The sequence below is a fragment of the Streptomyces cinereoruber genome (assembly GCF_009299385.1).
In the GTDB taxonomy this organism is placed as follows: Bacteria; Actinomycetota; Actinomycetes; order Streptomycetales; family Streptomycetaceae; genus Streptomyces; species Streptomyces bikiniensis.
Genome location: NZ_CP023693.1, coordinates 3,921,335 through 3,978,036 on the forward strand (window position 1 = coordinate 3,921,335; position 56,702 = coordinate 3,978,036).

The 56,702-nt window shown below is 70.3% G+C and carries 52 protein-coding genes (2 of these 52 running past the window's edge); 24 read left to right on the forward strand and 28 right to left on the reverse strand.

The genetic code is table 11. The annotated features are described in order from the left end of the window. The 6 genes from gyrB to dnaA all read right to left on the reverse strand — a co-directional run. A protein-coding gene (gene gyrB, locus CP977_RS17520) for a DNA topoisomerase (ATP-hydrolyzing) subunit B (protein ID WP_062753758.1) crosses the window boundary here: on the reverse strand, nucleotides 1–368 show its beginning. The gene continues 1,663 nt to the left of window position 1, outside the view; the window shows 368 of its 2,031 coding nt (coding positions 1–368); the start codon lies at nucleotides 366–368; its stop codon lies off the left edge, out of view. Between the two features lie 466 nt (nucleotides 369–834). Continuing rightward, entirely contained in the window at nucleotides 835–1,404 is a 570-nt protein-coding gene (locus tag CP977_RS17525; protein WP_062753756.1) for a DciA family protein, read from the reverse strand. 13 nt (nucleotides 1,405–1,417) lie between these two features. Then, entirely contained in the window at nucleotides 1,418–2,539 is a 1,122-nt protein-coding gene (gene recF / locus CP977_RS17530) for a DNA replication/repair protein RecF (protein WP_152370442.1), read from the reverse strand. 56 nt (nucleotides 2,540–2,595) lie between these two features. Beyond that, a complete protein-coding gene (gene gnd / locus CP977_RS17535; RefSeq protein ID WP_381469166.1) occupies nucleotides 2,596–3,477 on the reverse strand; it encodes a phosphogluconate dehydrogenase (NAD(+)-dependent, decarboxylating) in 882 nt (293 codons plus the stop codon). Between the two features lie 121 nt (nucleotides 3,478–3,598). Continuing rightward, the gene (gene dnaN / locus CP977_RS17540; RefSeq protein ID WP_030205035.1) at nucleotides 3,599–4,729 is read right to left on the reverse strand and encodes a DNA polymerase III subunit beta; all 1,131 of its coding nucleotides are present in this window, start codon (nucleotides 4,727–4,729) and stop codon (nucleotides 3,599–3,601) included. A gap of 912 nt (nucleotides 4,730–5,641) precedes the next feature. Beyond that, nucleotides 5,642–7,447, reverse strand: a complete 1,806-nt coding sequence (gene dnaA, locus CP977_RS17550; protein ID WP_062753750.1) for a chromosomal replication initiator protein DnaA — start codon at nucleotides 7,445–7,447, stop codon at nucleotides 5,642–5,644. A 396-nt stretch (nucleotides 7,448–7,843) separates the two neighbouring features. Here dnaA and rpmH point away from each other — a divergent pair, with 396 nt between their 5' ends. From rpmH to CP977_RS17595, 9 genes are all read left to right on the forward strand, one after another. Continuing rightward, nucleotides 7,844–7,981 (forward strand): 50S ribosomal protein L34, encoded by a 138-nt coding sequence (gene rpmH / locus CP977_RS17555; protein ID WP_015659252.1) that lies wholly within the window; start codon nucleotides 7,844–7,846, stop codon nucleotides 7,979–7,981. A 21-nt stretch (nucleotides 7,982–8,002) separates the two neighbouring features. Next, nucleotides 8,003–8,374 (forward strand): ribonuclease P protein component, encoded by a 372-nt coding sequence (rnpA, locus tag CP977_RS17560; RefSeq protein WP_079131116.1) that lies wholly within the window; start codon nucleotides 8,003–8,005, stop codon nucleotides 8,372–8,374. Beyond that, entirely contained in the window at nucleotides 8,371–8,697 is a 327-nt protein-coding gene (gene yidD / locus CP977_RS17565) for a membrane protein insertion efficiency factor YidD (protein ID WP_015034858.1), read from the forward strand. Before rnpA ends, yidD begins: the two co-directional genes overlap by 4 nt. Before the next feature lie 3 nt (nucleotides 8,698–8,700). Continuing rightward, nucleotides 8,701–10,029, forward strand: coding sequence for a membrane protein insertase YidC (gene yidC / locus CP977_RS17570; RefSeq protein ID WP_062753746.1), 1,329 nt, complete (start codon nucleotides 8,701–8,703; stop codon nucleotides 10,027–10,029). Between the two features lie 31 nt (nucleotides 10,030–10,060). After that, the gene (locus CP977_RS17575; protein WP_030206759.1) at nucleotides 10,061–10,573 is read left to right on the forward strand and encodes a Jag family protein; all 513 of its coding nucleotides are present in this window, start codon (nucleotides 10,061–10,063) and stop codon (nucleotides 10,571–10,573) included. Between the two features lie 118 nt (nucleotides 10,574–10,691). Then, a complete protein-coding gene (rsmG, locus tag CP977_RS17580; RefSeq protein WP_033208766.1) occupies nucleotides 10,692–11,408 on the forward strand; it encodes a 16S rRNA (guanine(527)-N(7))-methyltransferase RsmG in 717 nt (238 codons plus the stop codon). Between the two features lie 269 nt (nucleotides 11,409–11,677). Further along, nucleotides 11,678–12,772, forward strand: a complete 1,095-nt coding sequence (locus tag CP977_RS17585; protein ID WP_109186763.1) for a ParA family protein — start codon at nucleotides 11,678–11,680, stop codon at nucleotides 12,770–12,772. Next, complete coding sequence (locus CP977_RS17590; RefSeq protein WP_079131114.1) at nucleotides 12,769–13,749, forward strand: ParB/RepB/Spo0J family partition protein; 981 nt, start codon at nucleotides 12,769–12,771, stop codon at nucleotides 13,747–13,749. Before CP977_RS17585 ends, CP977_RS17590 begins: the two co-directional genes overlap by 4 nt. A gap of 175 nt (nucleotides 13,750–13,924) precedes the next feature. Further along, on the forward strand, nucleotides 13,925–14,542 hold the full coding sequence (locus CP977_RS17595; protein ID WP_062753742.1) for a GNAT family N-acetyltransferase: 618 nt from the start codon (nucleotides 13,925–13,927) through the stop codon (nucleotides 14,540–14,542). Between the two features lie 98 nt (nucleotides 14,543–14,640). Here the strand turns inward: CP977_RS17595 and trxA are convergent, their stop codons facing one another. The 7 genes from trxA to CP977_RS17630 form a co-directional block, all read right to left on the reverse strand. Continuing rightward, entirely contained in the window at nucleotides 14,641–14,973 is a 333-nt protein-coding gene (gene trxA / locus CP977_RS17600) for a thioredoxin (RefSeq protein WP_109186762.1), read from the reverse strand. Nucleotides 14,974–15,020: 47 nt separating this feature from the next. Then, the gene (gene trxB / locus CP977_RS17605; RefSeq protein ID WP_062753738.1) at nucleotides 15,021–16,004 is read right to left on the reverse strand and encodes a thioredoxin-disulfide reductase; all 984 of its coding nucleotides are present in this window, start codon (nucleotides 16,002–16,004) and stop codon (nucleotides 15,021–15,023) included. Between the two features lie 137 nt (nucleotides 16,005–16,141). Beyond that, a complete protein-coding gene (locus tag CP977_RS17610; RefSeq protein ID WP_152370443.1) occupies nucleotides 16,142–17,083 on the reverse strand; it encodes an anti-sigma factor in 942 nt (313 codons plus the stop codon). Continuing rightward, nucleotides 17,080–17,784: an RNA polymerase sigma factor SigM gene (gene sigM, locus CP977_RS17615; RefSeq protein WP_152370444.1), complete on the reverse strand. Its 705-nt coding sequence runs from the start codon at nucleotides 17,782–17,784 to the stop codon at nucleotides 17,080–17,082. The genes CP977_RS17610 and sigM overlap by 4 nt, the downstream gene beginning before the upstream one ends. Before the next feature lie 26 nt (nucleotides 17,785–17,810). Then, a complete protein-coding gene (locus tag CP977_RS17620) occupies nucleotides 17,811–19,502 on the reverse strand; it encodes a protein kinase family protein (protein WP_062753734.1) in 1,692 nt (563 codons plus the stop codon). A gap of 117 nt (nucleotides 19,503–19,619) precedes the next feature. Further along, on the reverse strand, nucleotides 19,620–21,887 hold the full coding sequence (murJ, locus tag CP977_RS17625) for a murein biosynthesis integral membrane protein MurJ (protein WP_062753732.1): 2,268 nt from the start codon (nucleotides 21,885–21,887) through the stop codon (nucleotides 19,620–19,622). 46 nt (nucleotides 21,888–21,933) lie between these two features. Continuing rightward, nucleotides 21,934–24,375, reverse strand: a complete 2,442-nt coding sequence (locus tag CP977_RS17630) for a DUF6049 family protein (protein WP_152370445.1) — start codon at nucleotides 24,373–24,375, stop codon at nucleotides 21,934–21,936. 297 nt (nucleotides 24,376–24,672) lie between these two features. Here CP977_RS17630 and CP977_RS17635 point away from each other — a divergent pair, with 297 nt between their 5' ends. Further along, nucleotides 24,673–26,139, forward strand: a complete 1,467-nt coding sequence (locus CP977_RS17635) for a CCA tRNA nucleotidyltransferase (RefSeq protein ID WP_183953325.1) — start codon at nucleotides 24,673–24,675, stop codon at nucleotides 26,137–26,139. A 114-nt stretch (nucleotides 26,140–26,253) separates the two neighbouring features. Here the strand turns inward: CP977_RS17635 and CP977_RS17640 are convergent, their stop codons facing one another. The 3 genes from CP977_RS17640 to CP977_RS17650 all read right to left on the reverse strand — a co-directional run bounded on the left by CP977_RS17640 (nucleotide 26,254) and on the right by CP977_RS17650 (nucleotide 29,422). Beyond that, entirely contained in the window at nucleotides 26,254–27,513 is a 1,260-nt protein-coding gene (locus CP977_RS17640) for an MFS transporter (RefSeq protein WP_152370446.1), read from the reverse strand. 97 nt (nucleotides 27,514–27,610) lie between these two features. Beyond that, entirely contained in the window at nucleotides 27,611–28,693 is a 1,083-nt protein-coding gene (locus CP977_RS17645; RefSeq protein ID WP_062753723.1) for an inositol-3-phosphate synthase, read from the reverse strand. Between the two features lie 48 nt (nucleotides 28,694–28,741). Continuing rightward, on the reverse strand, nucleotides 28,742–29,422 hold the full coding sequence (locus CP977_RS17650; protein ID WP_062753721.1) for a PadR family transcriptional regulator: 681 nt from the start codon (nucleotides 29,420–29,422) through the stop codon (nucleotides 28,742–28,744). Nucleotides 29,423–29,789: 367 nt separating this feature from the next. Between CP977_RS17650 and CP977_RS17655 the strand changes: the two genes are divergently transcribed. Continuing rightward, nucleotides 29,790–32,558, forward strand: a complete 2,769-nt coding sequence (locus CP977_RS17655) for a transglycosylase domain-containing protein (protein WP_152370447.1) — start codon at nucleotides 29,790–29,792, stop codon at nucleotides 32,556–32,558. A gap of 112 nt (nucleotides 32,559–32,670) precedes the next feature. Continuing rightward, complete coding sequence (locus tag CP977_RS17660; protein ID WP_104860456.1) at nucleotides 32,671–34,173, forward strand: glycosyltransferase family 87 protein; 1,503 nt, start codon at nucleotides 32,671–32,673, stop codon at nucleotides 34,171–34,173. A 45-nt stretch (nucleotides 34,174–34,218) separates the two neighbouring features. Here CP977_RS17660 and CP977_RS17665 read toward each other — a convergent pair whose 3' ends face one another. The 3 genes from CP977_RS17665 to CP977_RS17675 form a co-directional block, all read right to left on the reverse strand. Further along, nucleotides 34,219–35,250 (reverse strand): alanine racemase, encoded by a 1,032-nt coding sequence (locus CP977_RS17665; protein WP_062753719.1) that lies wholly within the window; start codon nucleotides 35,248–35,250, stop codon nucleotides 34,219–34,221. A 141-nt stretch (nucleotides 35,251–35,391) separates the two neighbouring features. Then, complete coding sequence (locus CP977_RS17670) at nucleotides 35,392–36,510, reverse strand: lipid II:glycine glycyltransferase FemX (RefSeq protein ID WP_109186754.1); 1,119 nt, start codon at nucleotides 36,508–36,510, stop codon at nucleotides 35,392–35,394. A gap of 258 nt (nucleotides 36,511–36,768) precedes the next feature. Then, nucleotides 36,769–37,083, reverse strand: a complete 315-nt coding sequence (locus CP977_RS17675) for a hypothetical protein (protein WP_062753715.1) — start codon at nucleotides 37,081–37,083, stop codon at nucleotides 36,769–36,771. A 295-nt stretch (nucleotides 37,084–37,378) separates the two neighbouring features. Between CP977_RS17675 and rpsF the strand changes: the two genes are divergently transcribed. The 4 genes from rpsF to rplI all read left to right on the forward strand — a co-directional run bounded on the left by rpsF (nucleotide 37,379) and on the right by rplI (nucleotide 39,110). Continuing rightward, the gene (rpsF, locus tag CP977_RS17680; protein ID WP_015034882.1) at nucleotides 37,379–37,669 is read left to right on the forward strand and encodes a 30S ribosomal protein S6; all 291 of its coding nucleotides are present in this window, start codon (nucleotides 37,379–37,381) and stop codon (nucleotides 37,667–37,669) included. 76 nt (nucleotides 37,670–37,745) lie between these two features. Continuing rightward, nucleotides 37,746–38,336, forward strand: a complete 591-nt coding sequence (locus CP977_RS17685; protein WP_062753713.1) for a single-stranded DNA-binding protein — start codon at nucleotides 37,746–37,748, stop codon at nucleotides 38,334–38,336. A gap of 72 nt (nucleotides 38,337–38,408) precedes the next feature. Beyond that, a complete protein-coding gene (gene rpsR, locus CP977_RS17690) occupies nucleotides 38,409–38,645 on the forward strand; it encodes a 30S ribosomal protein S18 (RefSeq protein WP_005315025.1) in 237 nt (78 codons plus the stop codon). 18 nt (nucleotides 38,646–38,663) lie between these two features. After that, nucleotides 38,664–39,110: a 50S ribosomal protein L9 gene (rplI, locus tag CP977_RS17695; RefSeq protein WP_053640001.1), complete on the forward strand. Its 447-nt coding sequence runs from the start codon at nucleotides 38,664–38,666 to the stop codon at nucleotides 39,108–39,110. Nucleotides 39,111–39,234: 124 nt separating this feature from the next. Here rplI and CP977_RS17700 read toward each other — a convergent pair whose 3' ends face one another. Further along, nucleotides 39,235–40,572, reverse strand: coding sequence for an MATE family efflux transporter (locus CP977_RS17700; RefSeq protein WP_062753710.1), 1,338 nt, complete (start codon nucleotides 40,570–40,572; stop codon nucleotides 39,235–39,237). Nucleotides 40,573–41,011: 439 nt separating this feature from the next. On the opposite strand from CP977_RS17700, the gene dnaB reads away from it, so the two are divergent. Together dnaB and CP977_RS17710 are read left to right on the forward strand one after the other, a co-directional pair. Beyond that, nucleotides 41,012–42,472, forward strand: coding sequence for a replicative DNA helicase (dnaB, locus tag CP977_RS17705; RefSeq protein ID WP_062756977.1), 1,461 nt, complete (start codon nucleotides 41,012–41,014; stop codon nucleotides 42,470–42,472). 81 nt (nucleotides 42,473–42,553) lie between these two features. Further along, complete coding sequence (locus CP977_RS17710; RefSeq protein ID WP_152370448.1) at nucleotides 42,554–43,936, forward strand: serine hydrolase domain-containing protein; 1,383 nt, start codon at nucleotides 42,554–42,556, stop codon at nucleotides 43,934–43,936. Nucleotides 43,937–44,002: 66 nt separating this feature from the next. On the opposite strand, the gene CP977_RS17715 is transcribed toward CP977_RS17710, so the two are convergent. From CP977_RS17715 to CP977_RS17725, 3 genes are all read right to left on the reverse strand, one after another. Next, nucleotides 44,003–44,455, reverse strand: a complete 453-nt coding sequence (locus CP977_RS17715; protein ID WP_152370449.1) for a GNAT family N-acetyltransferase — start codon at nucleotides 44,453–44,455, stop codon at nucleotides 44,003–44,005. 39 nt (nucleotides 44,456–44,494) lie between these two features. Continuing rightward, nucleotides 44,495–44,953 carry a MarR family winged helix-turn-helix transcriptional regulator gene (locus CP977_RS17720; RefSeq protein ID WP_152370450.1) on the reverse strand — a complete coding sequence of 153 codons (459 nt, stop codon included), beginning with the start codon at nucleotides 44,951–44,953 and terminating at the stop codon, nucleotides 44,495–44,497. A 153-nt stretch (nucleotides 44,954–45,106) separates the two neighbouring features. Beyond that, the gene (locus tag CP977_RS17725) at nucleotides 45,107–45,970 is read right to left on the reverse strand and encodes a GNAT family N-acetyltransferase (protein ID WP_152370451.1); all 864 of its coding nucleotides are present in this window, start codon (nucleotides 45,968–45,970) and stop codon (nucleotides 45,107–45,109) included. A gap of 228 nt (nucleotides 45,971–46,198) precedes the next feature. Between CP977_RS17725 and CP977_RS17730 the strand changes: the two genes are divergently transcribed. After that, nucleotides 46,199–47,497, forward strand: coding sequence for a globin domain-containing protein (locus CP977_RS17730; RefSeq protein ID WP_372460707.1), 1,299 nt, complete (start codon nucleotides 46,199–46,201; stop codon nucleotides 47,495–47,497). 11 nt (nucleotides 47,498–47,508) lie between these two features. Here CP977_RS17730 and CP977_RS17735 read toward each other — a convergent pair whose 3' ends face one another. The 4 genes from CP977_RS17735 to CP977_RS17750 form a co-directional block, all read right to left on the reverse strand. Beyond that, complete coding sequence (locus tag CP977_RS17735; RefSeq protein ID WP_030206841.1) at nucleotides 47,509–47,988, reverse strand: NUDIX domain-containing protein; 480 nt, start codon at nucleotides 47,986–47,988, stop codon at nucleotides 47,509–47,511. Nucleotides 47,989–48,041: 53 nt separating this feature from the next. Further along, the gene (locus CP977_RS17740; protein ID WP_062753699.1) at nucleotides 48,042–48,938 is read right to left on the reverse strand and encodes a LysR family transcriptional regulator; all 897 of its coding nucleotides are present in this window, start codon (nucleotides 48,936–48,938) and stop codon (nucleotides 48,042–48,044) included. Between the two features lie 236 nt (nucleotides 48,939–49,174). Further along, nucleotides 49,175–50,347: a cystathionine gamma-lyase gene (locus CP977_RS17745; protein WP_062756975.1), complete on the reverse strand. Its 1,173-nt coding sequence runs from the start codon at nucleotides 50,345–50,347 to the stop codon at nucleotides 49,175–49,177. Between the two features lie 9 nt (nucleotides 50,348–50,356). Continuing rightward, nucleotides 50,357–50,734 carry a phage holin family protein gene (locus tag CP977_RS17750; RefSeq protein ID WP_030206846.1) on the reverse strand — a complete coding sequence of 126 codons (378 nt, stop codon included), beginning with the start codon at nucleotides 50,732–50,734 and terminating at the stop codon, nucleotides 50,357–50,359. Nucleotides 50,735–50,785: 51 nt separating this feature from the next. On the opposite strand from CP977_RS17750, the gene CP977_RS17755 reads away from it, so the two are divergent. The 4 genes from CP977_RS17755 (at nucleotide 50,786) to CP977_RS17770 (ending at nucleotide 53,244) form a co-directional block, all read left to right on the forward strand. Beyond that, entirely contained in the window at nucleotides 50,786–51,103 is a 318-nt protein-coding gene (locus CP977_RS17755; protein WP_030206848.1) for a cupin domain-containing protein, read from the forward strand. Nucleotides 51,104–51,375: 272 nt separating this feature from the next. Continuing rightward, nucleotides 51,376–51,594: a DUF5326 family protein gene (locus CP977_RS17760; protein ID WP_030206851.1), complete on the forward strand. Its 219-nt coding sequence runs from the start codon at nucleotides 51,376–51,378 to the stop codon at nucleotides 51,592–51,594. Between the two features lie 300 nt (nucleotides 51,595–51,894). Next, on the forward strand, nucleotides 51,895–52,665 hold the full coding sequence (locus CP977_RS17765) for an IclR family transcriptional regulator (RefSeq protein ID WP_183953324.1): 771 nt from the start codon (nucleotides 51,895–51,897) through the stop codon (nucleotides 52,663–52,665). 138 nt (nucleotides 52,666–52,803) lie between these two features. Further along, entirely contained in the window at nucleotides 52,804–53,244 is a 441-nt protein-coding gene (locus CP977_RS17770) for an SsgA family sporulation/cell division regulator (protein ID WP_152371585.1), read from the forward strand. A 126-nt stretch (nucleotides 53,245–53,370) separates the two neighbouring features. Here CP977_RS17770 and CP977_RS17775 read toward each other — a convergent pair whose 3' ends face one another. Next, nucleotides 53,371–54,855: a YibE/F family protein gene (locus CP977_RS17775; RefSeq protein ID WP_372460708.1), complete on the reverse strand. Its 1,485-nt coding sequence runs from the start codon at nucleotides 54,853–54,855 to the stop codon at nucleotides 53,371–53,373. A 178-nt stretch (nucleotides 54,856–55,033) separates the two neighbouring features. Between CP977_RS17775 and thiC the strand changes: the two genes are divergently transcribed. Next, nucleotides 55,034–56,702 carry the 5' portion of a phosphomethylpyrimidine synthase ThiC gene (gene thiC / locus CP977_RS17780; RefSeq protein WP_104860454.1) on the forward strand. It continues 101 nt past the right edge of the window, so the window shows 1,669 of its 1,770 coding nt (coding positions 1–1,669); the start codon lies at nucleotides 55,034–55,036; its stop codon lies off the right edge, out of view.

A 56,702-nucleotide genomic window follows, 5' to 3' on the forward strand; every position in this document is an offset into this window, starting at 1 on the left:
CCGCCGCCGCCGAACTTGCCGCCCGCGTGCAGCACGGTCAGCACGACCTCGACGGCCGGCTTGCCCTCGGAGGCCACGATGCCCACCGGGATGCCGCGGCCGTTGTCGACGACGCGGACGCCGCCGTCGGGCAGGATCGTCACGTCGATGGTGTCGGCGTGGCCGGCCAGGGCTTCGTCGACCGAGTTGTCGACGACCTCCTGCACCATGTGGTGCAGACCGCGCTCACCGGTCGAGCCGATGTACATGCCAGGGCGCTTGCGCACGGCATCCAGGCCCTCGAGGACTTGGATGTTGCTGGCGGTGTACTGGTTGTTCTCGTTGGGGTTGCCGGAATCGGCCACGAAGCGCCCTTTCTGGCACAGCACAGGCCGTTCTCCGGGCATACGGGAGCGGCTGCGTCGTTCGACATGTTCCGCAGGGTGGCGGGATTGTCTCCAGTCTACCGGTAGCTCGGACACTCATGGGGGTTTGCCGGTGCCTGAGTCCGCATGTGCCGCCCTGAGCGGGAGCGAGACGACTCCCCATATCCGGACAGGGGCTCCAGGGCCCCCTGACGGCCACCCAGCGCTTCGAGCCGTAGCGCGGCGTGGGCGCCGGGGGCGAACGTTGTCAAAGAACGATCGCCCGCGCCGGGGGTACGCACTCCGCCCCGCTACGGGCATGCGTTCCGCCGGGGCGTGGGGTCCCCCCGGGCGAAGCCTGGGGGGAGGGTGGGCACAACGCCATGCGCACGGCGCCCTCCCCTAGTACCCGCACCACGAGAACGAGGCCCCCGAAGGACCCGCACATATATGGAGTACCGGCCACCGAGAACCCGGTCAGCCCGGCGCCCTAGCCGTACGTGTCGCCGGGCCCCACCGACCCCGGCGCCCGCAGCGGCCCGTACCCCCGCCGCGGTGTCCCGGGCCCCAGGACCTTGATCATCCGCACCGTCCCGTGCCCCAGGTCCTCGTTGAGCCGGGCGACCAGCCTCGGCGCGAGGAGCCGCAGCTGCGTGGCCCACGCGGTCGAGTCGCACTGCACGGTCAGCACCCGTACGTCCGGGTCGTCGTCGAACTTCACCGGTACGCAGTGCTTCGCCAGGTCCTCGCCGACCATCTGCGGCCAGCGGCCCATGACCCCGCCGACCGCCGCCGGCGTCTCCCAGCCCCGCTCGGTGATCAGCCGGTTGATCGCGGCACCGAGCGCCATCGGGTCGCGTCCGTCGGCGCGCGCGCCGGAGCGCAGCCCGCCGCCGCGCCGGGCCTGCTTCTTCTGCTGCGCGGCCGCGCCCCGCGCCTTCGCCTGCTCCTTGGCGGCGCGCAGCGCGACCCGGGCGAGGTCGACGCCCGAGGGCTCGGGCGCCGAGGCTCCGGGGGCCGCGGCACTGTCCACAGGCTGGGGACGGTTTTCCTCGCTCATGCGCGCTCCACGGTCATACGCGTTCCACCGCCCCGCCGGCCACCGCGTACCGCGCCCCCGCCAGGACGTCCGGCACGTCGTCGTCCACGGCGGCCGTCACCAGGACCTGCTCGCCGTGCGCCACCAGCTCCGCGAGCCGCTCGCGCCGGCGCGCGTCCAGCTCGGCGAAGACGTCGTCGAGGACGAGCACCGGCTCGTTGCCCTCGGCCCGCAGCAGGTCGTACGAGGCGAGCCGCAGCGCGAGCGCGTACGACCAGGACTCGCCGTGGCTCGCGTACCCCTTCGCCGGCAGGTCCCCGAGCTTGAGCAGCAGTTCGTCCCGGTGCGGTCCGACGAGTGTGACGCCCCGCTCGATCTCCTGCTTGCGCACCTCGGCGAGGGCGGCGAGCACCTGCTCGTACAGCTCCTCGCGGGTGCTCCCCGGGCCCGGCGCGGAGGGCCGGTACTCCAGCAGAATCGGTCCGCCTCCGGGCGCGAGCTGTTCGTACGCCTTGTCCGCGAGCGGCTGCAGTACGCCGATGAGGTCGAGCCGCTGGGCGAGCAGTTCGGCGCCGGCCCGCGCCAGGTGCTGGTCCCAGACGTCCAGGGTCGACAGGTCCATGGCCCGGCCGCCGTGCCGCCGGGCCATCGCGGCCGACTTCAGGAGCGTGTTGCGCTGCTTGAGCACGCGCTCGTAGTCGGCGCGCACGCCCGCCATGCGCGGCGAGCGCGCCGTGATCAGCTCGTCGAGGAAGCGCCGGCGCTCGCCGGGATCGCCCTTCACCAGGGCGAGGTCCTCGGGCGCGAACAGCACGGTCCGTACGATGCCCAGTACGTCACGCGGTCTGACCTGCGAGGACCTGTTGATGCGGGCGCGGTTGGCCCGGCCCGGGTTGAGCTCCAGCTCGATCAGTTGGGAGCGCTCGCCCTGGGTGACGGCGGCCCTGATCACCGCGCGCTCCGCGCCCATCCGCACGAGCGGGGCGTCGGAGGCGACGCGGTGGCTGCCGAGGGACGCGAGGTAGCCGACGGCCTCGACCAGGTTGGTCTTGCCCTGGCCGTTCGCGCCCACGAACGCGGTGACGCCCGGGTCGAGCGGGACCTCGACCCGGGCGTAGGAGCGGAAGTCGGCCAGCGACAGATGCGTGACGTGCATGGTTGGGCGCCGACCTTCCCCGGCTGCTGCGCACCGCCGGGTGCACAGCCTGTGGATTACTTGTTCTTCTCGACCGCGTGGCCGCCGAACTGGTTGCGCAGCGCGGCGATCATCTTCATCTGCGGGGAGTCGTCCTGGCGCGAGGCGAACCGCGCGAACAGGGAGGCGGTGATCGCGGGCAGCGGCACGGCGTTGTCGATGGCGGCCTCGACGGTCCACCGGCCCTCGCCGGAGTCCTGGGCGTAGCCCCGCAGTCCCTCCAGGTGCTCGTCCTCGTCCAGGGCGTTGACGGCCAGGTCGAGCAGCCAGGAGCGGATGACCGTGCCCTCCTGCCAGGAGCGGAAGACCTCGCGCACGTCGGTGACGGAGTCGACCTTCTCCAGGAGCTCCCAGCCCTCGGCGTAGGCCTGCATCATCGCGTACTCGATGCCGTTGTGGACCATCTTCGCGAAGTGGCCGGCGCCGACCTTGCCCGCGTGGACCGAGCCGAAGTCGCCCTCGGGCTTGAGCGCGTCGAAGATCGGCTGGACCTTCGCCACGTTCTCGGCGTCGCCGCCGTACATCAGCGCGTAGCCGTTCTCCAGGCCCCAGACGCCGCCGGACACGCCGCAGTCGACGAAGCCGATGCCCTTGGCGGCCAGCTCCTCGGCGTGCTTCTCGTCGTCCGTCCAGCGCGAGTTCCCGCCGTCCACGACGACGTCGCCGGGGGAGAGCAGGTCGGCCAGCTCGTCGATGGTGGACTGGGTCGCGGCACCGGCCGGGACCATGACCCACACGACGCGCGGGCCCTTGAGCTCGGCCACGAGCTCTTCGAGGCTGTGGACATCGGCGAGGTCCGGGTTGCGGTCGTATCCGATGACGGTGTGGCCTGCGCGGCGAATGCGCTCGCGCATGTTGCCGCCCATCTTGCCGAGACCGACGAGACCGAGCTCCATCAGATGATTCCTTAAGCGTCGTGTGCGGTTCGTACCCGCGTCCGAGCCTACGCCCGGACGCGGGTGCACACCTGTGGGGTCGGCCGCTCAGGCGACGCCCCCACGAAGGCCCCGGAGCAAGGCATCAGCCGCTGAGGCGCACCGGCATGATCAGGTACTTGTAGGCCTCGTCCGCCTCGGCGTCCACGGCGGGCTTGCCGCTGAGCAGCGCCGGCTTGGTGGAGGTCGTGAAGGAGAGCTGGGCGACCGGGGAGTCGATCGCGCTCAGGCCGTCGAGCAGGAAGGTCGGGTTGAAGGCGATCGAGATGTCGTCGCCCTCCAGCTGCGCGTCGACCCTCTCCACAGCCTGTGCGTCGTCGCTGGAGCCCGCCTCCAGGATCAACACGCCCTGCTCGAAGCTCAGCCGGACCGGGGTGTTGCGCTCGGCGACCAGGGCCACGCGCTTGACGGCCTCGACGAAGGGGGCGGTCTCGATCACCGCGACCGAGTTGAACTCGGTGGGGAAGAGCGTCCGGTACTTCGGCAGGTCGCCCTCGAGGAGGCGGGTGGTGGTGCGGCGGCCCGCGCCCTCGAAGCCGATCAGGCCCTCGCCCTTGCCGGAGCCGGAGAGCGCCAGGGTGACCGTGTCGCCGCTGGTGAGCGCCTTGGCGGTGTCCAGGAGGGTCTTCGCGGGCACCAGGGCGACCGCGGAGGCGTCCGGGGACTCCGGCTTCCACAGGAACTCGCGGACCGCGAAGCGGTAGCGGTCGGTGGAGGCCAGGGTGACCGTGTCGCCCTCGATCTCGATGCGCACGCCGGTGAGGACGGGCAGCGTGTCGTCGCGGCCGGCGGCGATGGCCACCTGCGCGGCGGCGGAGGCGAAGACCTCGCCGGGGACGGTGCCCGTAGCGGTGGGCATCTCCGGCAGCGCCGGGTACTCCTCCACAGGCAGGGTGTGGAGGGTGAAGCGGGAGGAGCCGCAGACCACGGTCGCCCGTACACCGTCTGTGGAGATCTCCACGGGACGGTTGGGGAGGGCGCGGCAGATGTCGGCGAGCAGGCGGCCGGAGACGAGGACGGTGCCGTCCTCCTCGACCTCCGCCTCGACCGAGACCCGCGCGGAGACCTCGTAGTCGAAGCTCGAGAAGCTCAGGGCGCCGTCCTCGGCCTTCAGCAGAAGGCCCGCGAGTACGGGCGCCGGCGGACGGGCCGGGAGGCTGCGGGCCACCCAGGCCACCGCCTCCGCGAGTACATCGCGCTCCACCCGGATCTTCACCGGAACCGCCTCCTGCTTGTTGCTGGCTCTTCGTCGACTGCGGGAACCAGTCTGACGTACGCCACCGACACTCGGTGCTGCTCGGGGTCAAGTCGGGACGAGGGGCGTTCGGGGCTCCGGCGCCGAGTTGTGCACAGGCCCCACTTCAAAGCGGATTCCGAGCTAACTCTAGGTGGGAGTAGTAGTAGGGCCTGTGGAAACCGTGGATAACCCCGTCCACGCAGGTCAGACCCAGTTTTTTATCCACCGTGCCTGTGGGTGGAACCGGTGGAAAACCAGGTGTCTCTGTGGACACCCGAAAGTTCTGCACACCCCGTACACAGGACACAGGGAGTTCTCCCCAGCGTCGTCCCCAGCTTTACCCGGGTTCCCCACAGCCCAACCGTCTCCCTTGGTGTGACGCCTTTCACTCCACGGGGTGAGGACGGGTGTTTCGTTGCCGAACAGTGGACAGGGCTGTGGAGAAGCTGTGGGCAACCGGCCCTTCCCTGTGGGTGACCGGTGGACAACCTTCTGGGCCCCCTGTGGACGAAAGTTCTGTCCACATCCTGTGGATAACGTTTGCCAACAATTCCCCAGGGGTCTGAGCTGGTGGGATGGCCTGTCACCAGGCGGACCTGTGGACAGAATCCGGATAACTTCGCAGTCCCCACCCTGTGGACGGGTGATCATTCCGCAATCTGTGGAGAACCCGCCAGCGGAACGCCGCAATCGAACGGCCCGGCCTCGCCGCCGGCCCGTCCCCGGCCCGTCCCCAGCCTGTGGTCGGCCGCCGATGACCCCCGCGCGGCCCCCGCGCGACCCCGGCGCGACCTTCAGGAGGCCTCCAGGAACGCCTCCGGGGACGCCCCCAAGAACGCCTACGGGCGCCCCGGGAGAGATCCCGGAGCGCCCGTAGGAGAGGCGGCGGCGTCAGCCGTTCTTGATGCGGTTGGTGAGTTCGGTGACCTGGTTGTAGATGGAGCGCCGCTCCGCCATCAGGGCGCGGATCTTCCGGTCCGCGTGCATCACCGTCGTGTGGTCCCGGCCGCCGAACTGCGCGCCGATCTTCGGCAGCGACAGGTCCGTCAGCTCGCGGCACAGGTACATGGCGATCTGGCGGGCCGTCACCAGGACGCGGCTGCGCGAGGATCCGCAGAGGTCCTCCACCGTCAGGCCGAAGTAGTCCGCGGTGGCCGCCATGATCGCCGGAGCGGTGATCTCCGGCGCGCTGTCCTCGCCGCCGGGGATCAGGTCCTTGAGGACGATCTCGGTGAGTCCGAGGTCCACCGGCTGCCGGTTGAGGCTCGCGAAGGCCGTCACCCGGATCAGCGCGCCCTCCAGCTCGCGGATGTTCCGCGAGATCCGGGAGGCGATGAACTCCAGTACCTCCGGCGGGGCGTTGAGCTGCTCCTGCACCGCCTTCTTGCGGAGGATCGCGATGCGCGTCTCCAGCTCCGGCGGCTGCACGTCGGTGGTGAGGCCCCACTCGAAGCGGTTGCGGAGCCGGTCCTCCAGGGTCACCAGCTGCCGGGGCGGCCGGTCCGAGGAGAGCACGATCTGCTTGTTCGCGTTGTGCAGGGTGTTGAAGGTGTGGAAGAACTCCTCCTGCGTCGACTCCTTGCTCGCCAGGAACTGGATGTCGTCGACGAGCAGGATGTCCACGTCGCGGTAGCGCTTGCGGAAGGTGTCGCCCTTGCCGTCGCGGATCGAGTTGATGAACTCGTTGGTGAACTCCTCGGAGCTCACGTACCGCACGCGCGTGCCCGGGTAGAGGCTCCGCGCGTAGTGTCCGATCGCGTGCAGCAGATGGGTCTTGCCGAGCCCCGACTCCCCGTAGATGAAGAGGGGGTTGTACGCCTTCGCCGGCGCCTCGGCCACCGCGACCGCGGCCGCGTGCGCGAACCGGTTCGAGGAACCGATCACGAAGGTGTCGAAGAGGTACCGCGGGTTCAGGCGCGCGTGCTGCTCGCCCGGCGCGCCGGAGCCCTGCCCGGAGGAGCCGGAGGGACCGGAAGAGGGGGAGCCGTGGACGCCGCCGGGGCCGGGGACCGGGCCGCCGCCCGGCCGGGGGCCGGAGCGCGCGGCGTGGCCCGGCGGGTCGGGCAGCTCGGCGCGCTCGGGCCGCTGCTGCTCGTAGCCGTGGGAGGGCTCGTCGTACCGCGTCTGCCGGGACTGCTCGGCGGGCCCCGTGTACGGCGCGCGCTCCTGGTAGCCGCCGAGCCGCGGCTGCTGCCAGGAGAGGTCCTCCTGGGTGCGCGGCCAGGCGCCGGGGTCGGGCCGCTGCGGCTGCGGATAGTCCGGGTAGGCCGGGCGTGCGCTCGGCAGCCCGTCGTCGGACATCGGCCGGTGGCCGTACCCCTCGTACTTCTCGTACGGCTTGTCGTACGCGTCGGACCGGTCGCGCTCGTCGTACCGGGGCTGCTGCGGCTGCGGCACGGAGGGCGCGGGCGGCGCCGGCTCGCCGACGGAGTCGTCGACGGTGATCGCGATCCGGATCGGCCGGCCGCACTCGCGGCTGAGGGTCTCGCTGATCAGCGGGGCGAGCCGGCCCTCCAGGACGCGCTTGCCCCACTCGTTGGGCACGGCCAGGAGGGCCGTGTCGGCGACCAGGGCGAGCGGCTGGCAGCGCTCGATCCACTGCTTGTCCTTGGGCTCGATCCCCTGCTGGCCCTCGGCGAGGAGCTGTTCGAGGACCCGCGGCCACACTGCGGCAAGATCGGCAGGTACGTCAGCCACAGGGCACGCTTTCTCGCAGGTCCCACGAAGGTGTGGTTCTCGGGGACGGTGGATCGAAGTCCGGAAGACCGGCCCGTTGAGGACAGGTGAGGACAGAACGGAAAAGATTGTGGAGTCCGCCCACGGTAGTCGGGCGGACTGACGCGGTTCAAGTTGTTGTCCACAGCCTGTGCACAATGGGGGGCGGCAACAGGTCGGTTTGACCGGATGGCGTAGCCGCGCGTACCGTAACCAGGTCGAGTTGTCGATGGCTGCTGCCGCCTGCCTCCGATGGGCAAAGATCACTTTCCGTGATCACGAAGCGGTGCACTCGGGCGTATTGCGAGCTACTCGTGGGCGCACGGTGACAGCCAGGCGATGTCCCGCCACCACCCGAATCATTTCTGGAGCCCCCGAGTGAGCAAGCGCACCTTCCAGCCGAACAACCGTCGTCGCGCCAAGACCCACGGCTTCCGCCTGCGCATGCGCACCCGTGCCGGCCGCGCCATCCTGGCGAACCGCCGTGCCAAGGGTCGCGCGAGCCTGTCCGCCTGATCCACTTAAACAGGTCATGACGTGCTGCCTACCGAGAATCGGCTGAGGCGGCGCGAGGACTTCGCAACCGCGGTACGCCGAGGGCGCCGGGCCGGTCGCCCGCTCCTCGTCGTCCACCTACGCAGCGGTGCAACGGACCCGCACGCGCCTGGGGAGAGCGCTTCCCCGACGCGTGCGGGTTTCGTCGTGAGCAAGGCCGTGGGCGGTGCGGTCGTACGCAACCAGGTGAAGCGTCGTCTGCGTCACCTCGTCCGCGACCGCCTCTCCGCCCTCCCCCCCGGTAGCCTGGTGGTGGTACGGGCGTTGCCCGGAGCCGGCGACGCCGATCACGCACAGCTGGCCCGAGACCTGGACGCCGCTCTCCGGCGGCTCCTGGGAGGGGGCACGCGATGAAGTACCCGCTGCTGGCTCTCATCAAGCTGTACCAGTGGACGATCAGCCCCCTGCTGGGCCCCGTCTGCCGGTACTACCCGTCGTGTTCCCACTACGGATTCACGGCCATCGACCGGCACGGCGCGATCAAGGGCACGGCCCTGACCGCCTGGCGCATCCTGCGGTGCAACCCGTGGTCGCCCGGCGGTGTGGACCACGTTCCCCCGCGGAAGCGCCCCCGCTGGCACGAAATGCTGAGGAACGCGTTGCGCGGCGACAAGGGCGGGTCCACCGCCGAGACGAGCCCGGCCGCAGAGACCTCGCCCAATGCTCAAGGAGCCTGATTAGTGGACACGATTGCCAGTCTGTTCAGCTTCATCACCTGGCCCGTTTCCTGGGTCATCGTCCAGTTCCACAAGGTGTACGGAGCGATCTTCGGCCCCGACACCGGGTGGGCCTGGGGTCTGTCCATCGTGTCCCTCGTGGTCCTGATCCGCATCTGCCTGATCCCGCTCTTCGTGAAGCAGATCAAGTCGACGCGGAACATGCAGGCGCTCCAGCCGAAGATGAAGGCCATCCAGGAGCGCTACAAGAGCGACAAGCAGCGTCAGTCCGAAGAGATGATGAAGCTGTACAAGGAGACGGGCACCAACCCGCTCTCCTCGTGCCTTCCCATCCTGGCCCAGTCGCCGTTCTTCTTCGCCCTCTACCACGTGCTGTCCAACATCGCGTCGGGCAAGGAGATCGGCGCGATGAACCAGGCGCTGGTCGACAGCGCCCGGCAGGCCCACATCTTCGGCGCCCCGATCGCCGCGAAGTTCACGGACAGCCCGGAGAAGGTCGAGGCCCTCAACGCCTCGCTGACCGACGTCCGCATCGTCACCGCCGTCATGATCATCCTGATGTCGGCCTCGCAGTTCTTCACCCAGCGCCAGCTGATGATGAAGAACGTCGACCTGTCGGTGAAGACCCCGTACATGCAGCAGCAGAAGATGCTCATGTACATCTTCCCGGTGATCTTCGCCGTCATGGGTGTCAACTTCCCCGTCGGTGTCCTCGTCTACTGGCTGACCACCAACGTGTGGACCATGGGCCAGCAGATGTACGTGATCAACCAGAACCCGACGCCGGGCAGCAAGGCCCAGGACGCCTACCTCCAGCGCCTGCTCAAGAGCATCACCCACCACGGCGAGGTCCGCGGCCGCCGACGGAAGAGCGTCGTCAAGGTCATCGTCGCCAAGGGCAGCGACCGCAACGAGAACGAGCGCCGCTTCTTCGGAGGCCTCTCCAAGGCCGGGTTCGTCGCCCAGGCCGACGGCAGCGTGGTCAAGGGCGAAGCCCTCCCGGCCGAGGCCGAGGGCGCCGCCGCCAAGCGCCAGCAGCCCAAGCGCCAGACCAAGGCCCAGCGCCAGGCCGCCGCGGCCCAGGCGACCGTCTCCAAGGACGCCGGGGAAGGCTCCGAGTCGACCGCCGTCGAGAAGGCGTCCCCCTCGCTGGAGAAGAAGCCCCAGGACACGGCCAAGAGCGGCGCCTCCGGTACCGGTGCGAAGGGCGAGGCCCAGGGCGACAAGCCCGCGCGCCCGAGCCGTGCCAACTCCGGCGGCTCCCGCCAGCAGGGCAAGACCGGCCAGCGCAAGGGCCAGCAGCGCCCCAAGCACCCGTCCTCCAAGAAGTAAGCCTCCCCCCGACGCAAGAAGGAGCCCGTCCGTGACGGAAGGCACCACCTCCGCCGCCGCCGAGGGTGGCGACACCCTGACCCGCCTCGAGCAGGAGGGTGAGATCGCGGCCGACTACCTCGAAGGCCTGCTCGACATCGCCGACCTCGACGGTGACATCGACATGGACGTCGAGGCGGACCGGGCAGCGGTCTCGATCATCAGCGACTCCGGCAGCCGTGACCTCCAGAAGCTCGTGGGCCGCGACGGCGAGGTCCTGGAGGCGCTCCAGGAGCTGACCCGCCTGGCCGTGCACCGGGAGACCGGCGACCGCAGCCGTCTGATGCTCGACATCGCCGGCTTCCGGGCCAAGAAGCGCTCCGAGCTCGCCGAGCTGGGCGCCAAGGCCGCGGCCGAGGTGAAGGCCGGCGGGCAGCCGGTCAAGCTGGACCCGATGACGCCGTTCGAGCGCAAGGTCGTGCACGACGCGATCGCCGCCGCCGGTCTGCGCAGCGAGTCCGAGGGCGAGGAGCCGCAGCGCTTCGTCGTCGTGCTCCCGGCCTGAACCCCTCACGCAGTCCCGGCCCCGTCTGTTCGCAGGCGGGGCCGATCTTTGTCAGCCTGATAGTCAGCCACCACAGTGCGCTCGCACGTCATGCGTGCGGTACGGAAGGACGGTTCCCGTGACGGAGGCAGCGGAGCTCCCCGAGGCGCCGGAGCAGGCACGGACAGTCTTCGGTGAGTACTTCCCGGAGGCCGTGCGGTATGCCGAGCTCCTCGCGGACGCGGGTGTGAAGCGCGGTCTGATCGGCCCGCGCGAGGTCCCGAGGCTCTGGGAACGCCATCTGCTGAACTGCGCCGTCCTCTCGGAGGTCGTCCCCGAGGGCGTCACCGTCTGCGACGTCGGCTCGGGCGCCGGCCTGCCCGGCATCCCCCTGGCCCTGGTCCGACCCGACCTGAAGATCACGCTTCTGGAGCCGCTGCTGCGCCGGACGAACTTCCTCCAAGAGGTGGTCGAGCTGCTCGGCCTCGACCACGTGACCGTGGTCCGGGGACGCGCGGAGGAGATGCTCGGCAAGATCACGCCCGTGCACGTGGTGACCGCGCGCGCGGTGGCCCCGCTGGACCGTCTCGCCGGCTGGGGCGTTCCCCTGCTGCGCCCGTACGGGGAGATGCTGGCGCTCAAGGGCGACACCGCGCAGGAGGAGATCGACGGTGCTCGCGCCGCGCTCTCCCGGCTCGGCGTGGTGGAGACCTCGGTGCTGCACGTGGGTGAGGGGATCGTCGATCCCCTGTCCACCGTCGTCAGGGTGGAGGTCGGTGAGAGCCCCGGTGGCGTGCGGTTCGCCGCCAAGCGAGCCAAGGCCGCCCGGACGAGCAAGACCCGCCGACGCCGCTGACAGAAGCCCGTCGGCGGAGAACCCTGCCGACGGGCGTCGCATACGTCCCATTTCGGAGTGTCGCCCGGTCCCGGTGAGGTGGCACGGGCATGGTGTTTCACGTGAAACATCGCTTGCTGCTTCAGGGGATCATCAGTCGTGGTCGCACAGCCGCCACGCCCCGGGACCGTAGGCCCCGCGTGAATCCACCCGCGAGGGTTACGGAGATGTCCACAGAGGTGGGTTCATCCACAGAACCCCCGACCTCGCTGGTTCGTGACCCCGAAAGCATGGCAGGCTCTCCTCATTGCGAGCCCGAAGTCGAGGAGAGTGAATCCTTGCGGTCCGACGCCAACATCGCGGGACCGATGACCGATCCGGTCCCCGGCCCCCGAACCGAATCGGTGGGAGGCGATGTTTCACGTGAAACATCGCCTCCCATGGAAACGCCGCCCCCCATGGACGACACCCCCATCGGCCGTGCTGCCCAGATGGCAGTAGAGGCCCTGGGGCGTGCCGGCGAGGGGCTTCCCCGCCCGGCCCAGACTCGCGTCATGGTGGTCGCCAACCAGAAGGGCGGCGTGGGCAAGACGACCACCACGGTCAACCTTGCCGCCTCCCTGGCCCTGCACGGCGCCCGCGTCCTGGTCATCGACCTGGACCCGCAGGGCAACGCCTCCACGGCACTCGGCATCGACCACCACGCCAGCGTCCCCTCGATCTACGACGTCCTCGTGGACAGCCGGCCGCTCTCCGAAGTGGTGCAGCCCGTCATGGACGTGGAGGGCCTCTTCTGCGCCCCCGCCACCATCGATCTCGCCGGTGCCGAGATCGAGCTGGTGTCGCTGGTGGCGCGCGAGAGCCGTCTCCAGCGGGCGATCCAGGCCTACGAGCAGCCGCTGGACTACATCCTGATCGACTGCCCGCCCTCGCTCGGCCTGCTCTCGGTCAACGCCCTGGTGGCGGGGGCCGAGGTGCTGATCCCGATCCAGTGCGAGTACTACGCCCTCGAAGGCCTCGGCCAGCTCCTGAAGAACGTCGATCTGGTCCGCGGGCACCTCAACCCCACGCTCCACGTCTCGACCATCCTGCTCACCATGTACGACGGCCGGACGAGGCTCGCCTCGCAGGTCGCCGAGGAGGTGCGCACCCACTTCGGCGAGGAGGTGCTGCGGACCAGCATCCCCCGGTCCGTCCGCATCTCTGAGGCGCCGAGCTACGGACAGACGGTGATCACGTACGATCCGGGCTCCAGCGGTGCCCTGTCGTACATCGAAGCGGCTCGTGAGATCGCCCTTCGGGGTGTCACCGTGAACTATGACGCCCAGCACGCACGTGTGGGGCACCAGAACCATCAGCGCAGCATGTCGGAGGGAATTCAGTGAGTGAGCGACGTAGGGGATTGGGGCCGCGCGGGCTCGGTTCGCTGATCCCGCAGAGCGCTCCGTCTCCCGAGTCGGCGGTGGCATGGGCCGATGCCGTGAAGACGGCCGAGCCGAAGGCCCCTACCGGGGCGTACTTCACCGAGATCCCGATCGACGCCATCGTGCCCAACCGGCACCAGCCGCGACAGATCTTCGACGAGGACGCCCTCGCGGAGCTGGTCACCTCCATCAAGGAGGTCGGTCTGCTCCAGCCCGTGGTGGTGCGCAAGGCCGACGGCGACCGCTACGAGCTCGTCATGGGTGAGCGTCGTCTGCGGGCCTCCACGACGGCGGGCCTGGAGCGGATCCCGGCGATCGTCCGGGAGACCGACGACGAGAAGATGCTCCTGGACGCGCTCCTGGAGAACCTCCACCGGGCGCAGCTGAACGCGATCGAAGAGGCGCACGCCTACGAGCAGCTGCTCAAGGACTTCGGCTGCACGCACGACCAGCTCGCGGACCGGATCGGACGTTCGCGCCCGCAGATCTCCAACACGCTGCGTCTGCTGCGTCTCTCTCCTCCGGTGCAGCGCCGGGTCGCCGCCGGGGTGCTCTCCGCCGGCCACGCACGGGCCCTGCTCGGTGTCGAGGACGGGGAGGCCCAGGACAAGCTGGCGGCCCGGATCGTCTCCGAGGGCCTCTCGGTGCGTTCCGTCGAGGAGATCGTGAGCCTCATGGGCTCCGAGGAGACCGCCGGTGCGGTCAAGCCGAAGAAGCCGCGCGCCGGTGCGCGTGTCTCGCCCGCCCTCACGGACCTGGCCACCCGGCTCTCGGACCGCTTCGAGACCCGGGTCAAGGTCGACCTGGGGCAGAAGAAGGGCAAGATCGTCGTGGAGTTCGCCTCCATGGACGACCTGGAACGGATCCTCTCGACCCTGGCTCCCGGCGAAGGCCGGGTCCTGGAGCAGAAGAACGTGGAACAGGGCGTCACGGGCTGACCCACGTACTTCCCCGCTTGCCTGCCTCCACGAGGCTCCTGAGGGCGGGCCGCGCTCCGGTCCCGCCGGGTTGCGGCCCGCCCTTTGCCTGCGGACGGTGTCCTCCTGATCGCCCGGTCGATACGATTTCGGGAGGCACATCCGTACGCGAAGGCGAGGGAAGCGAGGAACAGCCGTGGGGCGTCGGCTCGTACCGCTCACGCTGGACAACCTTCCGGATCTCCCCAAGCGGTGTCGCTCCTGTGTGTTCTGGGAGCTCGACCCGGTCAGCGGCGAGGCCGCCGTGAAGGCGGGGCGTTCGGAGCTGGAGAAGGAGTCCTGGATCTCGGCGGTGCTCCTGGAATGGGGCTCCTGCGGGCGGGTGGTCTACGTCGACGAGGTGCCGGTCGGTTATGTCCTCTACGCTCCCCCGGCCTATGTGCCGCGCTCGACGGCCTTTCCGACGAGCCCCGTGGCGGCAGACGCCGTCCAGCTGATGACGGCGTGGATCATGCCGGGCTATCAGGGGCAGGGGCTGGGGCGCGTGATGGTGCAGACCGTGGCCAAGGACGTGCTGCGGCGGGGCTTCAAGGCAATCGAGGCGTTCGGGGACGCCCGGTGGAAGGAACCGGCCTGTGTGCTGCCAGCTGACCACCTGCTCGCGGTGGGCTTCAAGACCGTCCGGCCGCACCATGCCTTTCCCCGCATGCGGCTGGACCTCAGGACGACTCTCTCCTGGAAGGAGGACGTCGAGATGGCCCTGGATCGCCTGCTCGGAGCCGTACAGAAGGAGCCCGCCCTGCGGCCCCTCTAGGGCGTGTCCGGCTCCGGGCACGAGAACGGCCCGCTCCCGTGAGGGAGCGGGCCGCTGCTGTTTCACCTGAATGTTTCACGTGAAACGGCGAAGGAGCATCAGGCCTTGGGAGCCTCGACGAAGCCCTCCAGGTCGCGCAGGATGGCGGCCTTCGGCTTGGCGCCGACGATGGTCTTCACGACCTCGCCGCCCTGGTAGACGTTCAGCGTCGGGATGGACATGACGCCGTACTTGGCGGCCGTGCCGGGGTTCTGGTCGATGTTGAGCTTCACGACCTCGATCTCGCCGTGCTCGGCGGCGATCGCCTCAAGGGACGGGGCGATCTGGCGGCACGGACCGCACCACTCGGCCCAGAAGTCCACCAGAACGGGCTTGTCGCTCTTGAGGACTTCCTCTTCGAAGTTGGCGTCGGTCACAGACTTCAGGGCCACAGTGGCCTCCTTGAACTCGCGGGGTGTGGGTGGGGAAAGGGCAGAGGTCAGACGACGGGGGTCTCGGCCAGCTTTTCGGGCTCGGCCACCTTCTCGGTGTCGGCGAGCGCGGCCAGGAAGCGCTCGGCGTCCAGTGCGGCGGAGCAGCCGGTGCCGGCGGCCGTGATGGCCTGGCGGTAGGTGTGGTCGACGACGTCACCGGCGCCGAAGACACCCGGGAGGTTCGTACGCGTCGACGGGGCGGCGACCTTGAGGTAGCCCTCGTCGTCCAGCTCCAGCTGGCCCTTGAAGAGCTCGGTCCGCGGGTCGTGGCCCACGGCGATGAAGAGGCCGGTGACCGGCAGCTCACGGGTCACGCCGGTCTTCGTGTCGCGCAGGGTCACACCGCTGAGCTTCTGGTCGCCGTGGATCGTGGTGACCTCGCTGTCCCAGGCGAAGGAGATCTTCGGGTCGGCGAAGGCGCGGTCCTGCATGGCCTTCGAGGCGCGCAGGGTGTCGCGGCGGTGGACGATCGTGACGGACTTGGCGAAGCGCGAGAGGAAGGTGGCCTCCTCGATCGCGGTGTCGCCGCCGCCGACGACGGCGATGTCCTGGTCCTTGAAGAAGAACCCGTCGCAGGTGGCGCACCAGGAGACGCCGCGGCCGGAGAGGGTGTCCTCGTTGGGGAGGCCGAGCTTGCGGTGCTGGGAGCCCGTGGTGACGATGACGGCCTTGGCGCGGTGCACGGTGCCGGCGGTGTCGGTGACGGTCTTGATCTCACCGGTCAGGTCCACGGCGACCACGTCGTCGGGGACGAGCTCGGCGCCGAAGCGCTCGGCCTGGGCCCGCATGTTGTCCATCAGGTCCGGGCCCATGATGCCGTCACGGAAGCCGGGGAAGTTCTCGACCTCGGTCGTGTTCATCAGGGCGCCACCGGCGGTGACCGCACCCTCGAAGACCAGGGGCTTCAGCGACGCTCGAGCCGTGTAGAGCGCAGCGGTGTATCCCGCAGGCCCCGAGCCGATGATGATCACGTTACGGACGTCGCTCACGGGTTTCTTCCTCGTCTCTGCAGACTGCCACTGCCTACGGGGGCGGTTGTCTCGGTCGCTCACCCCACCCAACGGATCCTAAGGGGCGTGCATTCCCGAGACCGCCGCGCGGCACGTGACCGGGACGGGAAGAGGGGTCAGGAGCGGGGGTAGGCCTTGCTGAGGAGAACCTCGGCGGTGCTCTCGCCCTCCGACCGGTCGGCGCAGGAGGCATCGACCACATAGGCCTGGACCCGTGCGGCGTCGGCGGGGTCCGGCAGGACGAGGAGATAGGCGGGCCTCCCCCGGTACTCGCCCCGCTCGTGGCCCAGCACCGTGTCGGTGCGGCCGGTGCCGGCGAGGACGCACGCGGGAACGGCGCCCTCCCCGCTCCGACGGGGAGCCGTGGTTCCGGTGTCGGAGGACATCGATTCGGGGCTGACGCCCTGGGGGGTCCGCAGCGTCCTGTCCTGGACCAGGAGGTCCTGGACCCGCTCCTCGACCGGCGACCCGGAGAAGGGGGCGGCGGCGATCTCGGAGGAGGCGTCGGCCTTCCTCACCCCGTTCGCCACACCGTCACCGGCCGTGTCGCCCGCCTGGCTGAGGTACAGGCTCGTTCCGAGCACCACGGCACCGAAGGCGGCGCCGACCGTGGAGAGCAGGGCGATCCGGCGGCGGGCCCGCTGGGGGCGACCCGGGCCGGTGGCCGCGCGGGGGCGCCCGGCGGGGCGGTCCGAGACCGGAGCGGGAGAAGGAGAGGAAGAAGGGGTCGGCCTCACGGAGGGGCGCGATGTTTCACGTGAAACAGGGGCGCCGCTCTCGTCGTCCGGGGCGGTGGCGTCGAGGAGGGCTTCGGCGGCGAGGGCGGCGTCGATCCGGCCGGCGATCTCGGCGGGCATCCGGGGCGGTCCGGGCAGGGTGCCGAGCAGGCTCCTGATCTCCTCCAGTGAGGATCGTACGTCCGCGCAGAGGGGACAGTCGTCCACGTGCCGGCGTACGGCCGCGGAACGGGACGGCGAGAGCAGCCCCTCGGCCAGGTCGGAGATCTCCGAGACGTCCGGGTGCTGTGTGGTGTCAGCCCTGTCGGCCGTGGAAGTCACGTGCGCCCACCTCCGCCCTTCACAGCAGCTGGATCTGTCGGTCCGGTGTCCGTCGGCCCCGGCACCGGTGGGACGGATGTCCCCGGCGTCCGGTTCCTTCCCCCTCCGGCGGCCTCGTTACCCACGGTGTCCGTGCGCAGATGAGTGACCATCGGCAGGAGGCGCGCCCGGCCTCGTGCACAGCGGCTCTTCACGGTTCCGGCGGGAACGCCGAGGATACGGGCCGCCTCCGCGACCGGGTATCCCTGCATGTCGACCAGGACGAGGGCGGCCCGCTGGTCGGCGGGGATCGAGGCGAGCGCGGCCAGGACCTCGCGGTGGAGGTCCCGGCGCTCCACGGGTGCCTCGGCGGACTCGTGGGGGCCGAGGAACTGTTCGAAGCGGTCGTCGTCGTTGACGGGCGAGGTCTTGCGGGAGGCGGTCTTGCGCGCCCGGTCGAGGCAGGCGTTCACCGTGATCCGGTGGAGCCAGGTCGTGACGGCCGACTGGCCGCGGAAGGTGTGGGCGGCGCGGAAGGCCGAGAGCAGGGCGTCCTGGACGGCGTCGGCGGCCTCCTCGCGGTCCCCCAGGGTCCGCAGGGCCACCGCCCACAGCCGATCCCGATGCCGCCGCACCAGCTCACCGAAGGCATCGGGATCCCCACCGACGTGACGGGCCAGGAGTTCCTGGTCGTCAGTGGCCTCGTTTATCGGATCGTCCAACGGTGAGCCCCCTCCCTGTGCGGTCGTCAGCCCAGGATCTTGATTTCCGTCAGCTTGCCTCGGAAGTTCCCGTCGTTGGCGGGCAGCTCGGTGAGCCAGATCAGAACGTAGCGGGTGGTGACGGGTGCGATGGGCTTCAGCGTCACGTTGCTGCCGGTCTTGGACGCCCGGGTGATGTACTCGTTGGGCATGGTCGGCTCCGACTCCGCGTCCGCGGGTGCGGTCCGCAGCTCCACCGAGGTGTCTCCCAGGAACGACAGGTCGACCGAGCTGATCTTCTGCGCCTTGCCCAGATCGAGGACCATGCCCACGCCGGTCTTCAGGTTTCCGAAGCGGGCGCTGTAGTAGTTGTCGGTGTACCAGTAGGTACTGGGGTCGCCGTCGTAGGCCTTCGGTATGGCCTGGGGCTTCTCACTGCCGCCGCCCAGCGGGTCGAAGTCGCGCGCGGATTTGATGGGGATCGGCTTGGGCGGTGCCGGCTTCTCGTCGGTGACGATCGTCGGGGTCGCCTCCGGAGTCTTGGGGGTCTCCTTCGGGCCCAGGAGGCGGTCGGCGATCTGCCAGCTGCCCAGGCCCAGGGCGGCGATCAGGAGGGCGGAGACGGTCCACTTCAGCGCGCGGCCGGTGCGGCTCTGAAGCGGGGGCGGCGGGACGACGACCGGCTGGGTGGACGCCGGATGCGGCTGCGGACGCCCGTACGTGCCCTGCTGGTACGTCGTGCGCTGGTACTCGGGCGGGGCGGCGAACTCGGGCTCCGGCGGCTTCACGCGGGGCATCGTGGAGACGGCCCTGGCCAGCTCGTCCGGGGTGGTGCAGGGCGGCTCCTGGCGCGAGGCGGTGGCCCCGTCGTTGGCGAGGGCGCGCATGGCGATCTCGGAGAGGCCCCGGTGGACGCCGGCGCGGACCTGGTCGGGGGGAAGCAGCCCGACGCCCTTGGGGAGCCCGGAGAGGCCGTGGGCGTCGTTCTCGTACGGCCAGCGCTGGGTGAGCGCGGCGTACAGCAGGGCGCCGATGGCCTCGGTGTCGGTGCGCTGCGGGCGCTCGGCCGTGATGCCGCGCAGGGCGGCGTTCACGGCGAGGCCGCGGATCCGGTACTGGCCGGTGGAGCTGCGCAGGACCGCGCTCGGGGTGAGCCGGAGGTGGGAGAGGCCTTCGCGGTGGGCGGCGGCCATGGCCTGGGAGACCTGGCTGACGAGCTGATAGGCGTCGTGGGGTTCCAGTGGGCCGGCCGCGAGCAGCGCGGTCAGCTCGACGGAGTCGGGCAGCCACTCGTGCACGACGTACACGAGGTCGTTCTCCTCGACGGCATCGAGGACCTGGACGAACCGGGGGTCGCCGAGGAGGGCGGCGGAGCGGGCCGCGGCCAGGACCGAGCGCGCCCGGGGGTGGTCGGCGGGCAGCAGGTGGACCCCGACGGCGCGCCGGAGCTTCTCGTCGACGGCCCGCCAGCTGCTGAAGCCGTCCAGGCGGGTGACGCACTCCTCCAGCCGGTAACGCCTGGCCAGCTTGTGGCCGCTGTGCAGTTCCGGAGTCGTGAGGGAAGGCTGTTCGCCGCTCTGTCGTTCGACCGCCTTGTTCTCCGTGGCCTCGGCGGTCTTCTCCGCCGTCTTCTCTTCTTCCGCCACCCCGTCGGTCGCGGCCTTGCCCGCCTTCGCGGTCAGCGGGTCGTCACCGCTGTTGTCGGCCACGTCGACGGCAGCCGTGCTACGTTCCGCCACCGTCGTTCCTGCCTCCCCATCCGTTGCGCCACATCCAACAGCCAAGCCAATTGTGCCCACAGTCGGACGCCATGCACGACACGCGGTCCCCGCCGATGGTTGTGCGGGGCCTCCGGTTCAGCGTCCCAGGCGGCCGCGGACCATGCCGACCAGGGTGTTCAGCTCCGTGATCCGCATGCGCTTGGCCGCGACGAAGAAGACTCCGAGGAGCACGGCCCCGCCGACGACCAGGGCGACGAGCGAGCCGAGCGCGTCCTCGCCCAGGAGCTTCAGGAGACCGAACCCGACGGCACCGGCGACGATCGCGGCGGGCACGGAGGCCATGCAGAGCCGGGCGTAGGTCCGCAGCACGTGGGTGCCGTCCAGGTCGCCGCCCAGCCGGTTGCGGAGCCGGCGCCAGGCGACGCCGACACCGACCGCGTAGGCGAGGCCGTAGGAGGCGGCCATGCCCACGACGGCCCACTGGGCAGGCAGGACGACGTAGCAGAGGGCCGAGGCGGCCGCGTTGACGGCGGCGACGATGACCGTGTTGTAGAAGGGCGTCCGGGTGTCCTCGTAGGCGTAGAAGCCGCGGAGCACGACGTACTGGACGGAGTAGGGGATCAGGCCGAGGCCGAAGGCCATCAGGATGAAGCCCATGCCCTGGGCGGCCTCGATGCCGCTGGAGGCGTAGAGCAGGGTGCACATCGGGACGCCGAGCGCCAGGAAGGCGAAGGAGACCGGGACGATCGCGACGGCCGAGTTGCGCAGGCCCTGCGAGATGTCGTCGCGGACGGCGCCCGGGTCGTCGTCGTGGGCGGCGCGGGAGATCCGCGGCAGCAGCGCGGCCATCACGGAGACGGTGATGATGGCCTGCGGCATGCCCCAGATCAGCTGGGCGTTGGAGTAGGCGAGGAAGCCCGCGCCGTTCTTGCCGGACTCCTCGCCGGCGGCGGTGGCGAGCTGGGTGACGACCAGGACACCCGCCTGGTTGGCGAGGACGAAGAGCACGGTCCACTTGGCGAGCTTGACGGTCTTGCCGAGCCCGTGGCCCTTCCAGTCGAAGCGGGGCCGGAAGCGGAAGCCCGTCTCGCGCAGGTACGGGATCATCGCCAGGGCCTGGACGACGAGGCCGAGCAGGGTGCCGATGCCGAGCAGGCGGATGCCCTCGTCCGGGATGGTCTGCACGCCCATCTGGGATTCGGCGGAGGTGCCGTACACCCAGATGAACAGGCCGAAGGTGACGATCATGACGATGTTGTTGAGGACCGGGGTCCACATCATCGCGCCGAACTTGCCGCGGGCGTTGAGGATCTGCCCCATCACCACGTGCACGCCCATGAAGAAGATCGTGGGCAGGCAGTAGCGGGCGAAGGTGACGGCCACGCTGTTGGCCGCCGCGTCGTCGGCGATGGTGTTCGACATGAGCCGGATCAGCAGCGGCGCCGCGAAGACGGCCAGGGCGACGATCAGGCCGAGCGCCACCATGACCAGGGTGAGCAGACGGTTGGCGAAGGCCTCGCCACCGTCCTCGTCGTTCTTCATCGAGCGGACGAGCTGCGGGACGAAGACCGAGTTGAGGCCGCCGCCGACGGTGAGGATGTAGATCATCGTCGGCAGGGTGTAGGCGATGGTGAAGGTGTCGCCGAGCAGGGCCGCGCCGAGCGCGCCGGTGATCACCAGGCTGCGGACGAAGCCGGTCAGCCGGGAGACCAGGGTGCCGGCCGCCATCACCGCGCTCGACTTGAGCAGTCCGGAGGCGCGGCCGGTCTTCTTGGGAGCGGGCGCGGGCAGCGGGTCCGGCTCCGGGGTGGGCGGGGGCACCTGGCCGGGGGCCTGCTGGTCCCGGTAGAGGTGCGCGAAGGCGTCCGGCTCGGGGTTCTCCTCGCTCGCCCGGGTCACCAGGTCGTCGACGCCGGTGAACTGGACCGTCCGCGCGTCGTCGCCGTACGGCAGGTGGCGCGAGGGGCCGTCGGGCTCCGGCGCCGGGGTCTGCGCCCACACCCGGGGGTCGGGGGCGTGCGGGGGCGCGGCCGGCTGCTGGTAGAGCGCCTGCGGGTCCTGGTAGGTGCCGGGGGGCGGCGGCGGGTGCGCGGCGCGGTCGTAGAGCGCCTCGTTCACCGGGTCCTGCGCGGAGAGGTCCTGCGCCCGGTAGGGGTCGTGGGTGTAGGCGTCCTGGACGTAGGGGTCCTGGGCGTAAGGGTTCTGCGCGTAGGGACCCTGGGCGTACGGGTCCTGCGCGTAAGGGTCCTGTGCGTAGGGGGCCTGCCCGGGCGGGTGCTGTGCGGGGGAGCCCTGCTGCGGGGCCGGAGGGTGGCCGGGGCCCGAGGGTGCCGCGGGCGTCCCACCGGACGGCGGGGTGCCGCCCGCACCCTGGCCCCGGTCACCGTCGTACGGCGCGTTCATGGTTAACCCCACCTCATCGTCCCCGGCCGACCGGCCACGACATCGCTCAACGGTCCACTTTCTCACCCGCGGCCGACGGGTCGCCGCTTTCGGGCCCGGTGTCCGGTGTCGGGTCACTCGGCTGCTCGGGTCCGTCCGCGTCGCCCCCGCCCGGCTCCGGGCCCGGCTCGGCCGATCCGGCCTCTTCCGGCTCCCCGGCCTTCTCCGCCCCTTCGGCGGACCCGGACTCTTCGCCGGAGTCGGTCGCTTCGGTCTCGGCCGCTTCGGCTTCGGCGGACTGGGCGGCCAGCCGCTTGCGCTGGGTGTACATCCGCACACCGGCGAGGACGAGGAGGAGGACACCGCCGGCGATCACCAGCATCACCGTGGGGGTGATCTCGGAGACCTTCACGGTGAACGACATCGGCTTCCCGTACGGGGTGCCGTCCTCGGTGTAGAGCTGGGCCGTCACCGGCACCTGGCCGTTGACGGCGGCCGTGGCGTCGAACTTCACCGACTGGCTGTGCCCGGCGCCCACCTTCACGGGCAGCTCGGCGGCCCTCTCACCGTTGATCTTCAGCCGGTTCCCGTTGTTGGAGACGAGGCGCAGCACCAGGTGGTCCACGCCCTGCACCAGCTTGTTCTGGACGGTCACGGGGATCGTCGCGCTGCGGCCGGAGAGCGTGAGGTCCGACTTGTCGACCAGCTGGATGCCCTTGGTGAGCCGCTGCAGGTAGTCCTGGACGTTGCCCCGGTAGATCGCGGCCGCTCTGGTCCGGCCGCGCCAGGACGTCGACGTCTCACGGTTGATCGCGTTGCCGAACGGGGTCACGACGCGGTCCGGGAACGTCAGGACGACCTTGAAGTCGTTCAGCTCGTCCCGGGTGGTCTTCATGTCGCGGAAGGCCTGGACCTGGAGCTCCTGGTCCCGCAGCTTCTTCGGGTACCGCGAACCGCTGGGCACCGCGGTGGAGGCGTTCGGATCCGGCTCGGCCGTGGCCGCCGTGACGAGGTCGCTCGGCTGGCTCCAGCGCCGGCCGGAGAGACCGCGCAGGGCGGTCGCCATGGTCTGAGCCTGGGCGACGGTCGGCATGCGCTGGGGAGCGACCACGACGCTCCGCTGCTTCTCCGGCTGCTCCAGGGTGATCGCGAGCGACTGGGAGAGGAACTTCTGGACGGCGAGCGTGGACCCCTCCGCGCGGACCATGTCCCCCTCGAAGGCGGTGGACAGGAGCGCGTCGCTCACCACGGCCGTGGTGCTGCCGTTACCCAGGGGACGGGCCGCCGTGGGCGTGTAGGACAGGTCGTCGCGGACGCTGTCGCTGCGGGCGATCACCTTGTCGGCGCCGGCCGAGGTCGCGACCGACACGATGGAGGGGTCGACCGCTCCGTCGACCGGCCAGGCGAAGTCGGTGGAGGGCTGCACGTGGAGGACGGTCTCGACCGTCACTCCGGCGAGGGCGGTGGCCGACTGGAGGTGCCCCAGGGAGCCGGGGACGTCCTTGCCGTGGTGGGCCAGGGAGGCGAGGTCGGGGTCGGCGAAGGGGAGGGCGACGACCTTGCGCCCCTGCACCGCCTTCTCCAGCTCGTCCAGCCACCGCTCGGCGAGCTCCTTGTTCGCGCCGGGAACGTGCAGGGAGCCGTCCTTGACGCGGTAGCCGTTCGCCATGGCGTCGACGGTGGCGAGCAGATCCGGGTCGATCACCCAGGTGACCGGCAGGTTCTTGCCCAGCGAGACCATCTGGTCGAGGCGCCCGCCCGGCCGCAGCTCGGCCACCAGGGCGTCGTCCTCGAAGACCGGGGTCCGCTGGTCGTCCGTGGCGGTCTCCGCCGAGACGTGGGCCGAGGCGATCAGCGGCCAGAGGTAGGTGAGCTGGGTCTTCTTCTCGGTGGGCTCGGGCTGGTACGGCAGGAAGGTCCGCTCGATGCCGAGGACCCGGGGGTAGGGGCGGTCCGAGGTCTGGCCGGTGAGGGAGACGCCGAGCTGGTAGACGCCGGCCTCGTCGAGCCCGAGGTCGGCGACCGGGACGGAGAGGGAGAAGTCCGAGCTGAGACCGGCGCCCAGCTTGGGGATCTTGGCGGTGGGGCCGTCCTGCACGGGAGAGGGGTCGCTGTCGTCCCGGTAGCCCGTGCGCTTCGTCGCCTGCTCGATCTCGCTGCGGCTGTCCATCCGGGGACCGACGCGCAGTTCGACGGACGCGTCGGTGACGGCCTTCTTTCCCCGGTTGGTCACCGTGCCCGTGACGGTGACGGTGTCGCTCTCGACGGGGGTGTTCGGGGTCAGGGTGTCGATCGACACATCGACGGTCTTCGATCCGGTGGCGTCCTCGGCGGCGGTCACCGAGGGAGCCGCGGTCGCCGAGGGAGCCGCGACCGCGGGGGAGGTGACGACCGGGGCCTGGAGCAGTCCGGTGAGGAGCGGCGCCCCGACGGCGACGGTGAGTGTGCGCCGCAGCCACCGGCGGGCAGGTGAGGGACCGGTCCCCTTGATGTCTGCCGCCTCGGCCACGCGCTCGCCCGTCCTCGTCGTTGTCTGTGGTGTCGGTGGTTCCCGGTTGCTGTGTCCAGGCATGGTAACGAGGCATGCTGGGAGCAAGTGCCGGGGAGTGCTCCGGACGATCTTCGAACGGCCGCCGACGGACGCGGCCCGGTGGCCTCGTGCCCCGGGTGGCAGGTGGCCTCGTGCCCGGGGCGGCAGGCGGTCCCGCGCCAGGGAAGCCGGCGGTCCCGCTCGGGCGGCCGGGCTGCCCCCGCCCCGGGAAAACGGGGACGTCGCGGTGAGCCGGGGCACGTACCCTTTTCTGTTGTGCCGAACGCCAACGAAGACACCCCGACTGCACTGAGCCAGGTGCAACGCCGCGCGGTCAGTGAACTGCTGCGTGTGTCCCCCGCCGCCGACGATCTCGCCCGCCGCTTCCAGGAGGCCGGGTTCAGCCTCGCGCTGGTCGGTGGCTCGGTACGGGACGCCCTGCTCGGTCGGCTCGGCAACGACCTGGACTTCACCACCGACGCCCGCCCCGAGGACGTGCTGAAGATCGTCCGTCCCTGGGCCGACGCCGTGTGGGAGGTGGGCATCGCCTTCGGGACGGTCGGCTGCCAGAAGGACGCCCGCGTCGGGGACACCGTCCAGCGCTTCCAGATCGAGGTCACCACGTACCGCTCGGAGGCGTACGACCGGACCTCGCGCAAGCCCGAGGTCTCCTACGGCGACTCGATCGAGGAGGACCTCGTCCGGCGCGACTTCACCGTCAACGCCATGGCCGTGGCCCTCCCCGAGAAGACCTTCATCGACCCGTACGGCGGTCTGGAGGACCTGGCCGCCCGGATCCTGCGCACGCCGGGCACGCCGGAGGAGTCCTTCTCCGACGATCCGCTGCGCATGATGCGGGCCGCGCGGTTCGCCGCCCAGCTGGACTTCGAGGTCGCTCCCGAGGTCGTCGCGGCCATGAAGGAGATGTCCGGCCGGATCGAGATCGTCTCCGCCGAGCGCATCCGGGAGGAGCTCAACAAGCTCCTCCTCTCGGCCCACCCCCGGAAGGGCCTCGGACTGCTCGTGGACACCGGCCTCGCCGACCACGTGCTGCCCGAGCTGCCGGCGCTGCGCCTTGAGAGCGACGAGCACCACCGGCACAAGGACGTCTACGAGCACTCGCTGACCGTGCTCGACCAGGCGATCGACCTGGAGGAGGACGGGCCCGACCTGGTGCTGCGCATCGCGGCCCTGCTGCACGACATCGGCAAGCCGCGCACCCGTCGCTTCGAGAAGGACGGGCGGGTCTCCTTCCACCACCACGAAGTCGTGGGCGCGAAGATGACCAAGAAGCGCATGACCGCGCTCAAGTACTCCAACGAGATGATCAAGGACGTCTCGCGCCTCGTGGAGCTGCACCTGCGCTTCCACGGCTACGGGACCGGCGAGTGGACCGACTCGGCCGTGCGCCGCTACGTGCGGGACGCCGGGCCGCTGCTCTCGCGGCTGCACAAGCTGACCCGCTCGGACTGCACCACCCGTAACAAGCGCAAGGCGGCCGCCCTCTCCCGGGCCTACGACGGCCTGGAGGAGCGCATCGCCCAGCTCCAGGAACAGGAGGAGCTGGACGCGATCCGTCCCGACCTCGACGGCAACCAGATCCAGGAGCTCCTGGGCATCGGCCCCGGCCCGGCCATCGGTCAGGCGTACAAGTTCCTCCTTGAGCTCCGGCTGGAGAACGGGCCCATGGAGTACGACCAGGCCGTCACCGCGCTCAAGGAGTGGTGGGCGGCACGGGACTGAGCCGACCGTGGTGGTCGGCCCGGTGTTTCACGTGAAACACCCGACCGGCCACCGGACGTTCATCGCGGGCGGCCGCCGGACGCTCATCGAGGGGGTGGTGTTTCACGTGAAACGTCACCCCTTCGCGCGTTCCCCGCGCAGCGCCACGGCGATCGATCCGTAGATCACGGCCACCAGGACGATCAGCGGGGCGGACCGGCCGTCGGGCGGCAGCATCAGCGCCGCGACCCCCGCCGCGCCGACGAAGGCGACGTTGAAGAGCACGTCGTAGAGCGAGAAGATCCGTCCCCGGTAGGCGTCGTCCACGGACGTCTGCACCACCGTGTCCGTCGCGATCTTGGCTCCTTGGGTGATGAGTCCGAGGAGGAAGGCGGCGACGAGGAAGGGGACGGGGGCGAAGGTCAGGCCGAGTGCCGGTTCCAGCACGGCCGCCGACGCGGTGCACACGGTCATCCAGCCGAAGGGGCCGAACCGCCGGACCGCCCACGGGGAGAGCACCGCGGCGGCGAAGAAGCCCGCTCCCGACAGGGCGACGGCGAGACCGAGGAGGGCGAGGCCCTCGGACTCGGTGGAGCTCCAGGCGTAGCGGCAGAGCATGAGCACGGTGACGAACAGGGCGCCGTAGCAGAACCGTATGAGGCCCACCGCGGTGAGCGCCCGGAGGGCGGGCCGCCGCTCGGCGAGGTGGCGCAGCCCCTCGGCCAGGCCGTGGGCCGTCGTCCGCAGGGCCATGATGAGGCGCTGGGACACGAGGTCCGGATCGGGGCCGAGGAGTTCCCGGGACATCCGCAGGGAGGCGAGGGCCGCGCAGAGGTAGAGGACGGCGCCGAAGGCCACCACGGCGGCTTCGGAACCGTCGGCCAGCAGGCGGACCCCGAAGGCGAGACCGCCCCCGACGGTCGCGGCGAGCGTGCCGGCGGTGGGGGAGAGCGAGTTCGCCACGACCAGCCGTTCGTCGTCGACGACGCGCGGGAGCGAGGCCGAGAGCCCCGCGAGGACGAAGCGGTTGACGGCCGTGACGGAGAGCGCGGAGGCGTAGAAGAGCCAGTCGGGCACGGCGGCGAGGACGAGCACCGCGGTCCCGCACGCGAGCAGGGCGCGCAGGAGGTTCCCGTACAGGAAGACCTGGCGGCGCTGCCAGCGGTCGAGGAGCACGCCGGCGAAGGGCCCCACGAGGGAGTAGGGGAGCAGGAGGACCGCCATGGCGGAAGCGATCGCGGCGGGGGAGGTCTGCTTCTCGGGGGAGAAGACGACGTACGCGGCCAGGGCCACCTGGTAGACGCCGTCGGCGCACTGGGAGAGCAGGCGGACGGCGAGCAGACGGCGGAAGTTCGGCAGGCGCAGGAGTACGCGCAGATCACGTACGACGGACATGGCAGCAAGATTCACACACGAGGAGGGCCCCGGGCAGTGCCCGGGGCCCTCGATCGTCAACCGCGCGGCGTGGTCAGCCGTCGGGCGTGCGCCGTGATCAGCGCTCGACCTCGCCCTTGATGAACTTCTCGACGTTGGCGAGGGCCTCGTCGTCGAAGTACTGCACCGGCGGGGACTTCATGAAGTAGCTCGACGCCGAGAGGATGGGGCCACCGATGCCCCGGTCCTTGGCGATCTTCGCGGCGCGCAGGGCGTCGATGATGACACCGGCCGAGTTCGGGGAGTCCCACACCTCGAGCTTGTACTCCAGGTTCAGCGGGACGTCACCGAAGGCGCGGCCCTCGAGGCGCACGTACGCCCACTTGCGGTCGTCCAGCCAGGCCACGTAGTCCGACGGGCCGATGTGGACGTTCTTCTCGCCCAGCTCGCGGTCGGGGATCTGCGAGGTGACGGCCTGCGTCTTGGAGATCTTCTTGGACTCCAGGCGCTCGCGCTCGAGCATGTTCTTGAAGTCCATGTTGCCGCCGACGTTGAGCTGCATGGTGCGCTCGAGACGGACACCGCGGTCCTCGAACAGCTTGGCCATCACGCGGTGCGTGATGGTCGCGCCGACCTGCGACTTGATGTCGTCACCGACGATCGGGACACCGGCCTCGGTGAACTTGTCCGCCCACTCCTTGGTGCCGGCGATGAAGACCGGGAGGGCGTTGACGAAGGCGACCTTGGCGTCGATGGCGGCCTGCGCGTAGAACTTCGCGGCCTCCTCGGAGCCCACGGGCAGGTAGCAGACGAGCACGTCGACCTGGCGGTCCTTGAGGATCTGGACGACGTCCACCGGCTCCTCGGCGGACTCCTCGATGGTCTGGCGGTAGTACTTGCCGAGACCGTCGAGGGTGTGGCCGCGCTGGACCGTGACGCCCTTGCTCGGGACGTCGCAGATCTTGATGGTGTTGTTCTCGCTGGCGCCGATGGCGTCCGAGAGGTCGAGGCCGACCTTCTTCGCGTCGACGTCGAAGGCGGCGACGAACTCGACGTCACCGACGTGGTAGTCGCCGAACTGGACGTGCATCAGGCCGGGCACCTTGGTCGCCGGGTCGGCGTCCTTGTAGTACTCGACGCCCTGGACCAGCGAGGCGGCGCAGTTGCCCACGCCGACGATGGCTACGCGAACCGAACCCATTCCGGTTGCTCCCTGTGTGATCGTGTGAAGCCCTGCTGTGCGCGGGATTCACGTGGTGGTGTCGTCGGACGGATCCGGCCGGGTACTGCCCCCGTGCCGGGGCAGGCCGCCCGTTTCTCCAGAATCGTTGTCGTGCGGAGCGGCGGTTCCGGGGCCGGATCGCCGGTCCCGCCCCGCCCGCTCGCTCTCGATGAGCTCGTTCAGCCAGCGCACTTCGCGCTCCACGGACTCCATGCCGTGGCGCTGCAGCTCAAGCGTGTAGTCGTCGAGGCGCTCGCGGGTCCTGGCCAGGGAGGCGCGCATCTTCTCCAGGCGCTCCTCCAGCCGGCTGCGGCGGCCTTCGAGGACCCGCATCCGCACCTCGCGCTCGGTCTGCCCGAAGAAGGCGAAGCGGGCGGCGAAGTGCTCGTCCTCCCAGGAGTCCGGTCCGGTGTGGGAGAGGAGCTCCTCGAAGTGGTCCTTACCTTCCGGGGTCAGCCGGTAGACGATCTTGGTCCGGCGTCCCGCGAGCGACGCGGCGAGGGTGTCCTCGGGAGCGCTGCCCGGCTCCTCGATCAACCAGCCGTTCGCGACCAGCGTCTTGAGGCAGGGATACAGCGTTCCGTAGCTGAAGGCCCGGAAGACGCCCAGCGAGGTGTTGAGCCGCTTCCGCAGCTCGTACCCGTGCATCGGGGCCTCGCGCAGCAGGCCGAGGACGGCGAATTCGAGGATGCCGGAGCGTCTGCTCATCCCTCGCCTCCTCCGGTGCCGTGGCCCTTATGCCGTGCTGATGTATCGACTCGATACATCAGCACGATAGAACGGTCACTCTGCGGCGACAAGTGGACCCGTCGTGACCGGTGTCACATCACCGATTCACAGCAGTCGACTTGCCTGATTTGGGGTGAACTCGGACTCCAGGCGGTTTTTGGCCGTGCGTAGTCTGTGCGGATGCAGACCACCGGGAACCGAGCGATGCCCTGGGGCGTCAGTGCTGCGGGTGACCGGCTGCGGTACGGGGGGACCTCCGATGGGTCCTGGCCGTGCGCATTTCGGGGGGACCGGAACTCAACTGCCGCTTCCAGGCGTACTCGCCTGCCCGAGGAGTAGTCGTTCGATGAGCGAGCATCGTCGCAAAGCGCCGCAGCAGCAGCCACCGACGGGTGGACGCGCGGCGGCACGGCGCGCTGCCCAGCAGCCGGGGGGCCGCAGGTCGGCCCCGGTCCGGGACGTCGGTACGGGGGCCCCTTCGGCCTCCTACGGACCTCCTTCCTCCCACGGCGGGGAGGAGCGCCCCTACGGGGGACGCGCGGAGGCCCGCCGGGCCGCCCAGCGCGGCAGCCGCCGGAAGGGTGCCGGCTCCGGTCCCGGCGGCCCCGGCGGGTCCGGTGGCGGCCGACGCGGTGGCGGCGGCGGGGGGCGCGGCCCGGGAGACGGCCCGGAGGGGCGCGGACCCGGCAAGAAGCGGTTGATCGACTACCCGCGCCACAACAAGTACGGCTGGCGCCGCTGGCTGCCCTCGTGGCGGCTGGTGACGGGCACGTTCCTGTTCTTCGTGGCGAGCCTGATGGGCGCGGCGGCCTTCGCGTACTCGCAGGTGGACATCCCCAAGGAGGCCGACACCGCGAAGTCGCAGAACAACATCTACTACTGGGCCGACAAGACCGTCATGGTCGCGACGGGCGACGGTGCCAACCGCCAGATCGTCAAGCTTCCGCAGATCTCGAAGAACATGCAGAACGCGGTGATCTCGGCGGAGAACAAGACCTTCTGGGACGACTCGGGCATCGACCCGAAGGGCATGGGGCGTGCCATCTGGAACATGGCCAAGGGCGGCCAGACCCAGGGCGGTTCGACGATCACCCAGCAGTACGTGAAGAACAACCTCCTCGACGACCAGTCGCAGACCCTGACCCGCAAGGCGAAGGAGTTCTTCATCGCCCTGAAGGTCGGCAACGAGGTCGACAAGAAGAACGTCATGGCCGGCTACCTGAACACTGCTTACTACGGGCGCGGTGCCTACGGTATCCAGGCGGCCTCCCGCGCCTACTTCAACACGGACGCCGACAAGCTCAACCCCAGCCAGGCGGCGCTGCTCGCCTCGGTGCTGAAGGGCGCGACGTACTACGACCCGGCCGGCTACCCCGAGATCGACCCCAACGCCACCGCCGAGAAGAACACCGAGCGGGCCACCAAGCGGTGGAAGTGGATCCTCGACGAGATGGAGAAGGACGGGCACATCACGTCCGCGGAGCGGGCGAAGTACACGGAGTTCCCCAAGCTCCAGAAGCCCGGTCAGAGCGCCAAGCTGAGCGGTCAGATCGGCTACCTCGTCAGGACCGCCAAGGCGAACATCAAGACCCAGTTCGACCTCGGCGAGGCGGAGCTGGAGCGCGGCGGGTACCAGATCTACACCACCTTCGACAAGAACAAGGTGGCCGCGCTCGAGAAGTCGGTCAAGAAGGTCTACGACGAGCACATCGACCCCGAGAAGCGTCCCAAGACGGACACGCACGTCCAGTTCGGCGGCGCCTCCGTCGACACGGACACGGGAGAGATCGTCGCCATCTACGGCGGTGTCGACGCCACCAAGCACTTCACCAACAACGCCGACGCCACCGGCGCCATGGTCGGATCGACGTTCAAGCCCTTCGTGCTCGCCGCCGCGATGACGGACGGCGTGCGGGACAAGGATCTGGGCGCGGAGCAGGACGCCTCCACCCGCACGATCGTGGACCCGGACAAGAGCCGTTACTCCGGCAAGAACGGGCTGGTCGTCCGGAAGTACAACGGCGAGATCTGGCACAACGAGAAGGGTGAGGAGTGGCGCCAGACCAATGACGGTCAGGAGGACTACGGCAACATCTCGCTGCGCAGGGCCATGATCCGGTCCGCCAACTCGCCTTACGTCCAGCTCGGCATGGACGTCGGCATCGACAGGGTCCGGCAAGCCGCGGTGAAGGCCGGCCTGCTGGAGAGCTCCCTGGTCAAGGGCGAGGTCCCCTCGTTCTCCCTCGGCATCTCCAGCCCGAGCGCCATCCGCATGGCGGGCTCCTACGCGACCTTCGCCAACCAGGGCAAGCAGAACGACCCCTACTCCGTGCGGGAGGTGAAGAAGGACGGCGCCACCGTGCACAAGCACAAGGAGGATCCCGAACTGGCCTTCACCCCGGCCGTCGCCGGCAACATCACCGACGTCCTCCGGGACGTCGTGGACGATGACGAGGGCACCGGTAGGAAGGCACGGCTCCCCGGCCGTGACGTGGCCGGCAAGACCGGTACGACCGACGACAACCTGTCGGCCTGGTTCGTGGGCTACACCGCGCAGCTGGCGACGGCGATCGACATGTACCGCTACGACGACGACGACACGAAGAAGGACCGCAAGTTCGAGGCGATGTACGGCACGGGCGACCAGCCGACGATCCACGGCTCCTCGTTCCCCTCGCAGATCTGGCGCGACTACATGTCCGTGGCCGTCAAGGACGACCCGAAGGTCAAGTTCCCCAAGCCCGAGAAGCTGGAGAACGCCGAGCCCGTCTTCGGCGGCGGTGCGTCGAGCCCCACGCCGACGCCGACGGCGACCGAGTCGGCGACGGCCTCCCCGACGCCGACCGATTCCGCCACTCCGTCGACGACTCCCCCGACCACTCCGTCGACGACTCCCCCGACGCCGACCAGGACGCCGAAGCCGGGCAAGACGACCTGCAGCATCTGGGACCCCGACTGCTACACCCCGGGCGACCCGGGCGGCAACACGGGAGAGCCCACGGGCACACCGACGAACACCGGCGACCCGGACCCGTCCGGCTCGCCGACGGACGACGGGGGCGGCAGGCCGGGCGGGGGCGGGAACAAACCCGACGACGGGTCCTGGTTCCCCTAAACCCCCTCCGGGGCCACTCCTCCGGGCCGTCGCGGCCGCTCCGTACCTTCCGTACGGGGCCGGCCGCGGCGGCCCCGCCGTTTTCCCGGAGACGTACGGCAGGATGTCCCCCATGCCGAGCCTCCAGAAGACGAGCGCGCCGCGGGAGCGTTCGCAGACGGTCATCCCCACCCACCGGGACGAGGTGGCCGCCGCGGGCAGCGAACTGATCGGCGGCCCCTACGGGCGCCGGGCGCTGCCCGGCACCGGACGGCTTTCCCCGGTGCGGGTGGTCGCCCTCGTGGCCATCGGCATGTTCGCCCTGGGCATGGTGCAGAAGCTGCCCTGCTACAACTGGGCCTGGTTCCGGGGGGCGACCTCCCAGTACACGCACGCCTGCTACTCGGACATTCCGCACCTCTTCTCCGGGCGGGGCTTCGCGGACGGCCTGGTCCCCTACTTCGACCGGCTGCCCGGCGACATACCGTTCCTGGAGTACCCCGTCCTGACCGGCCTCTTCATGGAGGTCGCGGCGTGGCTGACGCCGGGCGGCGGCGACATGACGGAGCGCGAGCAGACGTACTGGCTGGTCAACGCCGGTCTGCTGATGGTCTGCGCGGCCGTCCTCGCGGTCTGCGTGGCCCGGACGCACCGCCGGCGCCCCTGGGACGGCCTCCTGGTCGCCCTGGCGCCCGCGGTGGCGCTCACGGCCACGGTCAACTGGGACCTCCTCGCCGTCGCGCTGACCGCCGCCGCCGTCCTGATGTGGGCGCGGAGCCGCCCGATGGCCTCCGGGATCCTGCTGGGCCTGGCCACGGCCGCCAAGCTCTACCCGGTACTGCTCCTCCTCCCGCTGCTGCTGCTCTGCTGCCGCGCCGGGAAGTGGCGTCAGTACGGGGCCGCGGTGCTCGGCTTCGCGGGAGCCTGGCTGGTCGTGAACCTGCCGGTGATGCTGCTCGCGCCGGAGGGGTGGAAGCAGTTCTACGTCTTCAGCAGGCAGCGGAACGTCGACTTCGGTTCGATCTGGCTGCTCGTCAGCCAGCGCACGGGCGACCAGATCCCGCCCGACCGGGCCAACCTGTACGCGCTGCTGCTCATGGGCATGGCCGCGATCGCCCTCGCGTACCTGACGTTCACGGCCCCCCGCAGGCCCCGCTTCGCCCAGCTGGCCTTCCTGGTCGTCGCCGCGTTCGTCCTCGTCAACAAGGTCTACTCGCCGCAGTACGTGCTGTGGCTGGTCCCCCTGGCGGTGCTCGCCCGGCCGCGCTGGCGCGACTTCCTGATCTGGCAGGCGTGCGAGGTCATGTACTTCCTGGGCGTCTGGATGTACCTGGCGTTCACGATGGGCGGCAACAAGCAGGGCCTGCCGGTCGACGGCTACCAGTTCGCGGTCGTCCTGCACCTGCTCGGCACCCTGTACCTGTGCGCGGTGGTCGTGCGCGACATCCTGGCGCCCGAGAAGGACCCGGTCCGGCAGGACGGCTCGGACGACCCCTCGGGTGGCGTCCTGGACGGGGCGGAGGACGCCTTCGTGGCGGGCGGCGCGGCGCACCCGGCGCGGCACGCCGCCCCGGCCTCCGAGGAGGCGCAGCGGGTCAGGTGGGGCGCTCCCCGGGAGCAGGACTCCCGGGGCTGAACGGCCGCTTCCGGTCCGGGGCCACCGGAGCCCCGGACCGGTCGCTCAGCGCTCGACGAGGCGGTCGAACTGCGTCGTGGTGTGGCGCAGGTGCGCCACGAGCTCGTCGCCGACCCGGGGCTCCTGGGCGTCGGCCGGCACGAACAGGATCGACACCTGCATGTGCGGCGGCTCGGCGAACCAGCGCTGCTTCCCCGCCCACACGAACGGCGACAGGTTCCGGTTGACGGTGGCGAGGCCGGCCCGCGCCACGCCCTTGGCGCGCGGCATGACGCCGTGCATCGCCTTGGGGGCCTCCAGGCCCACGCCGTGCGAGGTGCCGCCGGCGACGACGACCAGCCAGCCGTCCGACGCGGCCTTCTGCTGGCGGTAGCCGAACCGGTCGCCCTTGGCGACCCGGGTCACGTCGAGGACCGCGCCCCGGTACTCCGTGGCCTCGTGGTCGCCCAGCCAGAGCCGGGTGCCGATGCGGGCGCGGAAGCGCGTCTGCGGGAACTGCTGCTGGAGCCGGGCCTGTTCCTCGGCCCGCAGGTGGCTCACGAACATGGTGTGCAGCGGCAGCCGGGCGTTGCGCAGCCGGTCCATCCAGGCGATGACCTCCTCGACGGCGTCGGTGCCGTCCGGGCGGTCCAGCGGGAGGTGGAGGGCGAAGCCCTCCAGGCGCACGTCCTCGATGGCGGCGTGGAGCTGGTGCAGCTCCTCCTCGCGCACGCCGTGCCGCTTCATCGAGCTCATGCACTCGATCACGACCCGGGCGCCCACCAGGGCGTGGACGCCGTCCACGGAGGAGACGGAGCGCACCACCCGGTCGGGCAGCGGAACCGGTTCCTCACCCCGCCGGAAGGGGGTGAGGACCAGCAGGTCGCCGCTGAACCAGTCCTTGATGCTCGCGGCCTCGTACGTGGTGCCCACGGCGAGCATGTCGGCGCCGAACCGGGCCGCCTCGTCGGCGAGCCGCTCGTGGCCGAAGCCGTAGCCGTTGCCCTTGCAGACGGGGACGAGGCCGGGGAACTGGTCGATGACCGACTTCTGGTGCGCCCGCCAGCGAGCGGTGTCGACGTACAGGGAGAGCGCCATGGCCGGCCCGGAACCTTTCTGGTGGCTGCGGTGTGTCAGGGGGTGACGGGTGTCTACGGGTGACAGATGTCTACGAGGGTACGGAACCGGGGGCGGCACGTCCTGGGGCCGTGCCGCGCCCGGGTCGGGACGGCGACCGGATCAGCGCCGGGACATGTACATGTCGAGCGCCTTGTGCAGCAGCTTGTTCAGCGGGAAGTCCCACTCGCCGACGTACTCGACGGCCTCGCCGCCCGTGCCGACCTTGAACTGGATGAGGCCGAAGAGGTGGTCGGTCTCGTCGAGCGAGTCCGAGATGCCCCGCAGGTCGTAGACGGTCGCGCCCATCGCGTAGGCGTCGCGCAGCATCCGCCACTGCATCGCGTTCGAGGGCCGGACCTCGCGGCCGATGTTGTCGGAGGCGCCGTAGGAGTACCAGACGTGCCCGCCGACGACGAGCATGGTCGCGGCGGAGAGGTTCACCCCGTTGTGACGGGCGAAGTACAGCCGCATGCGGTTGGGGTCCTCGCTGTTGAGGACGGTCCACATGCGCTGGAAGTACGAGAGCGGGCGCGGCCGGAAGCGGTCGCGGACGGCCGTGATCTCGTACAGCCGCTGCCACTCGGCCAGGTCCTCGTACCCGCCCTGGACGACCTCGACGCCGGCCTTCTCGGCCTTCTTGATGTTGCGGCGCCACAGCTGGTTGAAGCCCTTGAGGACGTCGTCGAGCGAGCGGTTCGCGAGCGGCACCTGGAAGACGTAGCGGGGCTGCACGTCGCCGAAGCCGGCGCCCCCGTCCTCGGCCTGCTGCCAGCCCATCCTCCGCAGCCGGTCCGCGACCTCGAAGGCGCGCGGCTCGATGTGGCTGGCCTCGACGTCCTTGAGGCGCTTGACGTCCGGGTTCTGGATGCCGGACTTGATGGCGGCCGAGTCCCAGCGGCGGATGACGACCGGCGGACCCATCTTCACGGAGAAGGCGCCCTGCTGCTTGAGGTGCGCCAGCATCGGCTGGAGCCAGTCGTCGAGGTTGGGCGCGTGCCAGTTGATGACCGGGCCCTCGGGCAGATAGGCCAGGTAGCGCTTGATCTTCGGGAGCTGACGGTAGAGGACCAGACCGACGCCGACGAGCTCGCCGTTCCCGTCGAACCAGCCGAGGTTCTCCGAGCGCCACTCGGTCTTCACGTCGGCCCACGCCGGGACCTGGCAGTGGCTCGCGGCGGGCTGGCTCTGGATGTACGCCAGATGCTGCTCACGGCTGATGGTCCTCAGGGTCAGGCTCATGCGGGGCGCTCCTCGGCAGGTGTGTCCCCATCGGTCAGGGGCTCCGGCTCTCGCGCCGAAGCCTACTGCGACCGGGCAGCGCCCCGTATGTCTGTACGGGCCCTGACGTGCCGCGGGGGCCGCCCGGACCTGCTCCGGTGCGGCCCTGCGCGCCCTTCGTTCCCGCCCGGCGGCCCGGGGCCGGTCGGGGGACCCGGAGCGGCCGGTGGAGGGCTGGGCCAGCTGTCGGACCCCGGGCCCGGTCGTCGGGAAGCCGGATCAGTTGATGACGCCGGTGAAGAGGCCTCCGTGGGCCATGCCGAGGTAGAAGCCGATCGCCGACGCGCCGAGTCCGACGATCAGGAGGAAGCGCTCGCGGGTCGTCGCGGAGATGAACTGGCCGTACCCGCCGGTCAGGATCCCGACCAGGCCCGCCCAGGAGCTGAGCAGGTGGAGGCTGTGGAACTGCGCGGTGACGAAGGCGAGGACGCCGAGCACCAGCGTCACGCCGACCAGGGTGTCCTGGAGCGGGTGGGGCTTGCCGTCGGTGGCGAAGAGGGAGTGGCCGGGTTCGCGTCGCATTGCCTGTGCCATGGGGCACCTCCTGGCGTGCTTGCCGGACGGCGGCGCATCCTAGCGCCGCCGACATCCGTTGTGTACAGATTGCGTCCCTTCACCAGGGAATTTCAACCGGAAGCGGATGTGCGGGTACGCTGTACGGTCTGCACCGGTGTCTGCCCAGGTCCCTCCCGGGATCCCGGCGGTGCCCCTCGCCCGACGCGTTCGACGAGGGGGACTGTCAGTGGCGGCGGATACCGTTGCTCACGCATCACGACCCTCCTGCCACGGAACGACCGTGGCCGCTGAGTCCAAAGGAGGTGGGTTCCACATGCGTCACTACGAGGTGATGGTCATCCTCGACCCCGATCTCGAGGAGCGCGCTGTCTCCCCGCTGATCGAGAACTTCCTCTCCGTCGTCCGTGAGGGCAACGGAAAGGTCGAGAAGGTCGACACCTGGGGCCGTCGTCGTCTCGCCTACGAGATCAAGAAGAAGCCCGAGGGCATCTACTCGGTCATCGACCTGCAGGCCGAGCCTGCGGTCGTCAAGGAGCTCGACCGCCAGCTCAACCTGAACGAGTCGGTCCTCCGGACCAAGGTCCTCCGTCCCGAGACCCACTGAGCTTTCCTCGCTCAGAGGTCATCGGGTTCGAGTAGCAGCACAGCAGCCAGAAGCAATCCCGCCGAGAGGTTCCCCCATGGCAGGCGAGACCGTCATCACGGTCGTCGGCAATCTTGTCGACGACCCCGAGCTGCGCTTCACCCCGTCCGGTGCGGCGGTCGCGAAGTTCCGTATCGCGTCCACCCCCCGCACCTTCGACCGCCAGACCAACGAGTGGAAGGACGGCGAGAGCCTCTTCCTCACCTGCTCGGTCTGGCGTCAGGCGGCGGAGAACGTCGCCGAGTCGCTCCAGCGAGGCATGCGCGTCGTCGTGCAGGGCCGGCTGAAGCAGCGGTCCTACGAGGACCGTGAGGGCGTCAAGCGCACGGTCTACGAGCTGGACGTCGAGGAAGTCGGCCCCAGCCTCAAGAACGCCACGGCCAAGGTCACCAAGACCACCGGTCGCGGCGGCCAGGGCGGATACGGCGGCGGTGGCGGCCAGCAGGGCGGCGGCGGTGGCGGCTGGGGTGGAAACTCCGGCGGCGGCCAGCAGGGTGGCGGCGGTGCTCCCGCCGACGACCCGTGGGCGACCGGTGCCCCCTCCGGCGGCGGCCAGCAGGCCGGTGGCGGCGGTGGCGGCTGGGGTGGAAACTCCGGCGGCGGCTACTCGGACGAGCCCCCCTTCTAGGACACGCCCCTCCAGGGCGCTGCCTCGAAGCAGCTCGTACCCCACACTTCTTGATCACACAGGAGAAACACCATGGCGAAGCCGCCTGTGCGCAAGCCTAAGAAGAAGGTCTGCGCGTTCTGCAAGGACAAGACCGCGTACGTGGACTACAAGGACACGAACATGCTGCGGAAGTTCATTTCCGACCGCGGCAAGATCCGTGCCCGCCGCGTGACCGGCAACTGCACGCAGCACCAGCGTGACGTCGCCACGGCCGTCAAGAACAGCCGTGAGATGGCGCTGCTGCCCTACACGTCCACCGCGCGATAAGGAAAGGGTGACCGACTAATGAAGATCATCCTGACCCACGAGGTTTCCGGCCTCGGTGCCGCTGGCGACGTCGTCGACGTCAAGGACGGCTACGCTCGCAACTACCTGGTCCCGCGCGGTTTCGCGATCCGCTGGACCAAGGGTGGCGAGAAGGACGTGGCGCAGATCCGCCGCGCCCGCAAGATCCACGAGATCGCGACCATCGAGCAGGCCAACGAGATCAAGGCCCAGCTCGAGGGCACGAAGGTGCGCCTGGCCGTCCGCTCCGGCGACGCCGGCCGTCTCTTCGGCTCCGTGACCCCGGCCGACATCGCCTCGGCGATCAAGACCGCGGGTGGCCCGGACGTCGACAAGCGTCGCGTCGAGCTCGGTTCGCCGATCAAGACCCTGGGCTCGCACCAGGTGTCCGTGCGTCTGCACCCCGAGGTCGCCGCGAAGCTCGGCGTCGAGGTCGTCGCCGCGTAACGCTGCCCCTGGCAGTCTGCGCTCAGCAGTGAGGAAGGGCCGCACCCCTCGGGGTGCGGCCCTTTCGCCGTTTCGGGAGCCTTCCGCCGTTTCACGTGAAACGGGAAGTGGGAAGCGCAGGGGGTCAGCGGGTGGCGCCCGTGACGATCCAGCGGCCCGAGCGGGCGCGGAGCCAGAGCGTCACCATCCGGACCGTCATCATCAGCGCCATCGCCCACCACACCGCCGTGAGCCCGCCGCCGAGGACGGGGATCAGCAGGGCGACCGGGGCGAAGACGACGAGGGTCAGCAGCATGGCCCAGGCCAGATAGGGGCCGTCCCCCGCCCCCATCAGGACGCCGTCGAGGACGAAGACCACCCCGGCGATCGGCTGCGAGAGCGCGACCACTAGCAGGGCCGGGAGCAGGGCGTCGTGGACCGCGGTGTCACGGCTGAAGAGCGGGACGTACAGCGGGCGGGCGACGACCAGGAGCGCGCCGAGCACCACCCCCGAGACCACGCCCCACTGCACCATGCGGCGGCAGACCTGCCGGGCTCCGTCGGGGTCGTCCGCGCCGAGGTAGCGGCCGATGATGGCCTGGCCCGCGATGGCGATCGCGTCGAGGGCGAAGGCCATCAGGCTCCACAGGGACAGGATGATCTGGTGCGCGGCGACCTCCGTGTCCCCCAGCCGGGCCGCGACGGCCGTGGCGATCATCAGCACGGCCCGGAGCGAGAGCGTACGGACGAGGAGCGGGACGCCGGCCCGGGCGGACGCCCGGATGCCGGAGGCGTCGGGACGCAGGGAGGCGCCGTGGCGACGGGCGCCCCGGACGACCACGGTGAGGTACGCGGCGGCCATGCCGCACTGGGCGATGACCGTGCCCCAGGCGGAGCCCGCGACGCCGAGCCCGGCCCCGTAGACCAGGGCTAGGTTGAGCGCGCCGTTGACGGTGAAGCCGCCGATCGCCACGTAGAGCGGGGTACGGGTGTCCTGGAGGCCGCGCAGGACGCCGGTGGCGGCCAGGACCACCAGCATGGCGGGAATGCCGAGGCTGGAGATCCGGAGATAGGTGACGGCGTGGGGAGCGGCGGTGTCGGAGGCGCCGAAGACGTCGACTAGCCAGGGCGCGGCGGGCAGGGTCAGCGCGACGACGGCGGTGCCGAGGAGGAGCGCGAGCCAGATGCCGTCCATGCCCTGTCGGATGGCGGCCGGCAGGTCGCCCGCGCCCACGCGACGGGCGACGGCCGCCGTGGTGGCGTAGGCGAGGAAGACGAAGACGCTGACGGCGGTGGAGAGCAGGGCCGCGGCGATTGCGAGGCCCGCGAGCTGGGGGGTGCCGAGGTGGCCGACGATGGCGCTGTCGACCATGAGGAAGAGCGGCTCGGCGACGAGGGCGCCGAAGGCCGGCAGGGCGAGGGAGACGATCTCGCGGTCGTGTTGACGACGGACGGCCTTGGACGTCGGGGGAGCCTGACTCATGGGAGCAATCTAATCTTCCACAGGTAAGAGATACAAGGCATTCATGACCCTTACCTGTGGACAGTGGAGGGCTTCGGATGTGGGCCGTTTGTTCTGATCTTGGCCCAGGAGAAAAACTTTTTCTCCCCCACAGCCGGTGGATGGCAAAAGTGCAGGTCACGTGGGTGTTGTGGAGAGGCCTATGAGTTTGTCCACAAGGCTGTCCCCTGCTCTGTGCACAGGATCCGGCAAGTTCTCCACAGCATCTGGGCGTTCACCCACAGGGCCTGTGGATAACCGGATTGGCTGGAGCTCTCCACAGGCCTACCCTGGTCCGTCGCCCGACGTCCCGGAAGCGGTCGCGAAGCCACTCTCTGATCAGGTCCGTGGCGTGAAAGAGTGGCACGGCTAGGTCCGCGGAGCGGACGGAGGAGGTGGCTTGGTGAGCGTTCCCGAGGCCCTGGACGACCCCTGGGCCGACAGCGGACCGAGCGACCGGCTGCCCACCCGTACCCGAGGCGAGCGCGGTCGCGGCCGCGGGCGGGACGACCAGCACGAGCGGGGCGGCGAAGGCCCCTGGGACGGCGGACTCTCCGGTTTCGAGCGCGTCCCCCCGCAGGACCTCGACGCCGAGCAGTCCGTCCTCGGCGGCATGCTGCTCTCCAAGGACGCCATCGCGGAAGTCGTGGAGGTCATCAAGGGCAACGACTTCTACAAGCCCGCGCACGAGACCGTGTACGCGGCGATCCTCGACCTCTACGCCAAGGGCGAGCCGGCCGACCCGATCACGGTCGGCGCCGAACTCACCAGGCGCGGCGAGATCACCCGGGTCGGCGGCGCCTCCTACCTCCACACCCTGGTCCAGTCGGTCCCGACCGCGGCCAACGCCGCGTACTACGCCGAGATCGTCCACGAGCGCGCCGTCCTGCGCCGCCTCGTCGAGGCGGGCACCAAGATCACGCAGATGGGGTACGCGGCCGACGGGGACGTCGACGAGATCGTGAACTCGGCCCAGGCCGAGATCTACGCGGTCACCGAGCAGCGCACCACCGAGGACTACCTGCCGCTCGGCGACATCATGGAGGGGGCGCTCGACGAGATCGAGGCGATCGGCTCCCGCAGCGGCGAGATGACCGGTGTGCCGACCGGCTTCTCCGACCTCGACTCGCTGACCAACGGCCTGCATCCCGGTCAGATGATCATCATCGCGGCCCGTCCCGCCATGGGTAAGTCGACGCTCGCCCTGGACTTCGCCCGCGCGGCCTCCATCAAGCACAACCTGCCCAGCGTCATCTTCTCCCTCGAAATGGGCCGCAACGAGATCGCGATGCGCCTGCTCTCGGCCGAGGCCCGGGTCGCGCTCCACCACATGCGCTCCGGCACGATGACCGACGAGGACTGGACGCGCCTGGCCCGCCGGATGCCGGACGTCTCCCAGGCCCCCCTCTACATCGACGACTCGCCGAACCTGTCGATGATGGAGATCCGGGCGAAGTGCCGGCGGCTCAAGCAGCGCAACGGCCTCAAACTCGTCATCATCGACTACCTCCAGCTCATGCAGTCGGGCGGCTCGAAGCGCCAGGAGAGCCGTCAGCAGGAGGTCTCCGACATGTCGCGAAACCTCAAGCTCCTCGCCAAGGAGCTGGAACTGCCGGTGATCGCGCTCTCCCAGCTGAACCGTGGCCCCGAGCAGCGCACCGACAAGAAGCCGATGGTCTCCGACCTGCGCGAGTCCGGCTCGATCGAGCAGGACGCCGACATGGTGATCCTGCTGCACCGCGAGGACGCCTACGAGAAGGAGTCCCCGCGCGCGGGCGAGGCGGACATCATCGTCGGCAAGCACCGAAACGGCCCGACGGCCACGATCACCGTCGCCTTCCAGGGCCACTACTCCCGCTTCGTGGACATGGCCCAGACCTGACGGGCCCTCCGGTTCGTCGGGGGAACGTTCCTGTGGCCGGGCATGGGGCTTTCGGCGCGCGGAATCGCGTTGGATGGGGCCATGACGACATCTTTCGAAGCTTTGCTGCCCGGGACCGCGCGGGCCCTGCTGCACCGGGTCGCGGTGGCCCAGGCCGAGGGGCGGGCGCCCTCCCTCGTGGGTGCGGTGGTCCGTGACGGGGCGCTGGTGTGGAGCGGGTCGCGCAGCTGCGTGGACGGCCACACGCCGGACGCCGGCACGCAGTTCAGGATCGGCTCGATCACCAAGGTGTTCACCGCCGTCCTGGTGATGCGGCTGCGGGACGAGGGGGTCCTCCGGCTGGACGATCCGCTGGAGCTGCATCTGAAGGGGACGGGCGCCGGCGAGGTGACGATTGCTCAACTCCTCTCCCACGGCGGCGGACTCGCGGCCGAGACGCCCGGCGCGTGGTGGGAACGCTCGTCCGCCGCGCTGCGGCCGGAGCTCTCCGACGTCCTGGGGGAGCGGCCCTTCCTCCAGCCGCCGGGGCGCCGCCACCACTACTCCAACCCCGGCTACACCCTGCTCGGTTCACTGGTCGAGGAGCTTCGCGGGCGGCCCTGGGAGGAGGTGCTGCGGCACGAGATCCTGGAGCCGCTGGGGATGGACCGTACGACGGGCGAACCGGTCGCCCCGCACGCCGGTGGCTGGGCGGTGCACCCCTGGGCCGATGTGATGCTGCCCGAACCGTCCGAGGACCTCGGTCTGATGGCGCCGGCGGGCCAGCTCTGGTCGACGGCGGCCGACCTCGCCCGGTTCGCCGCGTTCCTCGCGGAGGGGAACGAACGCGTGCTCGGCGCGGCCTCCGTGGCGGAGATGCGCGCCCCGGCCTCCGCGCCGGGCGAGGGGGAATGGGAGGGGAGCTACGGGCTCGGGCTCCAGCTCCTTCGCCGGGACGGCCGGACCCTGATCGGCCACACCGGCTCCCTGCCGGGCTTCGTCGCCTGTCTGTGGGTGAGCGTGGAGGACGGCCTTGCGGGGATCGCCCTCGCCAATGCCACCTCGGGGCCGCTGGTGGGGGCCGTGGCCGCCGATCTCGTGCGGATCGTGGCGGAGGCGGAGCCGAGGCTCCCGGAGCCGTGGCGCCCCCTTCCTGCGGCGGAGGTCGACGCGGAGCTGCTGTCCCTGACCGGCCCCTGGTACTGGGGCACATATGCCTACGGGCTGCGGCTCGGTCCCGAGCGCGGTGTGGTGCTCGAACCCCTGAAGGGCGCCGGACGGCGGGCCCGGTTCCGGGCGCTGCCCGACGGCGACTGGGTCGGGCTGAACGGTTACTACGAAGGGGAGACGCTTCGGGTGGTGCGGCGCCCGGACGGAAGCGTGAGCCACCTCGACCTCGGCTCCTTCGTCTTCACCCGCGAGCCGTACGAGCCGGGGGACGCGGTGCCGGGAGGCGTGGACGAGGCCGGTTGGCGGGGCCTCTGAGTGTCAGATGGCCGTTTCACGTGAAACCGGGTGTTTCACGTGAAACGGCGCACCGGGACGCACACGTCAGAGGGACTTCTTGAAGCCCACGTGGGAGGCCTCGAAGCCGAGCCGCTCGTAGAAGCGGTGGGCGTCGGTGCGGGTGGCGTCGGAGGTCAGCTGGACGAGGCTGCAACCCTGGTGGCGGGACTCCTCGACGGCCCATTCGATGAGCTGCGTCCCGAGGCCGCTGCCGCGCTCGTCGGCGTGGACGCGGACGGCTTCGATGATCGAACGGGTGGCCCCCCGGCGGGAGAGCCCCGGGACGATCGTCAGTTGAAGGGTGCCGACGACCTTGTCCCCGCGCACGGCCACGACGGGGAGCTGATGGGGGTCGTTCGCCAGGCGCTCGAAGGCGGCGAGGTACGGGGTGAGGTCGTCGGGGGACTCGCGCTGCGTACCCAGCGGGTCGTCGGCGAGCATCGCGACGACGGCGGGAAGGTCCTCCACGGTGGTCGGACGTATCTCAAGATCGCTCATGGGGCGCAGCGTACGCCCGGCCGTCTCCGCGCCGGGAGGTCAGACGGGGGCACCCGCGCCCTCCACGACCCGGACCAGCGGCGCCAGCTCGGGGTTCTTGGCCGCCTCGTCCAAGGCCTCGCGCAGGGCGCCGTCGTTGGTGGGTCGGGCCTCTTCGAGGAGCTTCAGGCCCGCCTCGGTCACATCGGTGTAGATGCCGCGCCGGTCGGTGGCGCAGAGGTAGCGGGTGAGCAGCCCCCGGTCTTCGAGTCGGGTGACGAGCCGGGTGGTGGCGCTCTGACTGAGCACGACCGCGTCGGCGACCTGCTTCATCTGGAGGTGCCCGCCGGGGCCGTTGTGCTGGCGGCTGAGGACGTCGAGCAGCGAGTACTCCCGCACGCTCAGGCCGTGACGGGACTCCAGGGCGCGCTCCAGGTGGGACTCGATCCTGCCGTGCAGCAGGGAGAGGGCGCACCAGCGCTGGGAGAGCGCGGTGAGGGCGGGGTCCGTCGCGGTCATGGTCTCTCCTCGGTCTCTCCTGGGCACCGGAGCGGCTCGGATCCAGAGTAAAGGATGAGACGCAATAATGCGCGTCTGCAAGTAAATCTGTGCCCGGATGCCCGGAGTCGATCGGGGCGCGCCACCGGCTCCGGGGTACGTCGTGGCGGCTGCCTATCCGGCCGCGACCGTGAGAGGGGCGAAACGGCGGCGCCAGTCGCCGGGGAGGTCGGGCAGGGAGCGGACCATCACCGAGTTCGTGGCGATCGGGTCGATGCCGTTCTCCTTCACCCAGCTCAGCAGGGACGTGTGGCGCACGTCGATGTCCGTGCGCAGAGGACGGTCGGAGGCGGCGGCCAGGGAGGCGATCAAGGCCTTGGCCGTGGCCGGGTCCCGGGCGATCAGCGGTCCGACGACATGGGTGTCCATATTGGGCCAGGCCGCCGCGAAGCCCGTGATCTCGCCGTCCTCCTCCGCGACCCGGAGGTGGTCCGCAAAGGCGGGGAGCCGGGTGATCACATGGGTGCGGTCGAGACCGAAGACCTCCAGGTCCAGGCGGAGGATCGCCTGGAGGTCGTCCGCCGTCGCCGGGCGCACCGGGACGGACGGAGCGGGCGCGGCGAAGGTGAAGCGCCCGCGCACCATCTCCGCACGGCTCGTCTCCGTGAAGCCCAGCTGTTCGTAGAGCGGCTGTCCGTTCGCCGTGGCGTGCAGGGTGAGCGGGGTGTCCTTGGCCTCCTCCAGGACGTGCCGCATGAGCCGGCGTCCCACACCCTGGCGTGCGTACCGCTCGGCGACGAGCACCATGCCGATCGCGGCGAGCCCGGGTCCGTACGAGGTGACCACGCAGCAGGCGAGCAGTCCCTCGCCCGCGGGGTCGTCGATGCCGTACCCGGTGCCGGCGGTGAGCAGGAAGCCCCACTTGTGCTCCTCGCGGGGCCATTCGCGGTTCTCGGAGAGGTCGGCGCAGGCGAGGAGGTCGCCGGGGGTGAGGCGCCGGACGGGAAGCTGCGCGAGGGCGGCGGGAGAAATCGGCATACCTTTCAGGCTGTCCGACACGTTGATCTTCCGTCCACTGCTTTACCGGATCTGGTTGCTCCTCGGAGGAGTGTTCGTCCCGCCCTGTGGCATACGAACCGTGGACACGAACGATGTTTCACGTGAAACCCGAAGTGGGGCGGCCTTGCTGTGCTTCTGCCGGACCCGCCAGGGCTGCCGGAAAAGTCCTGGTCCAAAACAGCGCAGCTTAGTCAGGAAACCGGCCCTATGGACCGAGAACACCGCTTTCCGTCCCCGAAGGTGGTCGGACCCCCCATGCTGCGTTCACGGAAGCCCGGCCAGCACAAGGCGAGGCACATGATGGATGCTCCGACCCCCACGACGGACGCGAAGGCCGCGGACGAGCACGAGCTCCCGATGACGGACGGGAAGGGAACCCCGACATCCCGAGGGCCCTCCGCCGACGCGCTCCTCGTCCGCCGCACCCTGGCGGAGATCGCACCGGTCGCCGACCGGATGACCTCGTACTTCTACGCCCTGCTCTTCGTGCGGAACCCCGGGCTGCGCGACATGTTCCCCGTCGCCATGGACACCCAGCGGGACCGGCTGCTCAAGGCCCTCCTGACGGCGGCCGAGCACCTGGACGACGCCCCGGCCCTCACCGCGTACCTGGAGAACCTCGGCAGGGGCCACCGGAAGTACGGCACCCACTCCGCCCACTACCCGGCCGTCGGCGAGGCCCTCATCGGAGCCCTCACCCGGTACGCGACGACGACCTGGAACGACGAGACCCAGGCGGCCTGGGTGCGCACGTACACGACGATCTCCCAGATCATGATCGACGCGGCGGCGGAGGACGAGCGGTCCGCCCCCGCCTGGTGGCACGCCGAGGTGGTCTCCCACGACCTGCGCACCCCGGACGTCGCCGTCGTCACGCTCCGGCCCGACCAGCCCTACCCCTTCCTCGCCGGGCAGTACACGACGCTGGAGACTCCGTGGTGGCCGCGGATCTGGCGCCACTACTCCTTCGCCTCGGCACCGCGACCGGACGGGCTGCTCTCCCTCCACGTCAAGGCCGTCCCGGCCGGCTGGGTGTCCAACGCGCTGGTCCACCGGGCGCGCCCCGGCGACGTGCTGCGGCTCGGGCCGCCGGGCGGCTCCATGACGGTCGACCACTCCACGGACACCGGATTGCTCTGTCTGGGCGGCGGCACGGGGATAGCGCCGATCAAGGCCCTGGTCGAGGACGTCGCCGAGCACGGGGACCGGCGTCCGGTCGACGTCTTCTACGGAGCGCGCAGCGGGCACGACCTCTACGACATCGACACGATGCTGCGGCTCCAGAAGACCTTCCCGTGGCTCTCCGTCCACCCGGTCACCGAGGCGCAGGGACACCTTCCGGACGCGGTCTGCCGCTACGGCCCCTGGGGAGAGCGCGACGCCTATCTCTCGGGCCCGCTGGGCATGGTCCGGCGCGGAGTGGACGCGCTGCGGGGAGCGGGAGTCCCCTCGGAGCGCATCCGCCACGACTTCCTGGCCGAGCTGGCCCCCGCGGCCTCCGGCTGATCCGGCCCAGGTCAGCCCAGGTCCGGGGCGTGCATCGCGCGGACGCCCTCGATGTTGCCGTCGAGGTAGTGGCGCAGGGAAAGCGGGACGAGGTGCACGGCCGCGATGCCGACCCGGGTGAAGGGCACCCGGACGATCTCGTACTCGCCGACGGGCTCCTCGATCTCGGGCCCGTGCCGCAGGGAGGTGTCCATGGAGCCGAGCCGGCACACGAAGAAGTGCTGGACCTTCACGCCGGAGATCCCGCCGTCGACGATGTGCTCGACGGTGTCGACGAAGCAGGGCACCACGTCGGTGATCTTGGCGCCCAGCTCTTCGAGCACTTCGCGGTGCAGGGCCTCGACGACGGTGGAGTCGGTGGGCTCCACACCGCCGCCGGGCGTGAGCCAGTAGGGATCCATCCCCGGCTTGGTCCGCTTGATGAGGATGAGGTCGTCCCCGTCGAGCAGGATGGCGCGTGCGGTGCGCTTGATCACGGGCCGTTCGGTCATGTGAAGAAAATGGCCCGTGAGGGGTGGGCTGAAACGCGCCGGTCCCCCGAGGCTCACCAGTCCTCGGCGGCGTCCAGCAGCGCCTCGTGCGCCCGGGCGAGGTGGGCGAGCGCGAGCGTTCCCGTCCGTACGACCAGGAAGTAGGTCCGCAGCGGGGGCACCGGGGGATCGAGGAGTGCCACGAGCCGCCCCTGCTCCAGGGCCTCCTCGCACAGGTACCGCGGCAGGACGGCGAGCCCCGCACCGGAGGCGGCGGAGTCCCGTACGGCCCGCAGGTCGGGGGCGATCACGGTGGCGGCGGCGGCCGGCCCGGTCTCGAAGACGCTCGCCCAGTAGCGGGAGACGAACGGCAGCGACTCGTGCACCTCGACCACCGGAAGCTGCTCCAGGACCACGGCGCCCTTGCTCAGGAGCACCTCGGGGGAGAGCCGGGCGGCCCAGCGCGGCGCCGCGACCAGGACGTGCTCCTCGTCGCAGAGCGGGGTGGAGTGGAGCAGGCCGCCGCGCGGGCGGGCGGTGGTGATGGCGAGGTCGTGGTGGCCGGCGGCGAGGCCGTCGAGGACCTCCTCCATGGTGACCGGGAAGGAGGTCCGTACGGCGAGGCCCTGGCCGACCAGGGGGGTGAGGGCGGGCAGTGCGCGGAGCGCGGTGAACTCCGGGGGCCCGGCGACGTGGAGGGTCCGGATGCCGCTCTCCTCGTCGAGCCCGGTCTCGGTGATCTCCACGAGGGCGTCCAGGTGCGGCGCGGCGCGGTGGGCCAGCTCGTCCCCGATGGTGGTCGGGGTGACGCCGCGCGCCCGTCTGAGGAAGAGGGGGCGCCCCAACTGGCGTTCGAGCGTCCGGATCTGGCTGGTGACCGCGGGCTGCGAGAGGCCCAGGAGGGCCGCGGCCCGGGTGAAGGAGCCGGCCCGGTGCACCGTGACGAACGTCCGTAGTAGGGCAAGATCCATGTCCGCCCCCTCCCGGCCGTGGGGCCGTTCGACTCAGGCGGTCGGCTGACAGCGCCTCAGGACCGTCCAACTATAAATAAGTCGATAGGTCTCTGTCGCTACCGTGATTGGACACTGACGCAGAGTCAACTAGCCTTGTGCAGGCGGTTTCCGTGCGTGGAACCGAGGGCGTTCCGAGCCACGAGGGGGGAGGCTCGGAGCGCCCCGCTCCACGCGGGGAGACCCGTACCCGCTGCTCAGCCGGTGGAACCGGCCTCGTCGAGGGCGCGCAGCACGTCGGCGATCAGGTCCTCGGGGTCCTCGGCGCCGACGGAGAAGCGGATGAAGCCCTCCGCGACCGCGTCCCCGCCCCAGCGCCCGCGCCGCTCCGCCGTGGAGCGCACCCCGCCGAAGCTGGTGGCGTCGTCCACGAGCCGCAGCTCCTCCAGGAACCGTTCGGCCCGCTTCCGGTCCGCCAGTTCGAAGGAGACCACCGGACCGAAGCGCCGCATCTGCCGGGCGGCCACCGCGTGCGAGGGGTCGTCGGGAAGGCCCGGGTAGCGCAGCCCCGTGACGTCCGCCCGGCCGGCGAGCGTCCGCGCCAGCTCCAGGGCGGTCGCGCACTGGCGGTCGATCCGCAGCTGGAGCGTGGCGAGCGAGCGGTGGGCCAGCCAGGCCTCCATGGGGCCGGGAATGGCGCCGACGATCTTGCGCCAGCGCCGCACCTCCGCGGCCCGCTCGGGATCGCGGCAGCTCACGTGGCCGAGCAGCACGTCGCCGTGCCCGGTCATGCCCTTGGTGTCGCTGGCGACGGAGAAGTCCGCGCCCAGTTCCAGGGGCCGCTGGCCGAGCGGGGTGGCGAGGGTGTTGTCGACGGCGACGAGCGCGCCCGCGGCGTGCGCCTCGCGCACCAGACGGCGGATGTCGCAGACGTCGAGCCCGGGGTTGGACGGGGTCTCGATCCACAGGAGCCGGGCCCCTTCGAGGACGGCGAGCTGCCCGTCGTCCCCGGTCGGCGCGGTGCGGACCTCGACGCCGTACGCCCGCAGCTGCTCGTGGAGCAGGGGCAGCGCCTGGTAGCCGTCGGCCGGGAGCACCACCGCGTCGCCGGACCTCAGCTGGGAGAGGAGGACGGCGGAGATCGCGGCCATGCCGGAGGCGAAGACCAGCGTCTCGACGCCCTCCTCCCCCGGCGCCTCCAGCTCGCCGATCGCCCGCTCCAGATGGGTCCAGGTGGGGTTCTCGTCCCGGCCGTAGGTGTACGGGCCGGTCGGCTCGCCCGGCAGGTGGAAGTGGGCGGCGAACACCGGCCCCGGAAGGGTCGGTTCGTACTTCACCGGCTCGGGCAGTCCGGCCCGCACCGCGCGGGTCCCCTCGCCGAGCGCGGCGGCCTTCCGGTCGGGGCCGGAGGCGTGTTCCTCGTGCGTCACGGTGCCCACTCAGTCCCGGTCGGGGAGCACGACGTTCAGTGCCCACGAGACGACGGAGATGATCAGGCCGCCCAGGACCGCGGTCCAGAAGCCCTCCACGTGGAAGCTGAGGTCGAGCTTGTCGGCCAGCCAGGAGGTGAGGAGCAGCATCAGGGCGTTCACCACGAGGGTGAAGAGGCCGAGCGTCAGGACGAAGAGGGGAAGCGTGAACAGCTGGACGACCGGCTTCACCAAGAAGTTCACCAGGCCGAAGACCAGCGCGACGAGAATGAGGGTCAGGACCTTCTTGCCGGTGCTCTCACCGGTCAGGGTGATGTCCTGGAGGAGCCAGATGGCGACTCCCAGGGCGCCCGCGTTCGCGAGCGTCTTGACTACGAAATTCATCATGTGTCTGATCGTGGCAGACGTGATCGGGCCGAGGGCAGGGGCTGACGGGCGATGAAGGCATTCCGGCTGGACGAACTGGAGGCGGAGCGTGCCGCGAACAAGGGCGCGTACCTCCAGTTCCTGCGGGAGCGGAACATGTCGGTCGGCCTGTACGCGCTCGACGCGGGGGAGCTGGACCCGCAGCAGCCGCACCGCCAGGACGAGGTGTACTTCGTGGTGAGCGGTCGGGCGGCGATCACGGTGGGGACGGAGACGACCCAGGTGGCGCGCGGCAGCGTGGTCTACGTGCCGGCCGGGGTGGAGCACAAGTTCCACCACATCAGCGAGGACCTGCGGGTCATGGTGGTGTTCTCACCCCCGGAGGGCTGAGCGGGGCGGACCGGTCTCGGAGGGCTGAGCGGGGCGGGCCGGAACCGGAGAGCTGAGCGGTCAAAGGGCCGAGTGGGGAGAGCCGGCCCCGGAGGGCTGAGCGGCCCGGAGTCCGGCTCGGGGTCGCGCGGCCGGTTCGGCCCCCGGCCCCCTAGGGGGCGGATCAGGGGAGAGCGGGGGCCCCGCGGCCCCCGAGAGCCCCTCCCGGCGCCTAGCCTTGAGGATGTTCGGCGCGGAGTGCGCGGACGGTTCTTCGGAAGCGAGGTAGGACGATGGCCGCACGGGAGATGCTCGCGGGAATGCCCTGGTGGGTGAAGTGGGTCGCCATACCCGCCCTCGCCCTGCTCGTCTTCGGCGGACTGATCACCAGCGTCCTGACCTTCGTGATCGGTCTCCTCTTCAAGGTGCTGCTCTTCGTGGCCCTCGTCGCCGGACTGATCTACGTCGTACGGAAGTTCAGCTCCTCCGGCCGGTCGCGCGAGGACTGGTAGCACGAGCGGACAGAGCGCCTCCCGGCAGCACGTGCCGGGACCGATGGCCGAGGCCCGGCAGTACGAGCCACTCATCGGTACGGCGGCAGGGGAGAGAGTGTTAGCCCGGGCGGGGGAACGGGCCGGGCTAAACGGGGTGGGGGCCCGAAGGCTCCCACTACAGTGTGGAACCTCTCCGCCGCGATGGGGACTACAGGCGTAGACCTCCTTACCGACCAGCGGTTTCCCAGGCCCGGCGGGCGCGGGGGCGGCCCCCGCGGGCGGGTGCGACGCATCCGTCGTCACGCCTGGGGGTGACCTTTGGCCACGGCTACGCAGACGACCGCTCCTACCCTGATCGGCTCGGTGCAGCGCGCGCTGAGACTCCTGGAGGCGGTGGCCTCCCACCCGGACGGCGCCCCGGCGAAACAGCTCGCCCGCGAGACCGGTCTTCCACTGCCCACCACGTACCACCTGCTCCGCACCCTGACGCACGAGGGCTATCTGCTCCGCGAGAAGGGCGTGTTCGTCCTGGGGGACGCCGCCATCGGGCTGGCCGTCGGCGGAGCTGTGCAGAATCGTCGCATCAAGATCGAAAACTCTCTCGCCCGCTGGCGGGACGAGATCGGCGTCCCGATCTACTTCGCCGTCTACCGGGAGGGAGAGGTCGAGCTCGTCGCCGTCGCCGACACCCCCTCCGCCCCCGCAGTGGAGGAATGGGCCGATTTCCGGGATACGGCACACGCTCACGCGATCGGGCAGTGCATCTTGAGCCAACTTGATCCGAAAGCTCGTCAAGACCACCTTGACCGCCACCCGGTGGAATCCATCACGCCGTACACGGTGCGTAACCGGAGTGCGCTTTTGGATCGTTTGGGCGGTTTGGGGAGAATGGAACCCCTGGTGGAGCGTCAGGAATATGCGCTCGGCACGGTCTGCGCCGCAATCCCCATCACGGCGGGCTCCGCGGCGGCCGCAATGGCCATTTCCCTCCCCCTCCACCAGCAAGAACGGTTGCTCCCAGCGATCGAGCAACTACGCACGGAGATCGGGAGGCTCTTCGGATCGCTCGCGTTCTCTATCAGTATCTGAAAAATCACTCCTTGTGATCTGCTAGTGCTTACAGCACGATTGCGTCAAGAGGGCCACGGGGGATCATTCCTGGCCGTTTCGGTCACAGCTTTCAGCAGCTGTGTTTACACAACTGCTTCATCTACTGCGGGGTACATGATGCGAGAGTCGGTTCAGGCCGAGGTCCTGATGAGCTTCCTCGTCTCCGAGGAGCTCTCCTTCAAGATCCCGGTCGAACTGCGGTATGAGACCCGGGATCCCTACGCGGTGCGGATGACGTTCCACCTCCCCGGGGACGCACCCGTGACCTGGGCCTTCGGCCGTGAGCTGCTGCTCGACGGGATCAACCGGCCCAGCGGAGACGGCGATGTCCACATCGCCCCGACCGAGCCCGAACGGCTCTCGGACGTCTCCATCCGGCTCCAGGTCGGCGGCGACCGCGCCCTGTTCCGGGCCAGCGCGCCACCGCTCGTCGCCTTCCTCGACCGTACGGACAAGCTGGTTCCGCTCGGTCAGGAACGGGCACTCGGCGACTTCGAGGACAACCTGGAGGCGGCGCTCGGCCGGATCCTGGCCGGGGAGAGCGCCGGCCCGGCCTGAAACGGACGCACCGTCACCGAGCCGTTCTGATCCGGGTCCTGCCCGGACGCTTCCCGGCCCTTCTGCGTAGCCGACCCCCCGAGCCGGCACGCCGACGGACCGGACGCACCACCCCTCGCGTTTCCGTCACTTGGCGCGGCGGCGGCGTCCGCCCCGCGCCGACGAGGGCTTCCGGCCGCCGGTCCCCGGGCGGCCGGCCCCCTCCGCGCGGTCGGCGGAGACCACGAGCGCCGCGAGCGCCGTCGTGACCGGTACGGACGCCACCAGGCCGATCGAGCCGACCAGCGTCCGGACGATCTCCTCGGCCACCAGCTCGCTGTTGGCCACCGTCCCCATGCTGCTCTGCGCGATGGAGAAGAGCAGCAGCAGCGGCAGGGCGGCGCCCGCGTAGGCGAGCACCAGCGTGTTCACGACCGAGGCGATGTGGTCGCGACCGATCCGGATCCCCGCCCGGTACAGGCCGCGCGGCCCCATGCCCGGATCGGCCTGGTGCAGCTCCCAGACGGCCGAGGTCTGGGTCACCGTCACGTCGTCAAGCACACCGAGCGAACCGATGATCACACTGGCCAGCAGCAGACCGGACATGTCGATGTCCGGATAGAGCCCCTTGATCAGGCCGGTGTTGTCGTCGGTGTTGCCGCTGAGCGAGGCCCAGCCGATGAAGAGCGAGCCGAGCAGCCCGATGAGCAGCAGCGAGATCAGCGTGCCGAGCACCGCGACCGAGGTGCGGGCCGAGAGGCCGTGGCACATGTAGAGCGCGATCAGCATGATCGCGCTCGACCCGACCACCGCCACCACCAGCGGATTCGACCCCTGCAGGATCGCGGGCAGGATGAAGAACATCAGCACCAGGAAACTCACGGCGAGCGCGACCAGCGCCATCAGTCCCCGCATCCGCCCGACCGCCACGACCGCGAGGGCGAAGATGGCGGCGAGCACCGCCAACGGCACCTTGCGGTTCACGTCCGTCACCGCGTACTGCAGGTCGTAGGGGGCGTCGGGGGCGTACGCCACCACCACGCCCTGCCCCTCCTCCAGTTGGCGCGGCGCGCCCGGCTGCACGATCTCGGTGAACTCGCGGCCCTTGTTCGGGCCGGTGGTGACCTCGACCTTCGCCCTCTTGCACTCGCCCTGCTGGGCCTCGACCGCCTCGCGCCCCTCCGGGGTGGAGGTGTCGCCGGTCGGCGGGACCTGACCGGCGTTCACGGACTTGCAGTCGACCTGCTCGACGGAGACGACCTTGCCCTGCTCGGTCTGGCGGTCGAAACCGACGCCGGTGCGCTCGTGCGGCGGGGCGCCGCCGGGCCACAGGGCCACGAGCCCGACCAGGACGGCGGCGGCGAAGGGGACCAGGACGGCGGCGATGACCTTGCGCAGGTGCCGGGACACGGGGGCGGCGGGCCCGTGACTGTGGCTGTGCCCGTGGCCGGACCCGTGCCCGGCTCCATGGCCGGACCCGGACCCGGGCCCGTGGCCATGCCCTTGGCCGGGCCCGGAATCGGGCCCGCGGCCGTGGGACGACGGTCCCGGACCGTGGGAGTGGTCGTGCGGCTCGGGGGTCTGCTGGGGGGAAGTCACCGACCGATCATCGCAAGAACGGCGGGGGCCCACTGTTCAGCACGCCCGGGATGACGCTAGCGTGGTGGCACCTTTGCACACGCGGGAGCTCGGAGCACCGGGCTGAGAGGGCGCTGATCACCGTACGCGCGTACCGATGTACGTACGGGAGGAGGCTGCGCCGACCGCCGAACCTGTTACCGGGTAATGCCGGCGTAGGGAGATCGGTCTCATGACCATTCAGGATGCACGCACGCCTGCCACCAGCCAGGAAGACCGCACGCCGGGCTGGCACAAGGGATACGTCCAGGGCTCGCGCCCCGACCTGCGGGTGCCGGTCCGGCAGGTGCACCTCACCAACGGCCGGGACGTCACGCTGTACGACACCTCCGGCCCGTACACCGACCCCACCGTCGACACCGACGTGCGGCGGGGTCTGCCGCCGCTGCGCGAGAACTGGATCATCGCGCGCGGCGACACCGAGGAGTACGCGGGTCGCCCGGTCCGCCCCGAGGACGACGGCATCAAGCACACCTCGCCGCGCGGCGGCGGGCTCAAGAACCTCGACGCGGTCTTCCCCGGCCGCCCCCGCCTGCCGCGCCGGGGCCGCTCCGGCCAGGCGGTGACGCAGCTCGCGTACGCCCGCCGTGGCGAGATCACGCCGGAGATGGAGTACGTCGCGATCCGCGAGAACGTCTCCCCCGAGGTCGTGCGGGAGGAGATCGCGGCGGGCCGGGCCGTGCTCCCGGCGAACGTCAACCACCCGGAGATCGAGCCGATGATCATCGGCAAGCGGTTCCTGGTGAAGGTCAACGCCAACATCGGCAACTCCGCCGTCACCTCCTCCATCGAGGAGGAGGTGGAGAAGATGACCTGGGCGACCAAGTGGGGCGCCGACACGGTCATGGACCTGTCCACCGGCCGCAACATCCACACCACCCGCGAGTGGGTGTTGCGCAACTCCCCCGTGCCGATCGGCACCGTGCCGCTCTACCAGGCCCTGGAGAAGGTCGACGGCAAGGCCGAGGAGCTGAGCTGGGAGATCTACAAGGACACGGTGATCGAGCAGGCCGAGCAGGGCGTCGACTACATGACCGTCCACGCCGGCGTCCTCCTGCCGTACGTGCCGCTCACCGCGCGTCGCAAGACCGGCATCGTCTCGCGCGGCGGCTCGATCATGGCCGCCTGGTGCCTCGCGCACCACAAGGAGAACTTCCTCTACACGCACTTCGAGGAGCTCTGCGAGATCCTGGCGGCGTACGACGTCACGTACTCGCTCGGCGACGGCCTGCGCCCCGGCTCGATCGCGGACGCCAACGACGCCGCCCAGTTCGCGGAGCTGAAGACGCTCGGCGAGCTGAACACGATCGCCAAGCGGCACAACGTGCAGACGATGATCGAGGGCCCCGGGCACGTCCCGATGCACAAGATCAAGGAGAACATCGACCTCCAGCAGGAGATCTGCGAGGAGGCGCCGTTCTACACGCTCGGCCCGCTGACCACGGACGTCGCGCCCGCGTACGACCACATCACCTCCGGCATCGGCGCGGCGATGATCGCCTGGTGGGGCACGGCGATGCTCTGCTACGTGACGCCCAAGGAGCACCTGGGCCTGCCCAACCGCGACGACGTGAAGACCGGCGTCATCACGTACAAGATCGCGGCCCACGCGGCGGACCTCGCCAAGGGGCACCCGGGCGCGCAGGAGTGGGACGACGCGCTCTCGGACGCGCGCTTCGAGTTCCGCTGGGAGGACCAGTTCAACCTGGCCCTCGACCCGGACACCGCGCGCGAGTTCCACGACGAGACGCTGCCGGCGGAGCCCGCGAAGACCGCGCACTTCTGCTCGATGTGCGGTCCGAAGTTCTGCTCGATGAAGATCTCCCAGGACATCCGCCGCG

What these genes read in the sequence shown, in the direction of transcription:
- CP977_RS17525 (WP_062753756.1), bottom strand. Translation starts at nt 1,404, where the DNA reads ATGAGCGAGGAAAACCGTCCCCAGCCTGTGGACAGTGCCGCGGCCCCC.
- recF (WP_152370442.1), bottom strand. Translation starts at nt 2,539, where the DNA reads ATGCACGTCACGCATCTGTCGCTGGCCGACTTCCGCTCCTACGCCCGG.
- yidD (WP_015034858.1), top strand. Translation starts at nt 8,371, where the DNA reads ATGAAGTACCCGCTGCTGGCTCTCATCAAGCTGTACCAGTGGACGATC.
- CP977_RS17585 (WP_109186763.1), top strand. Translation starts at nt 11,678, where the DNA reads ATGGCAGGCTCTCCTCATTGCGAGCCCGAAGTCGAGGAGAGTGAATCC.
- murJ (WP_062753732.1), bottom strand. Translation starts at nt 21,887, where the DNA reads ATGAACGCGCCGTACGACGGTGACCGGGGCCAGGGTGCGGGCGGCACC.
- CP977_RS17640 (WP_152370446.1), bottom strand. Translation starts at nt 27,513, where the DNA reads ATGTCCGTCGTACGTGATCTGCGCGTACTCCTGCGCCTGCCGAACTTC.
- CP977_RS17645 (WP_062753723.1), bottom strand. Translation starts at nt 28,693, where the DNA reads ATGGGTTCGGTTCGCGTAGCCATCGTCGGCGTGGGCAACTGCGCCGCC.
- CP977_RS17650 (WP_062753721.1), bottom strand. Translation starts at nt 29,422, where the DNA reads ATGAGCAGACGCTCCGGCATCCTCGAATTCGCCGTCCTCGGCCTGCTG.
- CP977_RS17655 (WP_152370447.1), top strand. Translation starts at nt 29,790, where the DNA reads ATGAGCGAGCATCGTCGCAAAGCGCCGCAGCAGCAGCCACCGACGGGT.
- CP977_RS17660 (WP_104860456.1), top strand. Translation starts at nt 32,671, where the DNA reads ATGCCGAGCCTCCAGAAGACGAGCGCGCCGCGGGAGCGTTCGCAGACG.
- CP977_RS17665 (WP_062753719.1), bottom strand. Translation starts at nt 35,250, where the DNA reads ATGGCGCTCTCCCTGTACGTCGACACCGCTCGCTGGCGGGCGCACCAG.
- CP977_RS17670 (WP_109186754.1), bottom strand. Translation starts at nt 36,510, where the DNA reads ATGAGCCTGACCCTGAGGACCATCAGCCGTGAGCAGCATCTGGCGTAC.
- CP977_RS17675 (WP_062753715.1), bottom strand. Translation starts at nt 37,083, where the DNA reads ATGGCACAGGCAATGCGACGCGAACCCGGCCACTCCCTCTTCGCCACC.
- rpsF (WP_015034882.1), top strand. Translation starts at nt 37,379, where the DNA reads ATGCGTCACTACGAGGTGATGGTCATCCTCGACCCCGATCTCGAGGAG.
- CP977_RS17685 (WP_062753713.1), top strand. Translation starts at nt 37,746, where the DNA reads ATGGCAGGCGAGACCGTCATCACGGTCGTCGGCAATCTTGTCGACGAC.
- rpsR (WP_005315025.1), top strand. Translation starts at nt 38,409, where the DNA reads ATGGCGAAGCCGCCTGTGCGCAAGCCTAAGAAGAAGGTCTGCGCGTTC.
- rplI (WP_053640001.1), top strand. Translation starts at nt 38,664, where the DNA reads ATGAAGATCATCCTGACCCACGAGGTTTCCGGCCTCGGTGCCGCTGGC.
- CP977_RS17700 (WP_062753710.1), bottom strand. Translation starts at nt 40,572, where the DNA reads ATGAGTCAGGCTCCCCCGACGTCCAAGGCCGTCCGTCGTCAACACGAC.
- CP977_RS17710 (WP_152370448.1), top strand. Translation starts at nt 42,554, where the DNA reads ATGACGACATCTTTCGAAGCTTTGCTGCCCGGGACCGCGCGGGCCCTG.
- CP977_RS17715 (WP_152370449.1), bottom strand. Translation starts at nt 44,455, where the DNA reads ATGAGCGATCTTGAGATACGTCCGACCACCGTGGAGGACCTTCCCGCC.
- CP977_RS17720 (WP_152370450.1), bottom strand. Translation starts at nt 44,953, where the DNA reads ATGACCGCGACGGACCCCGCCCTCACCGCGCTCTCCCAGCGCTGGTGC.
- CP977_RS17725 (WP_152370451.1), bottom strand. Translation starts at nt 45,970, where the DNA reads ATGCCGATTTCTCCCGCCGCCCTCGCGCAGCTTCCCGTCCGGCGCCTC.
- CP977_RS17730 (WP_372460707.1), top strand. Translation starts at nt 46,199, where the DNA reads ATGGACCGAGAACACCGCTTTCCGTCCCCGAAGGTGGTCGGACCCCCC.
- CP977_RS17735 (WP_030206841.1), bottom strand. Translation starts at nt 47,988, where the DNA reads ATGACCGAACGGCCCGTGATCAAGCGCACCGCACGCGCCATCCTGCTC.
- CP977_RS17740 (WP_062753699.1), bottom strand. Translation starts at nt 48,938, where the DNA reads ATGGATCTTGCCCTACTACGGACGTTCGTCACGGTGCACCGGGCCGGC.
- CP977_RS17750 (WP_030206846.1), bottom strand. Translation starts at nt 50,734, where the DNA reads ATGATGAATTTCGTAGTCAAGACGCTCGCGAACGCGGGCGCCCTGGGA.
- CP977_RS17755 (WP_030206848.1), top strand. Translation starts at nt 50,786, where the DNA reads ATGAAGGCATTCCGGCTGGACGAACTGGAGGCGGAGCGTGCCGCGAAC.
- CP977_RS17760 (WP_030206851.1), top strand. Translation starts at nt 51,376, where the DNA reads ATGGCCGCACGGGAGATGCTCGCGGGAATGCCCTGGTGGGTGAAGTGG.
- CP977_RS17770 (WP_152371585.1), top strand. Translation starts at nt 52,804, where the DNA reads ATGCGAGAGTCGGTTCAGGCCGAGGTCCTGATGAGCTTCCTCGTCTCC.